The sequence below is a fragment of the Fibrobacter sp. UWOV1 genome (assembly GCF_900142495.1).
Lineage (GTDB): Bacteria > Fibrobacterota > Fibrobacteria > Fibrobacterales > Fibrobacteraceae > Fibrobacter.
The window spans coordinates 1-57671 of the sequence record NZ_FRBA01000012.1 but is presented as its reverse complement, the minus strand read 5'-3'; the positions used below and the strand labels follow the sequence as shown (position 1 = coordinate 57671).

Below are 57671 nucleotides of genomic sequence, written 5' to 3'. Positions count from 1 at the left end.
TGGAATAGCTGGAATCAACGCGATTTGAATAGTCCTGCGATAATTTCGCGGGGCTTTTTTTACTTTACGCGGGAATGTTAATTTGTTAGATTTGGTGGTGCTGAAGAACAATTTTCTAGTGTATGAATTAAGGTGTTTTATGAAGTATTTCTTCACAATAGCTTCGGTCTTATTATTGTCTATGTTATGTGCTTGCGCGTACATTGACGATAATGGATTGTCTGAGTCTCCAGAAGAAACATCGTTCGAAAACATTCAGGGATGTTTTTATTCGGATGAGGTGTTTCCCCCTGATTATTGGGGAAATGCTGGATACATCTTTTGTAGAGAAATATGTATTCACGATTCCGTTGCCGTAATTCGAGAAAAGTATTTTGGTCATATAAAACAAACGGGTGAGCTTATTACAGTAAGTGAAAATGAATTTGATACGGATACGACGTACAACTATAAGATTGTGTTGCAAGAAAATGAGGCAGATGGAAGTTATCTCTACAACCTGCGAATTGGTTGGGAAGACTTCATATATGAAGCTGGTGATTATGGCAAACGTATGCGTGGTTATGGCGATAAGATGTATTTGAGCATTCGCGAGGTAGAACCATGCAAAAACTAGTCTTGTTTGTTTTGCTCGCTTTGTGCGTTAATGCAAATGCGTTCTTTGTTGGCGGGAATATTTGGGATAGCCGAATTCAAAGTGACAATGTCATTAGGGAGCCTGCCGGAGCATTGGGCTTTTCTTTAGAGACAGGGGTCTTTGATGAACCGGAGAATTTTATAGACTACAAGATGTCCATTGAATTGCGTCGTTTTGGCTATTCGTTTGATGATGGCGAACAAACGGTCGCATTTTGGGGAATCGGCATAAAACCTATGATTTGGTCTGTGACATATAAAAAGTTTGTTGCGGATGCATATTTTAGTTATTTCTTCATATTTAATCACGATAAATTGAATGAAAAGACGGAAGAGAAAAAGGAGTCCTTTGCGCATGATCTTGCGGGATCTTATGGATTTCGCCTTGGCTATAAATTGACGGATAAACTGACGCTTTCCGTCATGGGTGATTTTGTCCAAATGGATTGGCGTTATCGTGATACCTATAATTACGACTTGATCGATGACGGGATTGCAACTTATATGATTGGCGGTTTCGGTCTTTCTGTTCTGTACAATATTTTCTAGTGTATGAATAACCTGCTTAAAGCGATTATCCTGGCGTTACTGATTCCCTGTGCGGTCTTTGCGCAGGTGTTGCCAACTCCAAAAGATACCACTGACCGCCATGTAATGGGGTATGAGTTTGGCTCGCCCTTAGTTTTGCTTGGCGTGGGGTGGAACTATACGCTAGACTGCAGAGATGTTTCTATCGACGAAATTGAACCTTTCTTTGAAGGTGAAGAGTGGTACGATTCCTACCGCCTTAAAGGCAAGTTCTGGAAATATTCCGGCATATCGATGGTGACGCTTGAGCTGCTTTCCTTGATTACCGGGAGCGTAAGCGCGTCGCAGAAAGGTGGAAAGTATGTTCTAGTAGGTAGTGCTGCCATGGCACCGCTTTTATGGCTGTCATTCTTTGAATATTACGAAGTGCAGAACATGAAGGTGGATAGCTATAACGCGGGTCGTGATATTCAAGAGGCCTTGATGGAGCGTGAAAAGGCCAAGGCGCAATTGCAAACGAGCAAGAAAATGCATGCGGCAGGAGTGTTTATGGCGGTGGCTTCTGCGGCTTTGATTGCGACGGGCGGTGTTGCCATGGTAAATGACAAAAATTATGGCCATTTTTTGATGATGGGAGGCGTTGTTGCCATTCCGTTTGGGGCTACAATGATGGCTGTGTCTCATGCAAGCTATAGTTCTGCAGTGAATCGCTATAACCGGCTAGAAGAATAATCCTGAAATTTTGTATCTTGTAGGGCATGAATAAGAAGATCCTCGCTGTTAGTCTGGTTGCATGTTCCCTTGTGTTTGCCGGGGAGCATTGGAACGTAGATGCGGGCGGGGTATCGATGAAGTACCTCTCGATGCATGCTTCGGCTAGGACTGCCGGCCTTTCGGGGGCGGGCGTTGCCGATGCAGCGAATGCTTCTGAAATTTCGCGTAACCCGCTGGCTATGTCCGCAGTTCAAGAGGCCGAGGCGGGCATTAACCATATTATTTTCCCGGAAATGACGGCCGACGATTTTACGACGGCGTATTTGGCGCTCCCGTTCGAATTCTGGAAATTCCCGCTCACGGCGTCGGCAGGTTTTGAATTCTTGGGTTACGATGGAATCGAGGGCCGCGACGAAGAGGGTTTCAAGACGTCGGAATACGGTGCCTACGCCTGGTCGCTCTCGGCGGGCCTCGGTAACCGCAGCAAGGTTTTTAACTGGGCAACGTCGGCGCGTTTGAGTGTGCAGACGATTGATGACGAATCGGCGATTGCGTTCCTTGGCGATGTTGGTGGCGCCTACCATGTGAATGAATACTTTGCCTTTGGCGCGACCCTTACGAACTTTGGCTACATGAGCGACTACGATGGCGAAGATGAAACCGCCCCGATGGCATTGCAGGCAGGCATTACGGGCATTTTGCCGATTGCAAAGTTCTTTGACTTGCAGAGCAATTGGAACTTGCACATGTCTGCCGACGCTTACCGCCGCGCCGATATGCAGGACCCCGAATGGCGATTCGGTGGCGAACTGAATTACGCTGACTTGCTTGCGTTCCGTATGGGCTACGCGGCGCGCCCCGATACCGAAGACGGAATCAGTGCGGGCCTTGGCGTTGCCGTCGGTATGGCGCATTTCGATTACGCCTACAGCCCCAAAAAAGCGTTTGACGGCGGCTACCACTACCTGACGCTTGGCATTCGATTCTAGTTAATCACTAAGTTCTAAGTTCTGCCAACTAAGTTCTTTTTAGCTCTGGTGTTTCTTAATATGATAATTGAGGCAGCCGCGGCTGATGCCTAGTTTTTGCGCGGTGACACTTTTGTTGCCGCTGTTCTTGGAAAGTTCTGAACAAATTAAGTTCCATTCGGGTGTTTCGGCAATGCGCCTGGATTTTGCCTGGTATAGTGTGCAAGTGTCTGCGACTGTGGCGGGTTCGCTGAATTCGTCGGTAAGCACGTTGCCCAAGGTAATGTCGTAGGGCTTTAAAAGCGAATAGCGTTGCAATACGTTCTTGAGCTGGCGCACGTTTCCGGGCCATTTGCGCTTGGAAAGCAATGCAATCTCGCTTGCATTAAGCGGGTTGTGATCGGCGATTTCTTTCCAGATTTCTTGGGCGATAGCCGCAAAGTCTTCGCGTTCGCGGAGCGGCGGGATTTTCACGGGGAACACGTTCAGTCTAAAATAAAGGTCTTCGCGGAATCGCCCTGCGTGCACCTCGGCGCGCAAGTTGCGGTTGGTGGCGCAAACCAGGCGAAAGTCTACAGGCTGGGGGTCGCAGCTGCCGAGTGGCATTACGGAGCGCTCCTGCAAAATACGCAGCAGCTTGCACTGAATTTCGAGCGGCATCTCGCCGATTTCATCCAAGAAAAGCGTGCCGTGGTCCGCCGAGCGCACTACTCCCAGGCGCTCGTCGACGGCGCCGGTGAAAGCCCCCTTGCGGTGGCCTTCCAGAATGCTTTCGGTGAGTCCCTTGGCAATCGCCCCGCAATTGAGGGCGATAAAGGGCCCGCCCGCCCGCTTGCTGTGAGCGTGGACAAAGCGGGCGGCGACTTCTTTGCCGCTGCCCGATTCCCCAAGCAGTAGCACCGAGATGTCGGAGCTTGCCGCAATGCGTAACATGGATTCGTGTCTGTTCATAAAGCCTCTATACTATACACGCTTTTTTAGAGGCTCTGAATACCAAAAGCGCGAATAATTTACATTCGCGCCTAATTTTTTACAAAACTAGTCGAGATTCATTTTAAGGAAGCATTCCGAGAAACTGTCGTTGCCCGTATCCCTATAAAGAGTTGCAGATTCGATTTCATTTCCTTCAGAATCCCGCATCGTCTCGCCTCTCTTGTTCTTCAAGACATTTGTCACAAGGAATTCGGATTTTTCGCCATGGCATAAATCCTTGTCGACGAGTTTTTCTGAATAGTTCAGTTTGCAGGTCGTGGAGCCGTCCGAAAGTTCTATTTGGATTTCGCTGACTGTTTTGAAAAAGAATCCGTCGTAAATGGGCGTTTCGGTTGCGTTTTTGATGTCAATTGAGAACGTCTTGCCTTTCATTTCGAAGACTTGGCTGGTCTTTTCATTTTTTTTGATATTGACCTTGTTTTCTTCAATGGCACGTTGTACGCTAGAAGAATCTTTTTCGAATATGGTTTTTGCAGTAGTTAAGAGGTTTCCTTCGTTGATTGCGTCATAAAGTTTTGCCATAAAAAAGGAGTTCATGAAATCGGGATTTTCATCATTTTCTTGACTTAGGTCGAGAATGGTCGTTTGAGATAACTTTCCGTCAGAGAATGTGAGTGAGAATGAGGGCTGTGACCAGGTTCCTTCGAATTTTCCTGATTTCCCGCCTATGAAAACTTCTTCAATTGGCAATTTTTTGCCGTTTCGGAAGGCGGATAGCGCTAGGGAATCTCCTCGGAATTCATACTTGAGCGTATCGGGACCGTTTAGGGGTAGGCGCTCCCATACGAAATCTTCTCCAACGGCTACGCATTCGGATCTGTACGTGCTGTCGGGAATCATGATCAAGAGATTCTCTGATTCGTCGACTTGATATCGCCCTGTTTTTGTGTCGGTTTCTGTTGGCTGTGTCCGGCTATCGTTCGATGCGTTTGATGAGGAATCGTCACCGCAGGCAACAATAAAGAATACCGATGCCGCGGCGGCAATCAGCGTTTTTTTCATGATATGTTCTCCTTTAAGAGCTGCTTAGTTTGTCTGTGCCGCTAAATTACTAAATCACTTTTGACGAAAAAGTAAAAGGTTTGTCCAAATTTCGCCTGGTTTCGTGACATTTTTTTGACAAACCTTGCCGTGTCTTGTCGTTTTTTCTATTATTGCCCCCGCAACGGTAAAACACCGTCGCAGACATAGACACAAAGGCGACCGCAAGGGCGCCGTAAACCAAAAGTGGCTGGCCAGATGGGTAGGCTTGGGCACGACGGTCGCGAGGAAAGTGACTGCGCTCGAAGCCGAGAGGTTTGGTGGCCCGAAAGGAAAAAATGAGTCAAAGAATCGTATGTAAGTTCGGCGGCAGCTCTGTCGCCGATGCAGGCCAGTTCAAGAAGATCAAGGCCATCGTTGAATCCGACAAGAACCGCAAGGTCATCGTCGTTTCCGCACCCGGCAAGCGCAATCCTAAGGAAACCAAGCTTACCGACCTCCTCTACAGCACCTACGACCTCGCCTCCAAGGGTCTCGACTTCTCGACCCCGTGGAACCTGATCCGTCAGCGCTATGACGAAATCTGCAGGGACCTCGGTCTCGAAGACAAGCTGACCGAAGACCTCGACAGCCTCGAAGACAAGCTCAAGAACCACCCCGAATCCGTCAGCACCGACTTCTTGGTAAGCCGTGGCGAATTCCTGTGCGCACGCCTCATGGCCAAGTACCTGGGCGCAAACTTCGTGGATACCTTCCCGCTGATTACCTTCGACGACAAGTATCGCATTACGCCGAAGACCTACGAAGATATCGCGAAGACCTTGTCTGACGAAAACCAGCTTTACGTGCTGCCGGGCTTCTATGGCAGCAACCTCCGTGGCGAAGTCAAGACCTTCAGCCGTGGCGGCTCCGACATCACGGGCGCAATCCTTGCCAACGGCATCGATGCCGCCAAGTACGAAAACTGGACCGACGTCTCGGGCATGCTCATGGCTGACCCGCGCATCGTCGAAAATCCGCTGCCGATCGAATACGTGAGCTACCGCGAAATCCGCGAACTCGCCTACTCCGGCGCCAGCGTGCTTCACGACGAATCTATCGCCCCGTGCCGCGCGAAGAAGATTCCTATCAACATCCGCAACACGAACCGCCCCGAAGATGCGGGTACCATCATCGGCCCCACTCCGGAAGAAGCGAAGCTCCCGATTACGGGTGTCGCCGGCCGTAAGGGCTTCTCGATGATCTACATCGAAAAGTCCATGATGAACAAGGAAGTCGGTTTTGGCCGCCGCGTGCTCGCCGTGCTCGAAAGCGAAGGCCTCTCCTACGAACTGTGCCCGAGCGCCATCGACTCCATGAGCATCGTGGTGGATAGCAAGGCTCTCGACGCCGTGCAGGACGTGGTCCTCGAAGACATCACGCAGCAGATGCGCCCCGACCGTATCAAGGTGTTCCCGGGCATCTCGCTTATCGCGACTGTCGGTCACGGCATGACGAACAAGATCGGTGTGGCTGCAAAGCTCTTCACCGCTCTCGCCGACAACAAGGTAAACGTCCGCATCATCGACCAGGGTTCTTCGCAGATCAACATCATCACCGGTGTTGACGAAGCCGATACCGAGAAGGCCATCAAGGCCATCTACGGCGCATTCGTGAAATAACCTGCACTGTCATCCTGGAGGCCCAACGGGCCGATAGGATCCAAGAACATTACCGCCCCCGACTTAACGGCCGGGGGTATTTTTTATCTGTTTTCCAACTTTGTAGGCGAAAAATCTATATATAGAGTGTTTTTAGGAGTTTTATGCGTTTTATTATTTTGTTGTCTTTGTTTTCCCTGGTGGCCTTGATGGTTGCCTGTTCGGAATCATTCACCGACCCGCGTGACGGACAAAGTTACGACATCGTACAAATCGGTTCGCAGACCTGGATGGCCGAAAACCTGAATTACGAAATCGAAGGGAGCGCGTGCCCCGAAGGAGACAATCGCAACTGCTCCAAGTACGGGCGGCTCTACAATTGGGACATGGCCCGCACCGTGTGCCCAGAAGGCTGGCGACTCCCTGATAGCGCAGACTTTGAACAACTTATCGCAAGCGCTGGCGGCATGGATTTTGCAGGTGAAAAACTTAAGTCCACCAGCGGCTGGTTCAAGAAAGGGAACGGCACAGACGATTACGGCTTTAACGCTCTCCCTGCAGGGTACCGCCTAGGCGGCAGCGAATCTGCTCCCGGCAAGTTCGACGGTATCGGCGGCTATGCCCACCTCTGGAGCGCTGTCGAAACGCCCGATGGCCTCGCTTACTACATGCTATTGGATTTTAGCATCAAGGCCGCTAAGCTCAGCGCCTTCGGCAAAGACGAAGCAAGATCCGTTAGGTGTGTGAAGTAATTTACCGCTTCTTCACGGTCCTGACGGCAGGGCTGATTTTTTGTTCGCCGGTGCCGAGGTAGCGGCCTTGCGTATCGAACATGCGGACGTTGGATGCACGGCGATTTTCGTGGTTTTCGTGCGGTGTCGCGATGGCGGCTGTGGAATCGGGTGACGTAGGTATCACGCTGGGTTCCAGTTTCCATTTCTCTAGCGAGTCAAGGCCTGCATTCCCGAGCACGGCCAAGTCATAGCCGATGACCATCAAAGCCCCCGCGGCGTATGCGGTATCGAGCTGCGCCGAGATTCTTGCGCTGTCGGCAAGCGCGTGTGAATCGTCGGTGCGGAACAGTTCCATGTCCACCCAGAATTCAATCCCGTATTGATTGCAGGCCTGTGCCACCGCGCGTTCGTAGTTGCCCACATTCGTAGTTTCGGCGTGGTGCTTGCCCGCGTCGCTCGCGCCTACGCCATCCTGCACGGCGATTACGTCGGGCTTGAATCCTGCGGCAAAAAGTTTCTCGAAAAACGTTTGCAGTTTCTCGGGAGTTTCCAGGTTCTGGTTGTAGAATGGGGCCGCCATCACCTTCCAGCCCTTAGCCTGTGCGGCTTCGGTGACCGGTTTCAAGAAGTGTTTCGTAAGCATTTCCGGAGTCGCGTCAGTGCGCAGGCCATCCCAGTAGTAGCGCGCAATTTCTTGCGGAATGTACACGCCCTCGACAACAGTTTCATTGCCGTACAGCGAATAGATTTCTTCGAGTACCTTCAGGTTGCGTGCAGACAAAGTATCGAGCTGCTCGGCGGTCGGTGGCGTGTACCAGTTGTCGCCATTGTAGTAAAGCCCGAGCCAGACCCTGGTCCCGGTGGCCTTCGCCGCCTCGATGCTTTTGGGGAAAAGTTCGTTGTTCTTGTACTGCGTGTTCTGCAAAAAGTCCAGTTGCGAGGGGTAGTACAAGTGCGTCACCTCGACCGCGGCGTACTGCAACACAACCTCGTCCATCCCGAGCGCGTGCAGGCGCTGGTGCATGTGCGTGATGGAATCTTGCGGGTAGTAGGCTGTGGACCAGCCCGCGTCGAAAACACCCGCGAACCCCGCCGCATGAACTGCGCCGGCAAGCGGCCCCGCCACAAGCGAAAACGCTCCGCACAGGAGCGATGTAATTACTACCCTTCGCACATTGCTGTTTTAATCTTCTTGCGTATCGTCTTTGCTGTCCATTGCGCCCGTCATGAAGTCGTAGCACATTTCGTCGGCCATGTTTCCAACGTCGTCGAGCGTCATGCCGCCTGCCGGAGTAGTTTCGCTCTCGCCGTCCTTGGTCATCACGAGGTTGTCGCCATCAAGGGCGTACACGATTTCTTCCGTCTGGCCGTCCTTGGTCATGGTTATGGTCACCTGGCTGCCCTTGTTAATGGTGCAGGTCGGGGAACTGGATGCCGAAGAGGAATCGTCGCCACATGCGGTGAAGAGAGCGCTTGCGCCGATAACGGCCGCGAGGAACATTTTTTTCATCGTAATACTCCTTGGAATTTTAGACACAAGTAATATATACCATGAAACCCGCGCGGGAGCAATTTTTTTAGTTGCCCCGAGCGGGAGTGATGTATTTCACGGGATTTTATACATTTTTTGATAAAACGATGCGAAAAGTGGCTATTTTCTTTCCGTGTCCATAGTGGGGGGGGTATATGAAAAAATGAAGTGGGGAGAAGAAGTTTTTTTGATATTGGTTGAAAAATAAGGTATTTTGAAGAAGAGGTATAATTGTGTTTGAAAAATATAAAACAGAAAAATGTAAACGGTTTTATTATGAATATGACAGGATTATAAAAGTCTATCCTGTTCATAAACATTTTTTTGATTATTTGAGAAAAGAATTTGTTAATTTATCTGATGTATCCAAAGCACACAAAGGTGTTGTTAGGATATTTATAAAATATTTCAAATCAAGAATAATTGAAGGCGATTCTGTAGCCACTATTTATATAAAGCAAAAGGGACCTTCTTATAAAAAAATATTTGAAGACTGTTATAAGTTTTTTTTTAATGTTGCATTTGTTCCAGAGAATCCAAGCGAAGTAGAAGACGTTTTGTTCAGAAATGAGAAAGACTGTTTTAAGTTTTTTGAATGTGTCGAAGATCTTGAGAAAAAAGGTGTATCAAGCGAGAATGTTGATGATGATGTTTTAGACGAATTTAGATTTGTGGGTGAATTTTCTAGGTTTGTGTATTCAAATAGGAATATTGAGCCCTTGTCATTCTTTGGACGGTTCTTATTTGTTTATCCCTTTGATAAAAAAATTTCTGATTCAGAGGATAATAGGGAATGGCGTGAAAAACATAATGAATATTTTGAGAAGATAAAGCAAGATAAAAATTCGGAAACTGAACTTGAAAATGCACGGCAATGGTATGCTGAACAATTAAAAAAATTAGATTTTGGATCCTTAATTGAGAATGAAAAATCTTTGTTCCTTACAGAAGCTTTCGTTGCTTTCGCTAATATATCGTCGGCAAAATCTGGAGGGATAGAGGGGTTTGTTCCCGAATTAAGGAACCTGCTTTATATCGGACGATACTATAATATTCATCTTTTGCCTTTAAAACTTATTGAATGGGAAAAAGGCTCTGAAGAAGAAAAAATGGCTGCCAATATTGCACATGAAACTTGGCGAAGATGTTGCGGTTATGAAATAATATATGATGAAAATGACATAAACGAAGCGATAAAAGACAAAAAGAGTAAAATGGTTATAGATCCTCAATTTGGGAAAAAAGCCCGCAGATGTGATGTGGCGCGCCTATTGACTCAACAGTCTTCAGGAGAACAGATTAGCAAGAATGATAATGCTTCATCAGTGATAAAAAAGTATGTGACAAATGTACCTTTGGCGTCTATAGTTCAGAACAAATCAGAGTCGGAGGCATTTGATATCTTACGTGAGCAATGTATAGAAAAGTCTAATTTTAGAGTTGCACTAGAAGAAAAAATGGCGACCCTTTCAATCAATGAGCGTGCCGAAGCAGAAAGATATGTGAAAGAATATTTCAGCAGTAATGCAGTATCTGATTGGAAACAACAATTTTCAATATCGCCGAACCTTTCTATCTATAAGTCCGGTTATGGATTATTAACGCATTATGATTGCTATAATACAAAACCAATAAGCTTAGAAAAAATGTATGAAAAATTTGTAGAATCTTTGTTTAAAGGGTAAGTGCGTTTCTTACCCTCTTTTTTTTCTCTTACCCCCTTTTTTTCTAAAAAAACAGAAGTTTTTGAGTCTCCAAATAGCAGGGACAAGAAGGTAAATTCTGATAGCAGTCGATTTGAAGTGTTGACTGCTTGAAAGCGCTGTTGCTTTCAAAAAAGACTAGAACGACAAAAGATGCGATTCTGGTCAAAGGATTTCTTATGAAATCGAATCAGTCCCAGGCCGATCTGAACCACCATGCGGACCAGATGAACCCGAATAATTACCAGTATCAAGCCCGTATGGATAATCATGCTGATCAGCTGAATTCTAACAACAAGCTTTACCAGGGGAGGAAGAAGTAATTAGCCGAAATCGAAGTGCATAAGCCCGTTTCAAAATAGTATTTCTAGTTGCATTAATTTGTAACAAGGAGCCCATTGGTTAAATGGGCTATGTACTTCTATTTCTTTTTTTGTCTTTTATCGAATTCTTTTGAGCATTTTCTCATGAAACGAACAACCGTAGGCGATAAAATCGGATTGGAGTTTTCGGGCCACATAAATTGGGAAGAAAGCGTATTTCCTTTTCGGTTACATAGGAAATCTAGAAATAATTTCAGCTTAATGATGGATGTTCGTGTTGCTCTGTATCGATAGTGTTTTGTGTAGTTGTCTATTAATTTCTTTTTGAATTCTTCTGGATCAAGAAACCCCTTGTTTTCTTTTTTTGCACGATTGTATTCAACGGTTGCAAATTTATCTAGTTCATCATGAAAAGTTTTTCCGTTAAAAAAGCCTTCGCTCGTTTTTCCTACGCCGATTTCCGTGTATTGTGGGGTCAATTGCGAAAGAAGAGAATCAATGCTTTCGTTGACTCTCTTCCATTCCGTTTCTATGGAGCTCTTTCTATTTTGACTTGTCATAGCACTTTTTTGCTAGGTTGGTCGCCTTTTCCAGTTTCTTTTGGTCGGCTTCATTCAATTTTTCAATTGAACCAAAATAGCAATGCAGCGCTCCGATTAAGCATGAGCAGTATTCCAATTTTTCGTTATAACCGGAAACTCCTTGTGTTCCGAAACTTCCGTTCATGCATTCTTTCATGAGTTCATATTCGACGGTTTTTTCAAAGCGTTCTTTTTTGGCGTCGCCAACCTCGCACACACCGGGTAGAAAAGCGAAGGAAAGTCCGCATGCGATAAGGCAAGTTAGGATAATTTGTTTCATTTGGAGACTCCTTGGGTAAGAATGTTGTATTTCTTAAAATAATAAAAAAATTTACAAAGTGCTTAAAATTGTGAAAAAAACACCTTTTCCCCTAGGGGAAAGTAAAAACTGGTGAAAACTGGTAATGGATTCAAAGAGAAATTGGGAGTAAAGGGCAATGCCGCCCTTGAAAAAACAAGAAGCCATAATGGCGAAGGATAAAATATGAAAAATCAATCTGTTTTGCCTTTAAATCGCGCTTTTTCACAAAAATATGGCGCTCCCGGTCAAATTTTTTGCGAAAATGATGCTAAAAGTGAACTGGGTCGAATAAATGCGTTTCTTAAGGACTACAATCACGGGGTTACAGCGATAGCAGAATTTATAGCTTGTCGTTGTCGTTTTATTGCTGAAAAATACCCAAGCTTGAGATTGTCGGTAGTTGATATACTCCAATTTCTTGTTGAAAGGCGTCCTCGGGGAATTTACCTCCGGAATACAAATACGCGATATAGATCAGAATTCTCTGCTGAAGATTGGGAACGAGAGTCACTAAACAGGTATGAATCCTTGAAGCCGAGTGCATTCAAACTTTTGAATCGTCCTTTTAAGAAGGGTAAAGCTCATTCTAGGAATAAGTTAGGCGTAAATGCAAGTGAGGCGTCTACTGCGAATTTAAAGAACGAATTCGATATTATCCTAGTTGGCGGAAACGCATCAAAAAAAGAAGCCTTGGAAAAAGAATTAGGTCTTTTTGTACGACAAATCCTCGTTGAACGCAATGCTAAATCGTGTTCAAAGTTACGTGCGTTATGGAATGGTACGCATATGAGGGATTTCGGTGTTATTGTGTGTCTTTGCAAACATTTAGCGCATCGAGCAACTGAAATTGTTGATACCTGTTTTAAGGGACCCACAGACTGGATTGTTTATAAGGCGCATAATGATAATTGTAAGATAATTGCGGATGCGATAAAAGCGGCAATTAAAAAAAGTGGGAGGTGCGTATGATGAAAAACTCCTTCATCCACACACCGCTTCACGTACTGCTTGTGAGCAGTAATTTCTGCCGCAAGAATGAGCCTCGTGAGGCTTATGGAACCAGCTGTCTTGCCGGCGCATTCTGGAACAGTCCTGCCAATGCAGGCGATACGCTTGACGTATTCACCTGTGACTTGAATCGCTTTCAAAAGATGAACGGCGATTTCAATATTGAATGGAATCTCGTGGCAAGCGAGGTTGTCACCAGGGTGCTTATCGGTGGGTATAATGTAGTCGCGTTCAGTGTTTTCGGTTGGTGCGAAAAGATGGTTGCGCTCGCCGGCGCAGAACTTCGTCGGCGTGTTCCGGAAATCTTCATCATGCTAGGGGGAGCCTCCATTTTCGGGAGTGAAGATGTACTCCGCAGACGTTTTCCGTTCGCGGATATGTTTACGCTCAGCTACGGCGAAAAGATATTCGCGAATTTACGCCACTATATCAATCAAGGAGTTTCGCGTATGATGGATTTGCCCAAGTTTGGAGAACTTGAATCTCCGTATCTTTCGGGCGTCATCTCCCTTGGCGGTGGTGTTGATACCGTGCGGGCTGAAACTCGCCGCGGTTGCTCTTTCCGCTGTTCGTTCTGCAAGCATCGCGATACGCTTTCGGGCAAGGTGTACCGCATAGACAATTACGAACGTCATCTCGACGAACTCAAGTTGTTCAAGGAACACGGAGTGAAAAAACTGAACGTTCTGGACCCGCTCTTCAATGATTACGAGGGGCACGGGGAACAGTATCTGAAGCTTATTCGCAAGGTCGGTTTCAGCGGAAAGGTCACGCTGCAGATTCGTCCGGAATTATTGACAGAGCGCTTTATGGAAGAGGCTTCGTTGAATCCGAACGTGAGTTTTGAGATTGGCGTGCAGAGCCTTGATCCGACGGTGCTGAAGACTATTCAGCGTGGCAGCTACAAAACCGAAGCGCAGCTCCGCGAAAAGCTGGACCGTTGTAGGGAACTTGGCGTCGCGACGATGGTCACCCTGATTTACGGGCTTCCGTTGCAAACTTACGATTCCTTCGCCCGCGATATCGGTATAGTCAAGAGTTACGGTGTCGGGAAAATCGGAGCGTTCCCCTTACAGGTCTACTCCGGCACAAAACTTGCCGATGATATCGGGCTGTACGGCCTCACCCTGAAAGAGGATGCTTTCGGCATCCCCGAAGTGGTCGACAATCCTACCCACGATTTCGAGAAGATGCAAAAGCTCGCGGAAACCATCTAGAATGATATTTTCCAAACGACCAAGTAAACCCCTCCCCGGCCTTAGCGCTCGGGGAGTCTTACAATCCAATTAGTCCGCGCTATTTCAACGCGGCTAGTGCGTCTTCCACAATCTGCTTGGGCGTGAGGCGATTACGTTCCATGAGCTCGCCGTAGGGCACCTTGTCGTAGAATTCCTTCTTGAGGCCTTTCACGAGCACGCGCATGTCGCTGTTGCCGTAGAAGCGGGCGATCTTTTCGCCGAAGCCGCCATCGACCACGCCGTTTTCGAGGGTTACGACAACCTGGTGGTCGGCGCGCAGCCCGTCCAACACTTCGCAGTCGATGCCTGTTGCAAATCGCGGGTTGATGATGGTGGCGTCGATTCCCTTCTTTGCAAGTTCCGCTGCGGCTTCTTCGGCGAGGGCGTAGTAGCTGCCGAGACCGATGAGGGCGACCTTGCTTCCGCGCTTGTCTACTTTGTACGTATTCAGTTTGGAGTAGTCGGTATCGAATTTCACGCTGCGGTGTGCGACTTCGTTCGGGATGCGGATGGCCATCGGGTGTTCTGTCTGGTCAATGGCGTAATCCATCATGGCGATGGCCTCTTCTACGCAGGTGGGGCAGAGGTACACCAGGTTCGGGATGTTGCTCATCATCGCGATGTCAAAAATGCAGAGGTGCGTGGTGTCGTTCATGCCGTCGGCGCCCGACATGGTAATGAGCAATGTGGCCGGGTTGTTGTTTGCGCACAAGTCCTGCGAAAGCTGGTCGTAGGTGCGCTGGATAAACGTGCTATGCGTGCTGTACACGGGCTTTGCACCACCCTTCGCGAGTCCGGAGGCGAGTGCGACGGCGTGCTCTTCGGCGATGCCCACGTCAATGAACTGCTTGCCTGCCGCCTTGCGCTGCTCGGCAAAGAACCCGATGCCTGCAGGTACTGCGGAATGAATCACGACAACCTTCGGATCCGCCTTGATTTTTTTCATCAGGTAGTCGCCGAGTATGCTGCCGTACGATTCGCCGCTGCCCCAGTTCACCACGCCAGTCGGGATGTCGAACGGTGCGGCCCAGTGGAATCCTTCCTTCGCGTTTTCGGCGAAGCTGTAGCCCTTGCCCTTAAGCGTGTGGATGTGCACGACTACAGGTTTTGTTGAATCCTTCACTTGCTTGAATGCCGCGATAAGCGATTCGATGTCGTTACCTTGTTCTACATACAGGTAGTCAAAGCCGAGGCTCTTGAAGTAATTGTTTTCGCTCTTGCCTTGCGTGGCTCGAAGTTCCGCGAGGCTCCCGTAAAGCCCGCCGTGGTTTTCGGCGATGGACATTTCGTTGTCGTTTACCACCACGATAAAGTTCGTCGCGTATTCGCCGGCGTTGTCGAGGCCTTCGAATGCTTCGCCCCCGCTCAGGGAACCGTCACCGATTACTGCAATCACGTTGCCCTTTTCGCCCTTGATATCGCGGGCGGTTGCAAGCCCGAGAGCCAAACTCACCGAAGTTGAAGTGTGGCCAATCATGAACTGGTCGTGTTCACTTTCGCAGGGTTCGGTGTAGCCGGTGACGCTCCAGTACTTGTCTGGATTCAGGAACGCTTCGGCGCGGCCTGTCAAAATCTTGTGCGTGTAGCTCTGGTGGCTAACGTCGTAGACAATCTTGTCTTTGGGCGATTCAAAAACGTAATGCAAGGCGATGGTTGCTTCTACAATGCCGAGGTTCGGGCCCAGGTGCCCGCCGCATTTTGAAATTTTGTTCAAAAGCGCCGTGCGGATTTCGGCCGCGAGCGCCTTCAGGCTTTCCGTGTCCATCTTCTTCACATCTGCAGGGAATGCAATCTTTTCCATCAGCATAAGTACCGCCTTTTTTTACCAAATATACAACAAAAGGACGATTGCTCGTCCTTTAAAAAGAAATTTTCTGGTTCTCGCAGGAAACAGGATGCCTTCGTGCTCATCCGCTGTTTACAGGTAAATGCTTACGCCGCCGGTAACGCCCGGATAGCTATTCCCCTCGGAAGTGTCTATGAAGGTCGCAATGCCGCCGACGCTGAATTCAAGCCAGCGGTTAAGCCTGTAGCCTGTGGTGAGGTAGGCTGTCGTGATGCGCGGAACATCTAGGTCGATTCCTTCTATTTGGGGGCTTGGGCTGTAAGAACTTACGCTGAGGTTGGCAAAGAACTTTTCAAGGTAAAAGCCTGCATAGAGACCGGCAAAAAGGCTTGTACTGACATCGTGACCGTGGCTGTCGAAGCTATCGCCGTCCTTTTCTCCCGAGTATTCTATGTCGATGTACTGGTTGTATCCTCCGAGAAATACGCCGAACTCGAAATGCGAGTAGTTTGCACCCATTGTAAGGTGCGAATAGATTCCGTCTTTATAGCCTAAGCCGCCGCCAATTACAAAATTGCTTGCTTTATAGAGAAAGTCCCCCTTACCACTGAAATCGAGGCCGCCCATTTTGTATGAGGCATCCTTGAACTTTATCGGTACATCGAAAAGCCTGTCGAGATCCGGTGCTTCAGATACGTCTTTGGTGATGTCTATGTTCGTTTCGGCGTTGTAGTTGATTTTTCCGGTAAATCGCCATAATGAAGAGTGAGAGGCCTGCTGTGTGTTTGCCCCGTGTACTTCGGGGGCTTCGGACGCAGTCATGCGGAACTTGTGCACGTTCGTCGTGACGCACCCAGTGGAAAGCAGTACGAATATAAAGCAGAGTATGAATGATGCCGCGTGTTTAAACTTCATACTAAAAAAAATAAGTTTTTAGTCTAACAATTCCATGCATAGCGAACGTTTTTACGACGAACGGCAAAATGTACGGATAAAGCTTACTTTATCCGTCATTTGTTGCAAATGGCTGATTTTCTAGTAGAAAATTTTCACCAAGATGGTGCCCACGATGGTCGAGACGATGACGCTCACCATGCCTGGGCGCATGAAACTGTGGTTCAATAGATACTTGCCGATAACGGTGGTGCCCGAACGGTCGAAGTTCACGGTCGCAATGTCCGAGGGATAATTCGGAATAAAGAAGTAGCCGTATACGCTCGGGAGTACGCCCAGGAGCACAGGTCCTTCGATGCCGAGGCTATAGGCGAGCGGGAGCATGGCGACCACCACCGCGCCCTGCGAGTTGATGAGCACACTCACCGCGAAGAACGCAAACGCGATTGCCCATGGGTAATGTTGCACGATGTCTTTGAGGCCGCTCTGCATCACGTCCATGTAGTTCGCGAAGTAGGTGTCGGCGAGCCAGGCGATTCCGTAAATGGCGACGACGGCGACCATGCCGCTCTGCCACACGGCGCCTGCCACGGCCTTCTTGGGGGCTGCCTTGCAGAAAATAACCATGAACGCGGCCGCGGCAATCATCACAATTTGGATGATGATGTTCATGGCGAGTGGCTTCATTTGCGCCACGCCGTCAATTACTTTACCTGTAGGGAACTTGGGGCGAATGTCGTGGCCCGCAATCTGCATAATGGAGAAGAATACGATGACGGCGAGAGCACCGAGGAAAATGAACACGGCGCGCTTCGCTTCTTTGGAGACTTCCTTGTCGAGCACGGAAGCGGTATTCCCGTACATGTATTCCTTCATCTGCGGGTCCTTGAGGCGGGCCTGGAATGCCGGGTCCTTGTCGAGGTCGAGCCCGCGCTTGTACGAGACGGCTGCCGCGGCCATGATCCCGCAAAGGCACGCGGGAATCGTAATCGCGATGACCTGCAGGTTATTGATGTTGAATCCGTTTGCGTTCGAGATGATGACGAACGAGGCGACGGCTGCTGCAATGGGCGAGCAGGTGATACCGACCTGCGATGCGACGGAGGCCACGCCGCAGGGGCGTTCCGGGCGGATTCCCTTCTTGAGCGAGATATCGCAGATAATCGGCATGAGGGTGTAAACCACGTGGCCGGTGCCTACGAGAACCGTGAGGAAGAACGTGCAGAGCGGAGCCAAAATCGTGATGTGGTTTGGATGCTTGCGCAACAGGCGCTCCGCAATCTGGATCAGCCAATCCATGCCGCCCGATGCCTGCAAAATGCCTGCGCAGGTCACCGCCGCGATAATGATGTAAATGACATCGGTAGGCGGTTTGCCGGGCTGCAGGCCGAAACCGAGCACGAGAATCGCAAGACCGATTCCCGAAATCGCGCCGAGGGCGAGGCTCCCGTAACGGGAGCCCACGTAAAGTGCCAATAGTACAATCAAGAGCTGGATAATCATGAGGGTCATAAAAGGCCTCCTTTTTGTTTAGATATATATTATTTTGCAGAAAAAAGACTCCGAATGGACTTATTTTTGCCCGGGACGACCTAAAAAAGTGTATATTCTTTTCGAGACACTTCAACCAAGAGAGGAATTTATGGCAAACAAGTATGCCGGAACCCAGACCGAAAAGAACCTTCAGGCTGCCTTCGCAGGCGAATCCCAGGCTCGCAACAAGTACACCTACTTTGCAAGCTGCGCCAAGAAAGAAGGTTACGAACAGATTGCTGAACTGTTCCTGAAAACCGCAGACAACGAAAAGGAACACGCCAAGCTTTGGTTCAAGGAATTGGACGGTATCGGTGACACCGCTGCTAACCTGAAGGCTGCTGCCGACGGCGAAAACTACGAATGGACCGACATGTACGAAGACTTTGCAAAGACTGCCGAAGCCGAAGGCTTTGCCGCTCTCGCCAAGAAGTTCCGCATGGTCGCCGCTATCGAAAAGCGCCACGAAGAACGCTACCGCGCACTCCTCAAGAACGTGGAGACCGCGGCCGTGTTCGAAAAGAGCGAAGTCAAGGTGTGGGAATGCCGCAACTGCGGTCACATTGTCGTGGGCACCAAGGCTCCGGCCGCATGCCCCGTGTGCGCCCACCCGCAGTCCTTCTTCGAAGTGACTGCTGAAAATTACTAGGAGCCGAGTGTCGCGTCAGACTGCTTGCAGTCTGACATGACCGAGGCGACGAGTAATGCGCTTTAGCGCAATTACTAATTGAGTGTCATCCCCGCTATACGATACTTGGCAACTTGTTGCCATAGTAGAGTTATCCCCTTTGGGGAGAAGGCGGGGATCTCCTTTTAAAGCGAAAACCCCGCGATTTTATCGCGGGGCATTTTAAATTTTTCGAGTCTTATGTTTGCTTATTGCAATTAATGGTTTCTTTTTTTGGAATTTCAAATTTTGTTTACAAAATATAAAAAATGTAAACAAAGTATGCTTTTTGTTAAATAAAATTGTAGTGACATTTTACAAACAAATTTCTATTTTTACCAAAAATATACAAATTGCTTTTTTAAATGGGTTTTTCCTATGAAGGTAAAAAGATTTGGCAAAAATTTGATATTTGTGGCCCAAATAATGGTTGCTGTACTCATATGTGTTTACATGTGGGGGTGTTCGGATGATGTATCGATGCATTGGTCGGAGGAGCGTTCGCTAGGTAAAGTTGTTGGCTTTGTTGACGACTCTCTAGCCATTGTCAATACTTCTCGTTATTGGCATGAGGAAGTGGAGCCTACATTTGGTCTTTCGTATGATCGTTCTGGATATGCTCATCCTGGTTTGTCGCTTTATAACTATCGAGTCCAATTAGATGGACCTGTATGGTTTGATACGCTGGACAATTCAAGGGACGATGATTTTGAATATGTTAAGGGGCAATTGTTGGATTCAGTGATTTGGGGCGGGGACCCAAAATCGGAAGTGTCTTTCTGGAAAATAGGTGGTAAGCCACATAAGATGAAAATCAAGAAATTATTTGACGGATGCTCTGTAGAGGTTGGTTATACTACGAAATTGAGGCCGTGGTTTGACGGGAAAATTTTGGTGATGGGAGAAAGGAACGTTCCCCCTGATGTAAAAGGGTTTGATATGGATAGTCTTGGAAATGAATATTGTCAGTATGGCGTGTTGGATACGATACAAAAAACAGTTACATACAAGAGGTTGGATAGTGATTTAAAATGGATTAAGAAATGTGACGATGTGAGAGCATGGGATGGTGATATGTATTGCTTGAAATTTGATAAAGAAGAACGGACTTCTTCGTTGTTTGTAAATGATAGCTTGAGACACGTTTTGGAAAATGATTATTTCTGGACTGCGGGAGCTGTTTTGCAATTTCAGGGGAACATTCTCTTGCTGGAACGAGATGTTTGCCGGTTAGAGAATGGAAAAATTAAGTGCTTCGCGTCAGCTTCGTCTAGTGGAATTTCTTTTAAAAATAGAGAAGATGATGTATACATCGTATATTAGGGTTTGAAAAGGACGAAATAATGAAACGATTAATTGCGTGTATTCTTTTGGTAGCTTTTTCAGCTATGTCTTGGGCCGTTCCTAAGCCGATGGAAAGTATTACGAATTATAATGTGATGATGGTTCATGGTGCCTATGGTCCTAAAAACGATGATGGTGAGTTGCAAGGCTTTGATCCAGGTGATTATTCTCAAGCTATAGAAGCCACGGAACATCTGGGCGCGGCTTCTATGGGTAGCTACACTTCGAATAATCGTGTAACGAGATGGATTTCGCATAATATTTTGGAAGAACCTAAATGGGAAAAGGATTCCAGTTATGTTCGTAATTCTTATGTCTATAATTGGCGTGCTTTCTCTAACACAAGAAACAGCTCTAAGAACAATGCTGTGGAACTAGGTGATAGAACATGGAATAAGGATAAAACATTTGGTCAACGTCGAGCTCTCGTTGAAGAAGCCCAGGAAGTGAAGGCTTGGTTTGTGGTAGATTCAAATGATACATCGAAAAACTTACATGGTCAAGAAGCTCTTGATTCTATGCGCAATCATCCAGATTTATTCCGTCAACTTGCCTCCCGTTACATCCTTATCGGTCACTCAATGGGCGGTGTTGTTTCTCGTGAATGGGTTCAGAATAGTAATTATTATCATGGTGAAGTTGACAAGGTAATCACGCTTGACAGCCCGCACGAGGGAACCGATACTTTGAATATGCAGCTTAGTTTGCTATGATTTTGTAGTAAAATACGCAGAAAAAAGATTTAAGGAGAACAGAGTATGAAACATCTGTTGAACAAGTCTGAAATGGCGAGGCTGCTTGCGGTTGCTATAACCGCATTTGCGTGCGTAGGCATGTGGGGGTGTGGGGATACATATTATGATTGGGAGGATAGAAGAAGTTCAAGGCGTGTTGTTGGATTTGTGGATGATTCTTTGGTAATGATTGGTGATATACGCTGTTGGACAAAATATGAAGAAACTATTCTCGCAATGTCTGACGAAGACCTTGGTTCAGGATGTGGACATACTCGCCTTTGCGTTTACAATTATAGGGTTCAGGAGGATGGACCGAGATGGTGCGATTCTTTGGATAATACGAGAGACGAATCTACTCTTATTGGGCAAATGACCGATTCTATTGTATGGGGCGGGAATGTGCCTGAATCAATAAAAATGTGGAAATTAGGAGAAAAACCCTATGAAAGGAAACTTCGTAAAATTGTCGAAGGGTGTTCTGTTGCATTTAAGGCAAATTCCATAAAACAATGGCTTGGGGGAACTTTTATTGTCCGTGGAGATAACTCGTTGGATGCTGGTGGAGATAGCTGTCAGTATGCAGTTTTAGATACCAATGCAAAATTAATAACTTACAAAAGATTGGATGATGGTTTAAAATGGATTAAACAGTGTGATGATGTGCGGACATGGGGTGATGATGTGTATTGTGTAATCTTGGATGATGAAGGAGAAAATAGCCTTGTTTTAAAAAATGAAAGTGTTGTGATTCCGGCTCCTCGTGAATTTGCAATTGGTGGCTTTTGGGGTGATATGATTAAATTAAGCGGGAATATCTGTAGCATAAATAGTGATAAAATTACTTGTTCTGACGTAATATGGTATGGTAATGAACTAAAGTTCTATCGAAATGACGAAGTTGTTGTTGAATACTAATTTCAGTAGGAAAATGATGAGAAAGTTAATAATATTATTGATTGCTCTTGTAAGTGTGTGTTGGTCTATTCCTAAGCCGATGGAAAGCATAACGAATTACAATGTGATGATGATTCATGGTGCCTTGGGGTCGGACAAGGGAATTAAGGAGGATGGTTCTTTAGCTGAAGCGGCTCAAGATTCGAGTTTTCGTGGTGATGGCCACATTGGTAAATATGGTAGCGAAAATAGACTAACCTATTGGTTGAGTAAAAATGTTTTTGAAGAGCCAGACAGCATGCGGAATGTACATGATTCCTATCTTTATTCATGGCGTTCGTTTACAAACCCAGCCAATAGTTCCAAGAACAACGCTGTGGAACTTGGTGATAGAACATGGAATAAGGATAAAACATTTGGTCAACGTAGAGCTCTCGTTGAAGAAGCCCAAGAAGTGAAAGCTTCCCTTAATGTTTCAAAAAATGGAAAAGATTCTTTATATGTCGGTCAAGTAGCACTAGATTCGATTCGTAAAAATCCCGACCTCTATCGTCAACTAGCTTCTCGCTATATTCTCGTTGGTCACAGCATGGGCGGTGTTGTTTCTCGTGAATATGTTCAAAACAGTAACTATTATCATGGCGATGTGGATAAAATTATAACGCTTGATAGTCCACATGAAGGTTACTTCACATTTGATAATATGGAATTATTCGGACTGCGTGATGGAACGAATTCTGTTAGAATTACTCCGAGTGCGAAACCTAATGTTGTTTTAAATCCAGAATCATTTGTTCTGTATTCGAATCGATAGGATTAGGTGTTGCATATATTTAGTAGATGTTAAGAAAAACCCCGCGATTTTATCGCGGGGCATTTTCTTTTATGCAGAAATTTTTAGTCCTTCACGCAGCGGATCGAAAGACCGCTGTCCTTGAATATGGAGCCGCCACCGAAGCTAAATGTTTCGGAATAACTCCAGATGCGGACGTTTTCTTTTCCGCCGAATTCGGAGTGGTCTTCGTCAGCAGTCCAGAAGTATGCGGTTCTGTCTAAATCGGCGTAGCCCGCGAAATTATTCTTGCCGCCGAATTGGAAGTTGAATTCGGCTATGTTGTTATTCTCTTCAAGATAGGCGATAAGGATATCTGTTTCGGCATCGCTCGGAATGTGGAAGCCTTCGGGGCAAATGCCGCGCTGCGTGCCAGATAAAGTAGTATATTGCTTTTGGAACTTGCTGTCGATGCCCATCGCGGCTGTCCAGGTGTAAAGGCGACCGTACTTTTGGCAGTTGGCTGCGTCACCACCGTAGCACCAGTTTTGGCCCTTGGTCTCGCAACCGTTGTAGTTCAAGTTTTCGGTCATCCATGTCTGCGTGCCGAAGGTTAGAATCTTGTAATGATTGCAGTCGCGAAGGTCATAAACTTCGTTTTCGTATTGGATGGTGGGGCATTCTACTGGTTCGTTGGTGCAGGCGACGTTTGCGCCTCCGTTACCGCCATTGCCGCCGTTATCGCTAGCCGAGGTGGAATCGTCGCAGGCGGTGAATGCCAATGCGAAAGACAGGGCGCATGTAGCCGTTGCCATTTTATAAGAACTCTTCATTGTTTCCTCACTAAGGTTTATTTGCTCATAATAGAAAAAAAATGCCCCCGCGTGGGAGCATCTTCTGAAAAATTTTTACTGTTTACTTCCTACTGTCTACCGTCTACTTTAACTCAACCATTTCGCTCTTGTCGCCGATGGTTACTTTGTACTTGCCGGGGTAGCCGCGGAACTTCACGACACCGTTTTCGTCGGCCTTGAACGTTCCGTTGGTGGTCCATACCTTGTGCCACAAGTCGTAAATGAGCTTGGCAGCGGGCTTTTCGCGACCGTCCATGGCAACGATACCGCCGTTTTTCACCCAGTGGCGGCCATCCCAGAAGCCCCACAGGATAATGCCTTCGACCGCCGGGTGGCTGAATGCGATGCGCAGGAACATTTCGTAGCGCTTGGCCTGTTCTTCTTCGCCGAAGTACATGCCCTTCTGCCAGTCGCCAAAGTCAAGTTCGGTCACCTTGATCGGGAGGCCCAAAGAGCCGAGCCTGTCGAGGCGGGCCTTGATGAATGCCGGGTTCAGCTGGCGGTCGCCGAAGTGGCACTGCACGCCAATACCGTGTACGGGAACCTTGCGTTCGAGCATGCCCTTCACGATTTCGTACAGGCGGTCGGTTTCGCCGGCGGACACTACGTTGTATTCGTTAATGAAGAGGCGCGCATCGGGGTCGGCGCGGTGAGCCCAAACGTGGGCGCTATCCAGCAGGTCCCAGCCGCACTTGTTAAAGATGAACGGTTCGTGGAATGCTTCGTTCCACACGTCGTATTCCTTGATGCGGCCCTTGTATTCCTTCACGTCGCGGGTGATGCGTTCCTTGATCTTTTTCGAGATATCCTTGCAGCTGCCCTGGTTGCTGAAGTGCTTGTCGAAGCCGTAACCCTGGTGGCCCCACACGAGCGTATGGGCGCGGAAGCCCCACTTGTAATCGTTCACGTAATCCAGATACTGCTTGAATTCTTCGCGGCGGATCTTGCCCTTCTTGGGTTCGTATTCCGGCCACTTGAACTGGTTTTCGGGAACGCCGTACCAGAAGTACTTATTGGCGGTTTTGCGGTACCAGGTTTCGACGCTGTCTTTGCTGGGGTAGAGAGCGAGTGCTGTTCCGAAGGGGAATGCGTGGCGCATGAGTTCCACCTTCACCTGGGCGCCGGGGGCTGCCTTAAGCGTCAATTCCTTCTTGCGCAGGCTGTCGATGCGTGCGGCGGAATTGTTGTACCAGGTCATGTCATCCATGCCTTCGACTTTTTCGATAAAAACGTCGTCCATCTGGAGCCAGCCCTTGGCAAGGCCCACATGGAATGTCACGTTGTTCACGCCGTAACCCTTCTGGTCGGCAAGGAAAATCATGGAATATTCCTTCCAGTCCTTGGTGAGCATGAACGAGGCGCTTTCCTTCTGACGGTAGTCGGGAGGACCGCCCTGAATGATGGCGTTAATGGGCATGTTGCCCTTCGCCTTGAAAGTGAGCTTGTAGTAAGTGGAGTCGGCAAGCCACTTGGGCGGCTGCAGCTGCAGGCCCCAAGAGGGGTTCGGGAGTTCGGTCACGGTGACCTTTACGCCTTCGCTGCCGTTTACGCCGAGGCCTTCGACGCCGATTTTACCGTCGTACTTGGCGGGGCCATCGGGGTTGTTCCAAATGTACCAGCCGCCGTCACCGTAAGACAAGTCGCCGTTGGTGAGGAGCGGGGCGGCCAAGGTAGCAGAAGCGCCGAGGGCGCACACGGACAAGAATTTTTTGAGCATAATCATCCCTTATTTTGACATCCAAAGTAGAAAATATCCTCTTTTTTAAGGGGATGATACAGGAAAAATGCTGATTTTGTATACGGCTGTATCAATTGTTATACTGATTCGGATTTCAGTTTTCGGAATTCGGAATGATTGATGCCGGTATCTTTTCTACCTTTATTTTTATGAAGAAGAACTTTGTTCTATTTGGTGTGCTTTCGGCCATGGCGTCGTTTTATGGTTGCGGGGGCGACAGTAAAAGCAGTGCGCCGGAAGAGCCTGTGGTTGACCCTGTTGCTGACCGGTGTTACGAAAAATACGGTTTCGAAGAAAACGCCGAATGGTCCAAAATGATATCCGGCGATAGCTATCTCGAAAAGATAGTGTGCGACAGGGTGTCCGAACGCATGAGCTACATGCTGTCGTTCTACGCAAGGTGTACCAAGGCGAAATACGATAAGTCGAAAAAACGCTTCGAGATTAATGTCCTTACCGAAAGAGGCGACAATCAGCTTTGGGCCGATGTTACGGGTTGCAAGTACAAGCTGGGTGTCGATGACAATTACCAATTCAATGGATTTGTCGCCAATTCGCCCGAATTTGATTTTGGCGAATGCTTTTGCAAGACCGAAGGTGAAAAGACTTATTACCGCAACATCAATCCTGAATTGCTCAAGGAGGAATCCAGCTCTTCTGCTGAATCGAGCTCCAGCGATTCAAAGATTTCTTCGAGTAGTAAAGACGAAAAAGGCTCTTCGTCAAGTGCGGCAAAGTCCAGCAGCAGTGTCGAAAAAGTTGCGCCTACGGATTCCGGTTTTGTGAATGTCGGTGGCCAGATATGGACGACAAGGAATTTGGATGTTGCCGTTGACGGTAGCATGTGCTATGACGACAAATCTGCAAATTGCGACAAGTATGGCCGCATGTATACCTGGGCGCAAGTGATGCAGGTTGACGAGAGCTACAACAAAAAAGAACTGGGCAAAATCAAGTTGCCGTATCAGGGCATTTGCCCCGAAGGTACGCACCTGCCGAGTTATGCGGAATGGGATTGGCTTTTCAGCTACCTTGAAAAAAATCCTGACTATAACAAGTATTTCAACCAGCAATCTGGCGGCGCCTACGATTACAAGGGCTATTACAGGTCCGAAGGTTACGAGGCTCTTTTCTGGAGTTCTACGGAATATCAAGTGACGGCGCTTTATGAATATGAATTTGCGTGGCTATGGTCGTTCCGTAACGACGGATCTAGAGGTCGCGACAACGGTCATAAAATTACGGGAGCCTATGTGCGCTGCCTTAGGGATGATTCTAAAAAGGTGGAACTGAGCTCTTCAAGCGCGCAGTCTTCTTCGTCTAGCGAGCCGGTGTATTCTTCGATGAATGAAGTGTACGATCCGGAACTGACGAGTATTCAGTTAGGTGACCAAAAATGGATGACGCGCAACTTGAATGTTGAAGTTGAAGGTAGCCGCTGCTACGACGATGTCCCTGAAAATTGCGAAAAGCATGGCCGCCTTTATACGTGGGCGCAGGCGATGAAAATCGATACGAAATACGACAAGGAAAAACTGGGTGATATTGATTTGCCGTATCAGGGAATTTGCCCCGAAGGCACGCACTTGCCCAGTTTTGAGGAATGGGAAAAACTCAAGGAATATTTCAATAGCCACCCCGAATACACCGTGTATTTCACGAACCAGATTGGTGGATATTATCACTACGAAGGGCGTTACAAGAATGGGGATTACGAATCTTTATACTGGAGCTCTACGGAATACGATGTTTCGGGAACGGGCTATGGTTATGAATTTGCCTATTTGTGGGCCTATCATGTGGACGATACGGATGGATACGACAACGCGCATAAATACGCTGCGGTAAACGTCCGTTGCATTTATAACGACTAGAGGAATCTATGAGCATTTCGATGCAAGAAGTAATGAAACAGTCCGGCGTGGCATTCGGAACAAGCGGTGCCCGCGGCCTGGTGACGGCAATGACGGACCGCGTGTGCTATGTGTACGCGCGCTCGTTTATCAAGTACTGCGAATCTAGCTACAAGTGCGACCATACGATTGCAATTGCAGGCGACTTGCGCCCGAGTACCGAACGCATTTTGAAGGCCTTGGTAAAGGCCGGCGAAGATTCCAGCTGGAAGGTTGTTTACTGCGGACGCATTCCGAGCCCGGCGATTGCCCTCTATGGCATTGACAAGGCGCTCCCGACTATCATGGTCACGGGCAGCCACATTCCGGCAGACCGTAACGGCATCAAGTTCAACCACCCGCAGGGCGAAATCACCAAGAAAGACGAACAGGGAATTGTTTCGCAGTCGGTGGATTTCGACGAATCGATTTTCGATGCGAAGGGCATGCTCAAGAATGCACCTGCGCTCCCGGCTGTGGAAACCGAAGCCGAAGAAAATTATTGCAAGCGTTATCCGGAATTTTTCGGTACTAAAGCTTTGCAAGGTTTGACCATTGGCGTGTACCAGCATTCCGCCGTGGGCCGCGACATCGTGGTGAAGGTGCTCGAAAGCTTGGGTGCAACGGTCAAGCCTTTTGCTCGCAGCGAAACCTTTATTCCGGTGGATACCGAAGCGATTCGTAAAGAAGACGAAGACCTGGCCCGCGAATTTGCGCACAAGGATTTCGTAGATGCCATCTTCAGTACCGATGGCGATAGCGACCGCCCGCTTTTGGCAGACGATGTAGGCATGTGGCTGCGTGGCGACGTGCTGGGCATCTTGGCTGCCCAGGCGCTTCACATCAAGCGCATTGCAACTCCGGTGAGTTGCAACACGTCGCTCGAAAAATCTGGCAGCTTCGAGAAAATCTGCCGCACGCGAATCGGAAGCCCGTACGTGATTGCCGGCATGGAAAGCCTGGTCGATGCAAACGACGCAAGCGTCTCTGTTGCAGGCTACGAAGCTAACGGCGGATTCTTGCTGCAGACAAACCTCACCCGCGAATTCATTGATAGCGATGGCCGCGGCGGTGAGACTCGCACAACCCGCACGCTTCCGGCTTTGCCGACCCGCGACGCACTTCTCCCGATGATTGCCGTGATGGACAGGGTTAGAAGAGAGAAAATGTGCGTGGTGGATTTACTCAAGAAACTTCCGAAGCGCTTTACGCTCAGTGACCGCCTCAAGGAATTCCCGACCGAAGTGTCAAAGGCAAAGCTCGCCGAAATCCGCGAAAAGAAACTCGGCGCAAAACTCTTTGGCGCCCTCACAGCAAAGCCCTCCAAGTTCAAGCCGAAAGATGGTCCGGCCCCGAAGCCGTTCCACGGCGAAGTCGTCTCGATTGATGAAACCGACGGCTATCGTATGGAATTCGATTCCGGCGATATTGTGCACCTGCGCCCGAGCGGCAACGCTCCGGAATTCCGCTGCTACGTGGAAACCGAAGCCAAGGACCGCTCCGCCGAACTGCTCGCCGGCTGCATGAAGATCATGGAATCCTGGCGCTAGATGTCATGCTGAGGAAACTCAGCATCAGCTTATCTCGCCAAATGTAATTTCCTCATTATTTTGCCAAGGAGTTCGTTGAGAATATCCTTGGCGTCTTTGCTTCCAAGGTAACGCTGGATAATCAGCGTGAGCGTGAAGAGCAAAATGCCTGCAGCGCACGCGTAAACCACGAGTACCACGAAGTTTGCTTCGCGTACGAATGTGCCCGAGACGCGGTCAAGCCCGACAGCGGCTGCAATCATGATGCCGAAAGCGACAAGTGCGCGGGCCATGTTCAAGAGAGCGTCTTTCATGCCGTCAGTGCCGTTCTTTTTCGCCCACATGACAATCATCGCAATCACCTGGAGAATGGCTCCCGTCGCACCGACAATCGGCACGCTCTTGATGCCGAGTCCCACTTCGGGAGCGCCTAGCAGAATGTAAGCGGGAATGGTCGCGGCAAAAATGCCCGTATTCAAAAGGGTCGGCACCCACATGCGTTCGCAGGCGTAAAAACTACGCACGAGCACTGCTTGCAGGCAAAGGCCAAGGCTCACGGGCAAGTACCAGCGCAAAATTTCGGAAATCGCTTCGGTGGTTTCACGTTGGAAAGCTCCGCGTTCAAATAAGATTCGCACTGCCGGGAAACTCAGCGCCCACACGGCAACCACGGCCGGAATCAAGATGCAGAACATGCGTGAAAGGCTCTTCCAGATTTTGCGGTTCAGCTGGCCGAAATCACCTTCTTTTACGAGGCGAGCCATGTCGGGGTAACTCGTCACGCTCACCGAGAATCCAAAGACTGCCACCAGCGTGTACATCACGCGGTAAGCGTAGTTCAAGCTTGAAATGCCGCTGGTACCGAAGTTCGCGCCGAAACTACGGATAATAAATTCAAGGCCGAACATGGAGCCCACACCAAGCGACATCGGGAGCATCATCTTAAAGTAGCGAACGATATCGGGGTGAGTCGGCTGCACCAAGAGTTCATAATGCACGCCGCCACGCCGGGCGCCAAAAATCTGCAACGCGAAGAACCCGATGAAGGCGCCCACCGGCACGCCCCAGGCGAAACCTTCCAGGCCGTATTCCGTGCCGGTGAACTTCTCGAGCGCGAGCCCTAAAGCGCCACCGCCCACAATCGCCACGTTGTAAATCAGGCCAGTGAGCGACGGAATCAGGAACTGCTTGCGGGTATGCTGCACGGCAACCAAAATGCTCCCGACAAAAATGAAAACCTGCCCCGGCAAAATGATGCGGCCATAGTAAGCGGCGCGTTCGATCAGTTCCGGCGTGGCTCCCTCGACCGTCAAGAGCTGCAAGAGTTCCTTCATCCAAATAAACGCGGGCACCACCAAAATCAACAGTGCAATCCCGAAAGTATTCAGCACGTTGCTAAAGAACTTCCAACCGCCTTTTTCGTCACCAGCCACTTTGTAGCCCGTGAAAATCGGGATAAAGATAATCGACAAAAATCCGGTGCTCACCACGTGATTCAAAATGTCCGGAATCATGAACGCAAGGTCAAGCGCGTTCTTTTCGAGCGACACGCCCGCGGCATGCGCCAAAAGCATTTCGCGGAAAATTCCGAGCACGCGGCTCAAAAGCATCGAAACGGCAACGATAATAGCGGCTTTATTCATGGGATAGTAGACAGTAGGAAGTTGGAAGTAATAAGTGGATGTTGGCTTGACAATCTGGATTTGAATTTAGCAATTCTTTTATTATCTTTATGGCATGAAAAAGATTTTCTCCACTATCCTTTCTCTGGCGGCAATCTCGTTTGCCGCAAACGTTCAAGTCCTCGCCCCCGAAGGCGCGGAATTTGCGCCCGACGCCCCGAACATGGTGCAGTCCATTGTTCGCGCCTCCGTGAGCCAGACGGGCAACACCCCGGTTGACGGCAGCGCCGAAATCCAGCTGCGCACCAACGTCATGACCATGGGCTCTACCTTCGTGGTGGTTTGCGAACAGGTCAAGGACGGTTCCGTGGTCGGTAGCGGTAAACAAAAAGCCGGCTCCGTAGACGACCTCGACGTGGCCATTGAAGGTGCCGTAAAAGCCGCTCTTGCCAATGTGGCTGACAACAACAGCGCAAGCGACGATACGTACGCCTCTACGACAAGCCGCTCGGAACCCGAAGTCGTCGTGCTCGTGCCCGCCGACCGTAACGACGGCGATCCGAACGACAACTTTGCCCACAAGCGCCCCACCCGCAACTACGTGAGCTACGGTCTGGGCGCCGCTATTTGGCACAACTACGAATTTGAAGACAAAAAATGGGGCCATAGTGTCGAACGCTCCTGGGAACAGGCTTTCGTATTCCACTATGCCCGCATTTTTGAAGTGATTCCGCAGGCCGCCATCACCATCGTGAACAACATGAACATGTCTTTTGGCGATGAATGGGAATGGCACGAAACATTCTTGCTGGGTGGCCGTTTCTTCCCGAGCACCGGAACGATTACACCGTTCCTGGGTGCAGGTATCGGTCTCGGTATTCAGATAGACGACCACTATAACGACAGCGATGAAAGCTTTGCAATCGGTCTTGCCGGTGGCGCAGAACTCGGTGTCATCTTCTTCCGCAATTCCGCGACCCAGCTCGAAGTTGGCTTTGCATGGGATGCCCTGTGGGATGGCTTTGAAAGCTTTGACCGTCGTTTCGGTGCCGGCAGCTTCTACATTGCTATCAACTACTAATTGCTAGTTGAAAGAGAATAAAAAAGGTCATTGGCGTTTGCCAATGACTTTTTAAATGTTTAAAACCGCTTGTGATTAACCGTAAATAAAACCGAGGGTCACAGCTACGGCAACCAGCAACACGATCTGTTTGACGATTTGAAGTTCTCTTGAGTTCATGCCTATAAGATACATTTCTAGACTCCCAAAAGCCATATTGTAAGGAACGAATAATTTTACAGCCGTAAACAGTGTGATATAGCTTACATTACAATAATCTTATTTCGCAAAAATTGCCGAAAAATCGCAAAATTATTTCAACAATTCTTCGGGAACGCATTCGGCCATGGCCTCGTAGGCTTTTGCGCTCGGGTGCAAATGGTCGCCCGAATCGAACCCGTTGCTGAACTGTTTCGGATTGTCGTGACCGCGCACCGCCTTGTCAAAATCGACGCAGCCGTCAAAATCGGGGGCGGTACGGAGCCATTCGTTGAATGCCGTGCGGATGATGTCGCGGTTTTCGTTGTAGGTGCGCCAGCCGTAAATCGGGAGGAGCGTGCCGCTGTAAATCTTGAGCCCGAGCTTGCGCGCATGCGTAATGTAGAGTGAACGCACGCCGTTGATGAGGTCGTCGGCCGTAGGCATGTCGCTCCAGGGGCGGAACTTGTTGACTTCTACGCCGACAGGGTGAATGATGTCGTTGATGCCGTGCTGCACGATGACAGCGCGTGCGCCTGCCACGTTCATCTCTATCGGGAAACGCGTGGCACCTTTAAGGCCGTAAGCGGCGTAGGTGATGCAACTGTATTCACGGAGAATGCGCGTGCCGCTTACTGCGCGACGGATGATGGCCACGTTATTGAAACCTTCGCGTGCGCAACGCAATGTGAGATAATCGGGCCAGTCCTGCGCCGTAATGGAATCGCCAAAACACACTAACGCAAAGTTTTTTTCTTCAGTGAAAATGTCGATGGTGTTGAGGAAATAAATCCAGTTCGTTTTGCGCGTTAAGTCGTCTGGCAGCGTTGCGGACTTTGCGAAGTTGCCGTAGCTGTACTTGCCGCCCGAAAGCGGGCCCGTGATGGCCGTGCCTGCGTTCATCTGCGTGAAGTCTGCAAAGTAGAGGCTCACATCGAACGTTTCGCCTGCGGTAATGTCGAAAACGATTTCGTCGCTCAGGATTTCTTCGCCCGCGGGAATCGTGCCGGAAGTGCTGCCGCCGAACGTAATTGCTGTAGGCGCGTACTCGAACTGCGCGGCACTTGTTTCGCTGGCAGTGGACTGCGCGGAGGTTGCCTGGGAATGCGCGACATACGCCTCAGATATTGTCACGGGTTCTGTGCCGGTGAGGTTCGAAAAATGGAACCGCAACTTGTTCCCCGAAAAGCAGGCGCGAATCGGGTAACGCAGCGTCAAGTCCTTGGCGTAAGTCGCTTCCTTGCGGTCAGTGATAGAGGTGGCGTTTCCCCAGCAGGCAACCCATTTCGAAAATTTCTCTGGCATATTGACTCCGCGAATTGTTGACGATGTGCCAAAAATAGCTAATTTGCGGTTGCCTTGCTAGGTAGAAAATGAGCGAGATTTCGTACAGCAAAAAGAATGACCGGATTGAATGCGTGCGTTACAAGGAATGGCGCAAGTCTTACCCGCCGCATACGCATACCGCCCACATGACCGTCGGCTATATTGAAGAGGGTCGTGTTTGCATTGTGCTGAACGGCGAGGCGAAAATTTATGGCGCCGGAGAACGGTTCCAAATTCCACCGAATACGTTGCACGAAATCAAAACTGTCGGCGACGAATGCTATTCGATGGCGGTGCTGTGTACCGCTTTAGAGGCCGACGAGATTGTAGCTGAGGACTGCGCGCGGGATTATGAAAGTTTAGTCGCGCGGTTAGATGAATTGCAAAAAAGCATCCTTGAAAATCCCGAAAACATTTACCTGATAGAACAAATGGCGCATGATGCATGCATCAGCCCGTTCCACATGATACGCGAATTCAAAAAGGCCTTCGGACTCACGCCGCATCAGTTCCAGATGCAGTGCAAAGTCCGCAAGGCGCAAAAACTGCTCGAAGAAAGGCCCGCGGCCGAGGTGACCTTTGACGCTGGATTTTACGACCAAAGCCACATGGACCGCTGCTTTAAAAAAGTTGTCGGCTTGAGCCCGAAGGAATATAAACGCGCCGTGAAGACAGATGACTAATATGTCATTGCGAGACCGTAAGGGCGACGCAATCTCTTAGCATTACTTTTTCTGTCATCCCCGCGTAAGCGGGGATCTCCTTAACAAAGCGCCGGCATGAACTTCGCGAACAGATAAAGCCCCTGGTCGCCAGCGTCTACCTGGTGCGGGACCTTCGCCGGCATAATCGAGATGACGCCCGGAACGTATTCGAGCTTGGCGCCGTCATTGGTGCAAATGCCGCTCCCTGCGATAACCTCGTGCGTTTCGAGCTGGGTTTCGTGAATGTGCGTTTTGATGCTCTTGTTCGGCGCAATTCTCACCAAGTGATAGCTGAACGTGCCGCCGGTATCTTTTGCGGTAATGATATGCTTGAGTTCTACCCCCTCGAAAGTCGGGTGCTTGGACCACGCGATACCTTTGAAAGCGACCGTTTTGCCCGAGAGCCTGAGCTCGCCCTCGTTGAATTTTTCATAAATATCGTTACCGAGATTAGCTTTTTCCATGATTTTACTCCTATGATAGTGTTTCGTCCGCGACCTTTGCAAACTGCGCCGCGGTGATGCCCGAAATCTATACGAAGGGGTGCATGGAAAAATTGGACAAAATTGCGGAAATACCTACATCTCTTCAATCGCAAACGGCAGCATATACAGTGGCTTGAGTTGTAGTGTCCCGATGTGATCCACGTCTTTTTGCGAGAAGAGGATTCTGCGGTAAACTTTTCTGGAATATTTTTTGGCGAACTGGTCGATGGATTCGTGGTTCCGCGCCGCTGATGACTTGATTTCAACAGGGACAACCTTGTGGCTGTGCGATAGCAGAAAGTCTATCTCGTAGTAATGCGTGCTTTTTTCTTTTTGCCAGGTGTGGTAATACAGCTCCCTGTCGCTTGAAGCTATAATCTGGGCCGCGACATTTTCGTACAAGTAACCTAAATCGGCATCCAGCTTGTCGCTCAGAAGTTTCTTGTAAATCTCGTTGGTCTGTTTCGAGTTGTCAAACATCAGCGAAATGAAAAGTCCAGTATCGGCGGTGTAGAGCTTGAACTTGTCCAAATCCTTTGTCTGTGCGAGAGCCGAGGCCGGATTACTCACGTGGTAGCAGGCGAGCACCGTCTTTGAATCCATCAGTTCAAAAAAGCGTTCCTCGTCTTTTGGCGTTTTCTGCTTGCCCGTCGCCGCGGTGATGACGAAGTTCTTTTTCTTCAGCGCGAGCTGGCTCGGGATTGCCTTGTAGATATTGGATAAACGTCCCGTCGGGTCCAGTTTTTTCAAGTCGTCAAAATACAGGTCGTTGATTTTCCGCTTGATGCCGTCGATGACCTCGAAGTTTTCTTTACGGATGTATGCATCAACCGCTTGCGGCATGCCGCCGACAGCCATGTAAAGCCGAAAGTCGCGCATCAGGCTTCTGTTGGTGGCGTTCCCGATGGGTGTCTTGGCCTTGTAGATTTCGCGTATCACCGCGGGATCTTTGCCAATAGCCCACATGAATTCCTCGTAATCCATGGGATAGACGTTAATCTTGTGCTCCTCGGAAGGGATGACGATTCCCTGGATGTTCTTTTTGATGGATATGAGCGACCCTGTTTCGATGTAGTCGTAGCGGCCATCTTGAACAAGGTATTTGATTGCCTGGCGCACCTTGGGCTGCAACTGGATTTCGTCGAAGATAATCGCGGACTTACGTTCCTTGAGGTTCACGCCTGTTTCTGCCTGGAGGCGCAAAAAGAACAGGTCCGGCTTGGAAATATCGCGAAAGACATCCAGCAGCTCGTCCGTGACATTGGCGAAGTCAATCCGGATGTAGGATTCGTATTCGTTCTTGGCGAACTCCTCGGCGATGGTGGATTTGCCCACGCGCCGCGCCCCCTCCAGGAGGCAGGCATACCGCCCGGAGTAAGTCTGTTTCCACTCCTTCAATTTGTCATATGCCTTGCGTTTGAACATGCTTCCTCGCCGTTTTTATCCAAAAATTATAGATTTTTCAACATAAATATACCCTAAAATTATAGATATTTCAACATAAAATCTGTTAAAAATTATAGATTTTTCAATGAAATTGATGGTGAATTGTGAAAATTGGCGAAATTTCGGTAAAAAGGGCAGTTTTGAACTATCGCAAAATTTGCGACAGTTGGGATATCCTTGAATTTTCCCCTCTCCTGTCACTCCATTGTCATTCCATTATTATATATTTCCGGCATGCCTAGAACAAAGTCAACTTCTGCGCAGTCTGCGCCCGCAAAAAAGAAATCCGTCCCCGAAAAGTCCGTAGAGGCCTCCCTCTGGGAGTCTGCGAATAAGTTGCGCGGCAGCGTGGAACCCGCCGAATACAAGCACGTGGTGCTTTCGCTTATCTTCCTCAAGTTTGCAAGCGACAAGTTCGAGGAACAGCGCGAAAAGCTCATCGCCGCCGGCCGCCAGAAATACGTGGAAATGCCCGAGTTCTACAACAAGGACAACGTCTTTTACCTGGAAGAAACTTCCCGCTGGAGCTTTATCATCGAGCATGCCCGCCAAAGCGACATTGCGCTCCTGATCGATACCGCGCTTGCGAACATCGAAAAGAAGAACAAGGCGTTGCGCGGGGCGCTCCCCGACAACTATTTCTCGCGCCTGCAACTCGACACCGCAAAACTCGCGGCGCTCATCAGCGACATCGACGGCATCGACACCATCAAGGACAAGGAACAGGATGTCGTTGGCCGAGTCTATGAATATTTCCTCGGGAAGTTCGCCATCGCCGAAGGCAAGGGCAAGGGTGAATTCTATACGCCCAAGACAATCGTCGGACTCATCGCCGAAATGATTGAACCCTACCGCGGCAAGATTTACGACCCCTGCTGCGGTTCGGGCGGCATGTTCGTGCAGAGCATGAAGTTTATCGAGGCGCATCACGGCAACAAGCGCGAAGTCTCCGTATATGGCCAGGAATACACCGGAACCACGTACAAACTGGCAAAGATGAACCTCGCCATCCGCGGCATCTCCGGAAACCTAGGCGACAAACCCGCCGACACCTTCGCCGAAGACCAGCACAAGGATTTGAAGGCCGACTTTATCATGGCGAACCCGCCGTTCAACCAGAAATCGTGGCGTGCCGAAAACGAACTCCTCGATGACCCGCGCTGGAAAGGCTACACCGTGCCGCCCACGAGCAACGCCAACTACGGCTGGATTCTGAACATTCTCTCGAAACTCTCCGAAAACGGCGTGGCAGGCTTTTTGCTCAGCAACGGCGCGCTCAGCGGCGAAGGCGACGAACAGCAAATCCGCAAGGAACTTTTGCAGAACGACAAGGTCGAGGCAATCCTCATTCTGCCCCGCAACATGTTCTACTCCACCGACATCAGCGTGACGCTCTGGATTCTGAACAACAACAAGACCGCCCGCGAAGTCAAGGTCGGCGATGCCATGCGCAAGTACCGTAACCGCAAAGGCGAGGTGCTCTTTATGGACCTGCGCCAGATGGGCGAACCCTTCGAAAAGAAATACACCCAGTTCAGCGCCGAGGACATCGCGAAAATCAGCGGCACCTACCACAAGTGGCAAACGCAGAAAATCAAGGACGAACCCGAATACTGCGCCACCGCCACCCTCAAGGAAATCGAAGCGAAAAACTGGTCGCTTGTGCCGAGCAAGTACATCGAATTCAAGAACCGCGACGAGGCCGTGAACTTTGACGAAAAGATGCGCGAACTCCAAGCGGAAATGCGCACCCTCCTCAAGGCCGAAAAAGAAAGCGAAAAGGAACTCGCCAAAGTCTTCAAGAACCTGGGATTTGAACTGTAGCGTGATGGAAAGCAGGCGCTATTGCATACAAAAGCGGACGAATGTATATTAAGGCAAAATGATTAACCTTTAAGGAACGATATGCCCGAAAGTCAAAATATCGAGTACAAGGAATCGTGGCGAGACGAGTATATCAAGTGGATATGCGGTTTTGCTAATGCACAAGGTGGAAAGATTTTTGTAGGCGTAGATGACAAGGGACATGTCGTCGGGTTGCAGAATGCCAAGAAGCTCATGGAAGATATCCCGAATAAAGTACGGGATGCGTTGGGCTTGCTGGTAGATGTAAACCTGCTTTCTGTAGATTCCAAGGAATACATCGAAATATCGGTTTCTCCGAGTACATATCCCGTAAACTACAAAGGCGAATATCATTACCGGACCGGGAGCACAAAGCAGCTTTTGCAAGGTGCTTCGCTCACGCAGTTTTTGCTGAACAAGACCGGAACAAAATGGGACGCGGTCCCTGTCGATGGAGTCAGCTTTAGGGATTTGGACAAGGAAAGCTTCGACATCTTCCGCCGGGAGGCGAAAAAGTCGGGCCGGATGACTGCGCAAGATTTGTCGATGACGGACGAAGAACTGTTGAACAGCCTGAATCTGGTTGTAGATGGAAAATTGACCCGCGCCGCAGTCTTGCTTTTTCACCGCAAGCCGGAAAAATGGTTTGGCGGCGCATACGTAAAAATAGGTTTTTTTGGCGATGGGCCCGATTTGCAATACCAGGATGAAATTTACGGTTCGTTGTTCATTCAGGCTGATCGAGTCGTAGAACTCATTTACCTCAAGTATTTCAAGGCACGCATAAGTTACGACGGCCTGATTCGGGTGGAACGCTACCCCATTCCAAAGGATGCCATGCGCGAAGCCGTTTACAATGCCCTGATGCATTCGAATTACTCGTCCGGAGTCCCGATTCAAATTCGCATACACGAGAACGAAGTCCTTATAAGCAACGATTGCGTTTTCCCGGCCAATTGGACCGCCGAAACATTGATGCAACGGCACCGTTCGGAACAATACAACCCCAAAATCGCAAACGCGTTTTTTAGGGCTGGCTACGTGGAAGCGTGGGGGCGCGGCATCGAAAACATGTGCAGGCTTTGCAAGGATTATGGAGTCAAGACGGAATATACTGTGCACCCCGGGGATGTGATGCTTGCATTTTTTGCCAAGCAAGAGACTGCGGCCACCCAATCCGCCACCCAATCGACCACCCAATCCGCCACCCAATCGACTCAAAAATACTTGCCGATTGAAATTAAACTTATGCATTATCTGGTAGCCAATCCACGTGCAACTCAGGGACAAATTGCAAAATACTTGGGAATGAACTTGAATACCACCAAGTATTATTTGAACAAACTAGGTAAACTTGAAGTCCCCGCGATTAAGCACGAAGGCACGACAAGAAAAGGCTCGTGGATGGTTTTGATAGACTTGGAGAATCTATGACAGGGCAGAATATGAAACGGCTTGGAGACTACATACGGCCCATAGATGTGCGGAACAGGGACTTGAAAGTGACGCGGTTACTTGGCGTGAGCATCACGAAAGAATTTATGCCCTCTATCGCCAATATTGTCGGTACAGATTTGTCCGCCTATAAAGTGGTGACCAAAGGACAATTTGCTTATGGTCCCGTAACGTCTCGCAATGGCGATAAAATTTCAGTCGCCTTGTTGGACGGATATGACGACGCCATCATTTCGCAGGCCTATACCGTTTTTGAAGTTGTTGACAAGAACGCCTTGGATCCCGAATATCTGATGATGTGGTTCCGTCGCCCGGAATTTGACCGCTACGCCCGCTTCCATTCTCACGGCAGCGCCCGCGAAGTCTTTGACTGGGAAGAAATGTGCGAAGTCCAGGTGCCCGTCCCCGCAATTGAAAAACAGTGCGAAACCGTCGCTGAATACAACACCCTCGCCACCCGCATCGAAACCAACAAGAAACTCATCGCCACCCTCGAACAAACCGCCGGGGCCCTCTACCGCCACACCTTCGTCGACAACATCGACCCCAACAATTTGCCGCAGGGGTGGAGGATGGGAACGCTAGGGGAAGTGTGTTCGATTAAGGGCGGAAAGAGATTGCCCAAAGGTGAGGAACTTGTAGATACACCAAATAGCCACCCATATATTCGAGTGGCTGACATGTGCGATGAACGATTTGTTTCGTTGAATGATGATTTCCAATATGTGGAAGATGACGTTCAAAAAGAAATTAAGCGTTATATCGTTAATGCAGGTGATGTGATTATTTCCATTGTCGGAACGATTGGCAATGTTAACATTGTTGATGAAACTTTGGACAATGCAAACTTAACAGAGAATTGCGTCAAGCTAGTTAATTTACAAGGTGTTTCGTCTTATTATCTCTATGCATTGTTAACATCCCCAAAAGGAATTGATGCGATAAACGAGGGAATAGTTGGCGGAGTCCAAAGCAAGCTTCCTCTCTACAATATTGAGCGAATTCCCGTTGTTCTCGCCGATAAAGAAACAATGGATGATTTCTCTCATCAGTCTGCCGTACTGAGCGATTCTATTCGCCTGAAAATGCGTGAAAACATTTCATTAAAATCAATGCAAGCCCTTCTCCTCTCCAAAATGGGGGTGTAATGTTTTATAATACAAAATTTGAACATTTCTTAGAGGAAAATGAAGATGGTGAGGTGCAGCGAAAGAATGAAGAATCATTTTTGTCATTGTCTCTTTTATGTGATAAAATGAAAAATGTGCACGGGAAGGTCAAATCACACAATATTTATATCGTTTCCTGTTACTATTCAATTAATTCTATACAGACTTTATTGGATTCGCTAGACGGAAGGAAAGTTCATATTATTATAAGTGCTTTAGGTCATTCGCAGGAAAAAATTGAGGAAATAATTAAAGATTTAAAAAAGATTGAAAAAAATAGAAATAAAAAAATATATGTATGTTCAAAATTTCCATTACTTCATTCAAAAATATACTATGCAGAAAATGAAAGAGCTGATGGTGCAAATTGTTTGGTTGGAAGTGCCAATTTAAGTGAAAATGGGTTCAGTAATAATGAAGAAGTTCTTGTTGACGTAGAAGATGTAGGTGCAAAGCAACAAATAAAATCTTATATAAAAAAACTGATAGAGCAATCTATTGACATTGACAGGTTTACAGACTTTTGTGTAAATGACAATTCTTTTAGTGATTTTATGTCCTTTATTTCTGCGGGATATATCGTTTTTAGACCTAATAATCAGATTCAACTTAATTATTCTGGTGAAAAATTGAGGGAAATTGCAAAGGAATTAAAGAGTGATGTTGAAAACGGAACAAGGAATTCAGAATTAAGTATAGATTTGGAAAAGTATATCTCAAGTAAAGAGTATCTTAATTTTAAAATCAATACTAAAATTAAAAGCGGTGCGCGAATAAAAGATCATTGTATTGAAACATGTTTTGGATATTGGCTTCCTTATGGAAAACATCACGATATTTTGAATGTATGCGATGACGGGGAAATAAAGAAGAAAACCGATCAAATCGAAAACGTCAAAGCTGGTTTGATGAAAATAGATGTAGATTCAAAACCATTCCAAGAATTCTTGGAAAAATTCTATGCGTCTATAAAAAATGGAGAGCAACCTGTTTATATTTCTGATACTCAGAAGACTGAGATTGCCAAGGATATTAAGACATTTATTACCAGGCAGATAAAATATATTGATAATAGGAAAAACTCTATTGCAAGGGGCTTTCTTATTACGCCAATTCCATATTTTTGGGATGATCGTTGTGCGGCAGAAGAATTTTATAACTCTTTTTGGGAAAATGTAGATTCGAGAAAGTATAAAGGGATTGCAAAAAAGATTTGGGAATATTTTGAAAAAGACTATCAGAAAAAGAATTGGACTACATTAAAAACAAAAGCTAATATGGAATGGGAATAAAAGATTCTAAAAGGACAAAAGTTATGCCTATTTGTAAGCTGTGCCTTCAAGAAAAAGAATTATGCGAATCTCATATTATTCCGAAATTTGTATATAGACCAGTGAATGATGAAAAGCGAAGGGAGGTAGTCGTATCCGAAAATAAATACAGTATTGTACAAAATGGTGTAAAAATACCTTTATTGTGCAAAGAATGTGAAGGAAAATTTTCAAATTATGAAATGGAATTAAAGTGGTTTCTTAAAGACCTTCAAGAAAAAAATTCTGACCATTTTAAGGAAATGCCTCAGTCTAAAGGTCGTATATATGTTGTAGAGAATTATGATTTTAATAAAATTCATAAAGCAATCATCTCTATTTTTTGGCGGTTAAGTCAAGTAACAGAAGATTGTCCTTTCGCAAAAATATATTTGGGACCATACGAAGAAAAGTTTAGAAAAATTTGTTTAGAAGATACTGAAATAGAATGGACTCGTTATCCGATTTATGTGGAAAAATTGGTGTGGGAAAAGGAATTTTTTGACCAAGTTATTATGAATTACAAGAATATGGGTCGAGTTGATAAGGTCTCACATAGAAAAATGATCTTATACGGAACTGTATTTCATTTATTTCTTGCGGAAGATTTGTCTAAGTTTTCAAAGAATTTTGAAAGTGTATTTCTTGGGGGGCCATATTCTCCAATCATTTTAAGTGATTTTAATGATGTTATTGCACAATCACAAAATTTACTGAATTCAGAACGAATGGGTGGAGTTGTAAAATTGCTAGGTAAATAGGAAAGCTTTTATGTATATAAAGAAAATTCTACTAAAAAATTTTAAGAAATTCGAATCGTTAGATCTGGATTTTAATAAAGATGTCAATATTTTTGTCGGCGATAATGAATCTGGCAAAAGTACCATTTTACAAGCTATCGATTTAGTTATTCGAGGAAGTGTATCTAGAATTGAAGAAATTGGGATTAATCGTTTAATGAATTCTGCCGCTGTAGAAAAATTCAATTCTAATGAGCGTAGCTATGAAAAACTTCCCGAGATTGTTGTTGAATTATATTTATCAGATGATTTAGAGGGTATTACAGGAAAAACTAATTCAAAACAGCTCTATTGTTCAGGCATTCGTTTGTGGTGTCATGCAAATGATCGTTTTTCAAAAGAAATCGTGGAATCTCTTGCTTCCGGAGAGGCAGAAATCCCTTATGATTACTATGAAATTAAATTTGAAAAATTTGATGGAAATCCGTATAATCGTCGAGAAAGAATCGTAAAGAGTCTTTTTGTTGACAATTCAAATATCGGAAGTGCTTATGCGATGAACGAATATGTTCATTCGATATTTGAGGCATCGCTTGAGCCGCAAAAACAAGTTGAGCTAAAACAGAAATATCGTTCGCATAAGGACTCTTTTGTCAAAAGTATTTTGAAGGATTATTTGTTAAACAGGGAAAACTGTTCATTCTCTCTAAAAAATTCAACTAGGAATAATTTAGAAACTGATTTGTCTATATCTGAAAATGGAATATCCTTAGAGGACAAAGGGACGGGGGCTCAATGCTTTATAAAGACAGATTTGGCATTGTCAAAAAATGAAAACACTGATATTGTTTTGATGGAAGAGCCGGAAAACCATCTTAGCTATACAAATACATTAAAACTCATAGAAAAAATAAAAGCGTCAACAAATCAATTGTTTATTTCTACTCATAGTGATTTAATATGTACAAGACTTGATTTAAGAAAATGTTTTTTGCTAAATAGCGGCTCTGAAATCGTTACTCCCTTACAAAGGGTATCTCAAGATACATCGGATTTCTTTCTTAAAGCTCCTGATAATAAAATGTTGCAGTTTGTTTTGTCTTCAAAAATTATTTTAGTTGAAGGTGATGCTGAATATATTTTAATGGATAAGATGTTTAATACAACGATTAAAAAGACTTTAAAAGAATCGAATATTGGAACATTATCTGTTGATGGTTTGTGCTTTAAGAGGTATCTTGACATTGCAAGGATTTTGGGAATAAAGGTAGCTGTAATTACTGATAATGATAAAAATATTGAAGAGAATATAACTGATAAATATGCAGAGTATATTTCCGATACTATTCAGATTTTTACAGATACCGATAATAATCGATACACATTTGAAGTTTGCATTTATGGGGATAATAAGCAACTTTGTGATAAATTGTTTTTGCCAGGTCGAAAAAAATTAACTGTACAAGAGTATATGTTGAGTAATAAAGCTGATGCCGCATTTGAATTGGCCAAATCGGCTGATGACATTACTGTTCCTAAATATATTCAGGATGCGCTATTATGGATCAGCGCTTAATATTAGCTGTTGCTGGTTCTGGGAAAACTCGATATTTGATAGACCGTCTTGATTTAGAAAAACGGTTTCTTATTGTTACATACACGAATAATAATTGCAAAAATTTGAAAGACAGGATTTGTAGAAAATTTGGTTATTTACCACAAAATATATCAGTAAGAACCTATTTTTCATTTCTAGTGAATTTTTGTTATAAGCCTTTTTTTCATCATATTCTAAGAGAAAAAGGTGTAACATGGAAGGATCCTCCTTTTCAGACTCGGTATAATAATACAAGCCGAGCTCATTATATAACGAGTAGCTCTTATTTATATCATAATCGTATTGCTAAATTATGTCTGAATGCATGTGAATCGATAAAAGCTCGTATAAACCGCTATTATGATTGTTTTTATATTGATGAAGTTCAAGATTTAGGTGGTTACGATTTTGATTTTGTTAAATCTATAATTCCCCAAGATAGAGATGTTCTTTTCGTGGGCGATTTTTATCAACATACTTTTGAAACGAGCCATGACGGAAATAAGAACACTGGACTATATAAAAATAGTATAAAGAATTACAAGAAAAATTGGACAGAAACAACTTTAACTGTTGATGAAACTAGTCTGAAGAATAGCTATAGATGCCCTAAAGCAGTGTGTGATTTTGTAACAAAAAACTTGGGGATTTCGATTGCTTCTACATCCTCAAAAGATGGTTGTATAATATATTTATCTGCAGATGAGGAAATAGAAGCAGTTGTAAAAAACAACTCTATTCCAAAGCTGTTTTATCAAAATTCGAGTCAATACGACTGTTTTTCTATGAATTGGGGCGCATCCAAGGGACTAGATGATTTTGAGGATGTGTGTGTAGTGATGAATAACACTGTACATAAACTTTATAAAAACAATCAGTTAGATAAAATGGTTGAATCGACTAGAAATAAATTTTATGTAGCATGTACAAGGACAAAGCGTCATTTGTATCTTGTTGCGGAAGCTAAATTAAAAAGTCAAAAAGGAGCCAAATAATGTTCAGCATTAATTGTTTAGAAATTACTGCACCATATCAAAAATATAAAGATAGTCAACATATTTATAAAAGACTCTTGTCTGATGATGATTTTAAAAATTCTGCAGGAACCCTTGATGTAACCTTGAGTGCGAAAAAAAGATTTTTCTTTAATGATTTTTACAAGCACAATCGAAATGAGCTTCCAGAGCGCAATGAAAATCATTTCTTAGACCCAAAAATATTCTACGGAAAAAAGATAAATATTCAAGCTGTTGTCGGAAAAAATGGCTGTGGAAAGAGCTCGCTGATGGATCTGATGTACATGGCGATAAATAATTTTGCGTTTATGTTTGAACGAGGAAAGGACCGACCTGGTGCTGATCCGATATATTTTATACCAGATTTGTTCGTCAATATTTATTTTACCATTGAAAAACAAGATGCTGAGGATGAACAAAGTATAGAGATTGTCTTAAGGTGCGATGAAAAAACGGTTGATTTGTTTGATTTATCAAATCAGAAATCAATTGTTGAGGGGATATATGACGACGATGTATTCTCATTAGAAGAGAATGATATTGATGATGAAAATGATGCGAAAAAAATTGAATTGGTAAAATCTTTTTTTTATACAATTGTAACAAACTATTCATTGCAATCATTTATATCGGAAAATTATAGAGGAAAATTGTTGAATTACAAAGAAGGCTCTATTGAGTCAATTTCGGAAGGTTGTTGGATTAATAGCATCTTCCATAAAAATGATGGGTATATTCGTCCTGTTGTTTTAAATCCGTATCGGTCAAATGGTGTTATTAATATGCAAGTAGAACAAGAATTGTCTAAAGATAGACTAGTCGCAATGCTTGTAAAAAATGATAAAATTGATGAAAAATATTCTTTGGATAAGATTGAATATAATTTAAAAAAAGATCGTATAACAAAAATAGCTCAATATTATGCAAATATCATACCATTAGAATTCTTTAAGAACGATCCTTTGTGTGAAACATTTAAATCAAAGCCGGAAGATGTCATTAAACATTCTAATGAAACTATTTGGGAAACGGTTCAAAAAGTAAGAATGGTAAATCTAGATAATATTGATTTCCTTAATGCGTTTATTGAATCCGATTTAAACAATAATGTTTTTTTTAAACCGCTTGTTGAAAAATGGAATATAAAGATAAATCTGGAGTCGCCCAAAGAAAAAAAATATTGTCTGCTTTATTTGTACAAAAAACTTGCCTCAATTGTTTTAAGATATTCAAATTATGAAAAATATAAAAATTTCAGTCTTAAGAATAAAACAGGTGAATTGATAGAAGATCATGTTGATCTCACCGATCAGGAACGAAATGATTTTCTTAGACAAATTGGTGAAGATAGCTCCCATATAACATTGAAGGTCCATCGTGCTATTGAGTTTTTAAAAAAAGAGGATTCTCAAATTGAATCGTTATGTCGGGAAAACTTTAATTTGTTAAACTATTTAGAATTATTTGACTTAGATTCGTCGAGTGAATTAAATGATATAATTAAACATTTGCCACCACCGATATTCGATAAAAGTATTTATTTTAAAGATGAAAAAATTCCGAATAATGATCCTATTGATTTTAGATTGATTAGTTCTGGGGAGCAGCAAATGTATCAGAATCTATCAACGCATTTGTACCATGTTTTAAATCTTATATCTGTTCAAAAAGCTAATGAAGGCGCTTCAGAAAATAAACGCGTTGAGTACAGAAACATAAATTTGGTTTTTGATGAAATTGAGCTTAGTTTTCATCCTGAATATCAGCGAAACATTGTAAATACATTGCTTCAGATGATTGAAAAGAGAAAAATAACTGAATTATGTTCTCTGAACATAATTTTGATAACGCATTCTCCATTTATCTTATCGGATATACCCTTGTCTAAAGTGCTGTTTCTTGAAGATGGCTCTCAAAAAGAGAAAAAAATGAAAACTTTTGGTGGGAATATTGGGGAAATGCTATACGATTCATTCTTTATGGATAGTACTATTGGAGCTTTTGCAGAGGAAAAAATAAAACGTTTGATTAAAATAAAAAAAGGGATTAACCCTGTTACAAATAAGCATCTTACAAAGGAAGAAACTAAATTATATGAGATAGAAAAAAAATGTGTGTTTGATAATATAGGTGATGTCGTTCTTAAAAGTTTAATAAAATAGGGGTAACTAATGATAAAGATTAAACTTTTAGAAGATGATATTTTAAGGAATAGTTTGGAATCCATTCATTGGGAGTGGTTTCTAAAAAGATGTATGACAAAAAAATGCTCATGGGATCCTTATAAAACGTATACATATTATCAATATATAAAAACTCATATAAAGTATGCGACTAAGAATGAAATGAGTAATTTGTCAGCTGAAGAGGTCGATGAATTATTTAAACAAAGATTGAAAGAACTTGTTGTTGGACCTGATGATGTAACTAAGAAAGGTTTATACAATTTAAACGTACAGAAAAATAGATATGGAAAAATGAAGTTTTTCCCCAAAAAAAGGAACGTCGCATTAACTCCTGTGCAGGCTGCGGCAAATGAGAAAATAGAGCGGTTACAAAAAGTTTTTGGTTATTCAGATTTTCGAACGCCACCTGAAACAGCGCCATGGTACATAAAATTTCAAGAAGACCAAAAATGTCAATGGGGAAAAGAAATATTAATTGAGAAATTAAACATAAATGTATGTCCTTATTGCAATAGAGAATATGTCTTTACAACAAATTTGAAGTATGGGAAAAAACGCTTTTTAGCTGAAATAGACCATTTTTTTCCACAAAGTTCTTACCCTTATTTGTCATGCTATTTGTACAATTTTATCCCATCATGTCTTCCTTGTAATCATGGAAAGGGAGAAAAACTTCGAGAGATTATTTATCCGTATGAGGAAGAATTTGGAGATAATGGTAAGTTCAAATTAAATTTGAGTGACAATGCAAATATTGGACGATTAAACAATATTAATGATATTGATATTAAATTAAAGTTAAAAGGGCGAAAAAAAATCCGGAATAAAATAAAAAAGTCAAATACAATGTTTTTTATAAAAGGCATATATAATAATCATAAAATCGAACTTGTTGATTTATTAAAGCGTTATAAATATTATGGTACTAATAAATGCAAAGAATTGTACAAGTATTTTAATATTGATGGGATTGATGATTTAATGATTCCAGAGTATTTTAGAAAACTAATATTAGGACTTCCTCTTGTTGACGAGGATTGTCAATATATTTTACGAAAATTCAAAGAGGATATTATTGAACAATTAGATAAAACAGCAGAAGAAATGAAGGCTGCTCCATGACTCCCCAGCAATTCACCAAAATTTTCTGGAAGCAGTATCTTCTGCTTGAAAAGGACTTCCTTGAAATGGGTGTATTTTGGATAATTAAATTCTGTAAAAACGGAAAAGCCTAGTTTCAAATAAGATTATTTATGTCAGATTTCGCTCAGTACAATTCAAAATTTGATGGATCATCTTGGGAATCAATGATGCAACTTTTGTTGCTTTTTGAGGATTCTCAATGTATTGCATATTCTCGTCCCGGCAAGGATAATGGTATTGACGCCATTAGCGGAGATGGAGAAACTGTATATCAAGCCAAGTTCCATGCGCAATGTTCAATTGAGAACTGTATTGCAGATTTAAAGAGTGAAATGTCCAAAATCAAGGATTATAGGGAAAAACTTGACTATTGGAAGCCTGTGAAAAAATGGGTTCTCTTTACAAATGTTGAAGAAAATCCAAATGATAATGAAAAATGGAATGCCGCTATTAAAAAATGTGATTGCGGTGATCTAGAAATTGAAATATGGAATTGGCCTCAAATTTGGAAACTCCTTGAAAAATATCCAGAAGTCAAGCAGGATTTTCTTGAAAATGAATCACGATGTTTTCTTTTGAAAAATGAATTTCAGGCAAAGAGCCAGAAAGAGTATTTGCCGGAATCCTTTGATGTTGAATGCGTTGGTCGTGAAAAAGAATTGCAATTATTCAAAGATTTTCTGGAATCTGATAAGAAAATTTGGAGCATTTCTGGTCCTGGAGGAATGGGAAAATCTAGATTCTTAGCAGAATGCGCTAAATTGGTTGATTATGAAAGATGGAATGTTTATTTTGGTGTGTCTGATGTTTTGAAGACAACCCAGTCTTGGAACAAAAGAGTTGTTTTAGAAAGACCTTCCATTTTGTTTATTGATGAATTGGGTGATGTTTGCTTATTAAACAGAATAATTACTGATTTAACTACGGGTGGAATGCAGAATTGGAAAGTTGTTTTTTCAGAAAGAAATGCAAACGCAAGGACAATTCTTGAGATCAAACAACCTCGATATGATTTCATTCGGATGGAACCAACAGTCTTATCAAGGTTAAATTTCGAAAATCGAAGAAATTTGACTTCAAATTTGCTTAATGCGATTGAGAAGAGTCGAAAGATAAAATTTGATGATAAAGATCGGGCTACACATGGTATATGTGAAGTATCTCAAGGAATTCCGTTATGGATTTCTCTTGCGATTAAACTGATTGTTCTGCAAAATGGAAAGTTAGGCAGATTGTTTGAGGATAAAGCGGCTAATATTCGGAAAATATATAGTGAATCAATGGGACCATCGCTATCAGAAATTCCGCTATCAAATGAACAATATGAAATTCTTTTAAAATGGAGTTCTTTATATAGACAAATATCTTTTAATCAAACTAATGTTGTTGAATTTATTTGCAAGAAAGCGGGTATTGACCAAACAGTTTTATTGAAAACATATCAGTTGATGGTTGATGTCGGGTTAATGCAGAGATTTGGATATGAGGACAAAGTTTACTCTATTTGCCCGGATGTGATAAGAGAAGGTATTCTGAAAGAACGTTTGCTGTTTAATCAACAGCTTTCGAATTGGGGGGAATCTGTTGTTGATGAATTAATCGCAAATGAAATTCCGAATATAGAAAATGTTGTAGAATCATTATCACGAGTTGAAAATAATGAAGACGAAATAGATGTTTTAGGAAAATTTGTAGAGTCTGTTGCAGAGAAATTTAAAACGGAACCTTTAGAAAATCATTCAAGATTATGGTCTGTTGTTGAAAAAATGTCTTCTAATAGGCCTGATGAAATTCTTGCTATTGTTGATGCACAACTAAATGATTGTTGTTTTACAGAAAGTGTAGATAAATATGTAAGGCAAGACTATTTTGAAAGTGTTAAAAACGTCCTTTCTGTTTGCTTGTATAATTGTGATGATTTTTCGTCAAAAGCTAAATGTTTAAGTCTAATTTTTACTTTATACAAGCAAAAAGCTTTTTCTAATCGATACGTAAATGCTTTAGAGGATTTTCTCAGACCAATTTTTGAAGGAAGTTTACGTGATAAGTATATAGAAATAGTTGAAGATTTCTTGTCAGGCTATTTTATGCAAATAAGAAACAAGATATTCTCGCAAGATGATTTACCGATATTGAAAGAATTATTGAGGGGATGCTTCAAAGTTGAATACAATTCAAGTGTTTATTATGCAGGAGTAATCACTGTTGGTAGAGGATATTTTAGCATTTCTCATATATCACGTTCCTTTAAATGGATTGATGAAATTCAAAGAGTTTTGACTGAATTTGATTTAAACGAATCACTTTCAAGTATTTTAATTGAGAGTTATGGTCAATTATTTGGTGGATTACTTCGATATCCAAAGACAAATGATAATGACGAATCTGTAATAAACAGCTTCTTGTCAAAAAATTTGCAATGGGTTGAGTTGTTTATTTCAGACGGATTTGGCTTACAATCCTTCAAGAGAAATCTTGTGCGAGAACATATTTGGGATTGGATCTTGAAATACAGTAAAGAATCTCCTCTCTTTGAATATGCTGACAAATGTGAAAAGGCGTATTGTGTAGAAAAATCTGATAAGGAAATTGTAGAGTATCTGCATGCGGATTATCGTGATGATGACAAAATGGCAGATAATTTAGTTCAAACAAGACTTTTAAATAAAGATATCGATGAAATTGTATGCTTTATTGAAAAATTAGCATACTATGATTATCAAAAAGACTACAAGATTCGAACAATTGCTGTCAAATTTGGCGAATTAGTGACGGAAGATAATCACATTCTGTTGTTGTCTGAAAAAATAGCAGCACGATGCGAAAATAAAAGTTTTAAGGAATTCTACTATGGCCTTTTGGTTGGATATTTTCCTAAGGCCAAGGCTGCTCATAATGAAATTGCTTTGATTAAAATAATATTAAATCATGGTCTTAATAAAGAGGAGCTTTTATATCGTTGCATATCAAATAGTCTGATATACTCTAAGCAAAGTTATGATTTGCTAGTTGAATATGTAGATGACAAAAATACAGAGTCATTTGCAAGAACTGCGGCGAATTTTACCTTGTATTTAGGGGAGATGTTTTTTTCAGAAATAGATACTTTATGGATAAATTGGGCTGAAACTGTAAAAATTGAATATCTAGAAATTTTGATTCAAAATATCCAAGCATCGGCTCGAAAATGGAATAGCATACCTTTTATTTGGAATGGAAAAAGTGCTAATTGGCTTGTAGATAAAATTGCTTTAATCCAAGATTTGAGTGCGTTTGAAGATTCCTTATGTTACTTCGATGAAATGAAATCTTTGTTCTCATCTTTGAAAAACATACAATGGTTGCTAAAAATATTTGAACAACGAAAAAAAGCAGGATTTTATTTTGATGATCGGTTCTCTTTGTCTTATTTTGTGAATTCAACTTTTGATTTTGATGAACAAACTGCATATTCCGAAATTATAAAAATGATTCTTTGTGAAGATGCCCCTTATAGAATAGAAAGAGAAATTGTAAGAATAGATCCTGAAAACAGATGCTTAGGGAAAATCGTCGTACAAGAATTTATTTCAGCACAATCAGATGACGAAAAGAAACGTTTTGCAGGAATTGCCGGCTATTTAAAAGATGATTCGCCGGCATGGAATGAAATTTCTGCAGAAGTTTGCAAGTATGCTAAAAGGTTGCCCAAAAAGGAAAGACATCAAATGTGGTCAATGCTTTCTTGGAAAGGTACTGAAGTTTATACTTGTGCATATGGCTATGTATCAAAGAAATTCTACGATGACGTCAATCACTTTAGGAAGATGCTTGAAGAAGAATCGCTTCCTGAACGAAAAGAATATTGGCAATGGAAATTAGATTTTGCAGAAAGATTGCTTAAAGATGAGGAACAACGCGCAAAAGAATTGCGTGGCGAGTAATTATATGATTCCCTTGAAACGGATGAGTTTGTGACGATTAAATTCTATAAAAAGGTGCCCCTTCTTGTCTTCAAAATGGAAAGTGAAAATGAGTAATATTCCTCCAGAAATTCAAAATGTATTAACTGATTGCGCAAAAACAATCCTTCCTCAGGTATATACGGATTTGGCTCAACCTGGAGTAAAAGCTGTCGGCCAAGCTCTTGGAACGGTATTAGAATTGTCTTCTACGATACTTCTTCCTTTAAAGTTGGTTAATGAGAAAGCCAAACTTCTTTTTGCCAAAAGATTGAACGAGTATAAGGAAAAATTAGAGTCAATCCCAGAAGAGAAAAGAGCTGAAGTTTCTCCTGAACTGGGAACGCCAATTTTAGACAAATTGACATATACAACGAATGATGAAATTGCAAGATTGTTTACCAATTTGCTCACAAACGCTTCTAATGAAGAGAGAGCTAATTTAGCTCACCCTTCTTTTGTCTCAATGATTGAGCGATTGTCCCCGGATGAGGCCTGTATATTGAATGCCATGCAAAAGTCAAATGACATTCTGTATTGCGATTTTGATGGAATTCTTGGTGATACATATGTCCCAATACTTAAACATGTGACAGCTATTCAAAAATACGTTACATTGCAATATCCAAAAAATGAGCTGGCTTATTTATCAAATCTGGAAAGCATGGGTATTTTGAAAGATTCTTATCCAAAAGAAAAGGTCGATGAACGCCTCTATGCTGAAATTATGGCGTTTCAAAGAATCGATTTGGCCGGAGAACAAAATGTTCCTTCAAAGTACAAGGACGCAATGCTGACTAGGAGTTTTTACAGCGTAACTCCATTTGGAAGGATGTTCATCGAGGCTTGCACCCGAGTTTAATGTGTGGAGGAAGTTTGGAAAGGACGATTGCGCCCTCTGAAATCTTAGAGTATTGCTCAAAGAAGTGGTTTGATAATCCAGCAGGTATTTCTGCTTTGGATTTGGCGGAGCGTTTCCAAATTACAAATGAAGCTGCCATGCGTATATTTGAGTCCTTTAATGAACTAGGATACGGTACATTGAATAGGAATGTAAAATTGGCCGTGGTTCATTTTAATCTAAAGAATGTTTCGGAACCATTGGAATCAAAAGAAGAAATAACACATATATTTTTCCCATCTTCAAGAGTATTGGCTACTTTTTATGAGAAGTTTGGATTGCATCGGCAAAATATTCCTGAGTATACAAAATGTCTAAAATTAGGCGCCGGTCAAATGTGCCCTATTTATTTTGAAGAAGAAGTTCTTCGTAAATATTTTGATCATCCAGAAAAATACGAATGTGAAGATACCGAATCAGGAGGATCAGTTCTTTCGCGTGGGGAAGAAATTCCGTATATTTGGGTTCGTTATTCTAAAAGAAAATTGGAAGATGGAAATATCGTTGTGGGAGCCTTTTATAAGGATCTTGCTGATATGTCGGATAATGATCAAAAATATTGGGCTTCATATGAAATTAAAAGCGGAAAATTTTTAGAATACGAAAAAGATCAAGCGTATCAGCAATTTATTAAAAGTCAGATATATGGAGAATTTGCGGATTATGTGGACCCCATATCAGAGGTGTTTACGCTTCTAAGAAAGATAAATGAGGCTGTTGGAGTAACTGTTTTTAAACGGTTTCAAAATGAATCTGTGGTGCCTCCGATTGAAAATACATTCAAGTCTTTTTGTGATTCATGTTCAGAATTGGATAAATTATTTGCCAATGGGAACATTGATGGAAAAAACTTAAAGGTTTGGATGTTGCAGAGAAAAATAGTTTCAGAATCAGATTTTACTTCCTCAGATAAAAATAAAAAACATCCAGAGATTACTCCTCGGCAAATGTTGAAATTGCTTGAAAGCAAACTGTGTGGAGCAACTGATTTATCGGATTTATTGAAAGAATGCTCTGATTACCGTCAGCAGGTTGCGCATCATATGACCGCATCCTCAGAAGAAGTCGTTTCGTATTCGCATAAATTTTATGACTTTTGCAAGAGAATCAGTCAATCAGGTGAAATACTTGTGTTGAAGTTGAATGAATATAGCGAGGAACGAGAAAATGGATGATTTTGAACGATTGTTGAATGAAGGTGATGAAGCCTATAAAAAAGACGACTACAAGAAAGCTGTTGTCTGCTATGAAGACGCTCTCAAGCTCGTAACGGATGAAAATAAATCCAAGTTCAAATCTATTCTCCCGATGATGGGGCGGTGCTATAGGCAGATAGGTAATCCGTCAAACGTTATTGACTTAGCAACCGATGTAAAACAAAAATTCGGAAGAGAGTATATTACATCGGTTTTCTTGACCACTGTGGCTGCTGCTTATGCCGATATGAGAGAATATGGAAAGGCTCATATTTGCGTCAATGAAGCGATTAGACTTGAAAATGGCAAAATATCAGGCCCATTGCAGGCTGTGATTGATAGAATTGAAAAATAGTGTATTGAATTAATTAAATTATTAAAGAAAATAAGAAGCAGGTATGGAAAGAGAAGTTATTAAATCAAACATTCAAGGAATCCAAAGAATTCTTGAAATAATAGCGTCTAGTCACAATGATGATATTTGTTTGTCGCAATTTTCGAATATGGATGAAAATTTATGTGCTGTTTTAGGGGCGTTTCATAAAGGAGAATTGGTTGTAATTAAAATTGATTCCGAATCCCCTACCAAGTTTAAGAATAATTTATTTATTAGAGCGTTGTGTCCCGAAGCAGAATGTGAAAAGAATATCGGAAAAAATGTTATCCCTTATTTTGAGATAGAAAAGAATGATTACAACACACAAAATCAAAATGTATTAGATTACATACAACATTACATTTTGCTTACTGAACATGTTCCTACTATATCAGAACAAGTGAAAAATTTACTTCAAGATGCGATATTAGAATTCTTTTCGAATGCCTTTATTCATACAGAATGTGATAGGGTTTACGCATGCGGAAGATGGGATCAAACTGAAAACATGTTTCACCTAACTATAGTCAACATAGGAAAAACATTCCAAGAAAATGTAAACGAATATTTGCGTGAAAATCTTTCGTCAAAAGAGGCTATAAAATGGGCTATGGTGAGGGGGAACACAACGAAAAAAGATGACACCGGCGGTCTAGGTCTGTCTGTGATTACGGAGTTTGTAGAGAAAAACGAGGGAGAATTTTTGCTAATTTCAGGCAATGGCGCTTTATATAGACGTGGTAACGTCCCTTGCTACGAAGATATTGGTGTTTTTTTCCCAGGAACATTTGTAAATTTGGTATTCAATTTGAAAGATACGAAACAATACATAAAAACCGATGAAAACCGATCAACCGTTAACTTTGAATGGTAACAATCATGAGTGAAGAAATCCTAAACGTAAAAAAACTCGTTGGTGGAGAGTCTGCTTTTGCACCTGATTATGCCGAACAAATCTATTCAAAGGCGGAAGACTCTATAAGAAACAAAAAAAAGATAACCATAGATTTTTCAGAAATAAATGTTTGCCCAACAGCGTTTCTGAACATTGCAATTGGACGTCTTTTCGCAAATTTTAGTTTAGAACAAATTAAGGAATTTGTCATTCTTAAAATTCCTGAAAATCAAACCTCAAAATTCAACCTTGTAGTAAGCGTGGCCAAAGAAAAATTTAAAGGAGAGCATTGATTTGGCAAATGTTCGCTTGCTTCCGGATATTGATGTGTCTAAAAGGAAATATCTTTTAGATACAAATTTTCTCTTTTGTGTATTCGCAAGTGTAAATACATCAATAAATAACGAGAATCGCCAAAAGAAATATTTGCATTTTTTTGAAGAGGCAAAAAAGCAAAAACTCGAATTACTTGTAACGAGCTTTGCCTTGTCAGAATATTTCAACCGAGTTCTTCATGACTATTACAATAAAATTTGGAAAATAAAGCCTGAAAATAGAGGAAAGGAATATAAAGCACATTTTCGTATATCTGCTGATTGTCGCGATTGTATACAAGCGATAAAAGAAGAAATGAATGATATTACTTCTTTTTGTAGGCTTGTAGATGATTCCTTTTCGGTATATAAAAAAGAAAATTATTTTCCGTATTTTGATGCGTTTGATTTTAATGATTCCCTATTTGCGCATGTGTCCATACAAAATGAGTGCGTTCTTGTTACAGAGGATCGAGATTTTAACGCCCCTGTGTTTAAAGACTTGAATATTTTGACGGCGAATGATACGATGTATCGAACACGAGAAAACTAGTTTTTCTTTTTTGTAGGGGCGCAGCCCCTTTTTTATTTAGGTATCAAAAATGAAAAAAATCATTGATTACATTTGTTCGCCAAAGATTCTTTTGGCGATATCATTGGGAATTATTCTTTTCTCACTTTTCGCGCCATGGTTGTTTGTCGGAAATTGGCCAACCTTTTTCCCTTTCTCGAAATTTGGACCTATTACTTTTAGTGATAAGACGGGCTATATAGGTGATACTTTTGGCATAATGAACCCAATTATTGCAATAGCTGCTGCTATTATAACTTTTGCAGCTTTCTATATGCAGTGGCTAGCAAATGAAAAAGTTAATAAGCAGGAAAATCATAGACAAATAAACGATTTAGCCTCTCAACATTGGATTTTGATAAATTCTGTAAAACTGTATGAAGGAAACATTCAAGAATCATTTAATTTTTCAGTAACTGATGATGAAAAAATGGTTTTATCAAGCAAGACACGTCATAATGAAAATATTTTGAGAGAAGGTTGTGAAGCTCTTTATACTCTTTATGCGCAAATGTATCTTCATTGGGTATTAAATCTCTTCTTTGAAGCAATGCTTACAGATAAAGATTTTGTGGATATTGATTTTGCTGGAGCGCAAAGACGTATTAACAAGAAAAATAAAGGTGATTATGTTCAGTTGTTGATTTCTAATCGTTATAATGCAGAAGAAATAGAAATAAAAATACTCGATAATTATCTTTCTGAAGAAAACAAAAAGGCCATTTCAAAAGAGGCTCTCAACAGGTTAATAATTTACTATGGCTATCTATTTTTGCATCTATTCGATCATATGTTTTTTGTTCTTGAGCAAATTGATTCAAATAAAATATTTGATGAGCACGAAAAGAAAGTCAAAGGACAAAATTTTGTTGGTATGTTGCCCGTATTTGAAAAAAAAATTGTTTTTTTAATGTTTGAATTTAGTGTTGAGTCATTCATTGAGTCTTCTAGAAAAAATAGAATTATGCAAATTATGCGAAAATATGATTTTTTTAAAATTCTTATAGTTACAGATTTTATGATGAAAGAAGAATTTCTTCGACATAGGGACCACTATATAGGATAGTGACAAATGCGATAATTATGACACCTCAACAATTCTCCAAAATTTTTTGGAAGCAGTATCTTTTGCTTGAAAAGGACTTCCTTGAAACGGATGGGTGATTGTAAAATTTCCTTAGGTCCCTTGCCAGCTTTTTAGATATTAGGTACATTAAAGCTGCACGTGGTTCTCTGTCAAATGGAGAACCGCGTCTTTTTTTATTCTGGGTTTCCGGAATAAAGGGACGCCTCAACTACCCAATGGAGGCGCAATGAACAGCGAAAATCATCTTGTTGAATACAAGCGTGAATTGTCCGAAACTTTCGAACGTTCTGCAATCGCTTTTTTGAATTCTACTGGAGGGCACATCTATATTGGAGTCAATGACGATGGCTCTGTATATGGAGTAAAGGACATAGACCATGTGCAGCGTCAAGTAGCGGATAGGATCTTGAACAATATCAAGCCGAATGCTATCGGACTCTTTGAAGTCGTGACGGAGGAAAAAGACAACAAAAATGGTAACGTATATTTTCTTTCGCAAATTCCGCTAAGGGGGTAAAAAAATAGGATGTTCCAATTTTTAGATTTGAAATAACCACAAATCAAACACA

General features: G+C 43.8%; 53 protein-coding genes (1 of these 53 running past the window's edge). 38 read left to right on the top strand and 15 right to left on the bottom strand.

Annotated elements, in window-relative coordinates:
- The 5 genes from BUC02_RS13655 to BUC02_RS13635 all read left to right on the top strand — a co-directional run.
- A protein-coding gene (locus BUC02_RS13655) for a glycosyl hydrolase family 5 (RefSeq protein ID WP_254794229.1) crosses the window boundary here: on the top strand, positions 1 to 8 show its final stretch. It extends 1594 nt beyond the left edge of the window; 8 of the gene's 1602 nt are visible here — the last part of the coding sequence; its start codon lies beyond the left edge, outside the window; the stop codon is at positions 6 to 8.
- A 131-nt stretch (positions 9 to 139) separates the two neighbouring features.
- On the top strand, positions 140 to 616 hold the full coding sequence (locus BUC02_RS13650) for a hypothetical protein (protein ID WP_073323435.1): 477 nt from the start codon (positions 140 to 142) through the stop codon (positions 614 to 616).
- Positions 604 to 1185: a hypothetical protein gene (locus BUC02_RS13645; RefSeq protein WP_073323433.1), complete on the top strand. Its 582-nt coding sequence runs from the start codon at positions 604 to 606 to the stop codon at positions 1183 to 1185. The genes BUC02_RS13650 and BUC02_RS13645 overlap by 13 nt, the downstream gene beginning before the upstream one ends.
- A 3-nt stretch (positions 1186 to 1188) precedes the next feature.
- Entirely contained in the window at positions 1189 to 1896 is a 708-nt protein-coding gene (locus BUC02_RS13640; protein WP_073323431.1) for a hypothetical protein, read from the top strand.
- Positions 1897 to 1922: 26 nt separating this feature from the next.
- Positions 1923 to 2867 carry a PorV/PorQ family protein gene (locus BUC02_RS13635; RefSeq protein ID WP_073323429.1) on the top strand — a complete coding sequence of 315 codons (945 nt, stop codon included), beginning with the start codon at positions 1923 to 1925 and terminating at the stop codon, positions 2865 to 2867.
- A 39-nt stretch (positions 2868 to 2906) separates the two neighbouring features.
- On the opposite strand, the gene BUC02_RS13630 is transcribed toward BUC02_RS13635, so the two are convergent.
- Positions 2907 to 3797, bottom strand: a complete 891-nt coding sequence (locus tag BUC02_RS13630) for a sigma 54-interacting transcriptional regulator (protein ID WP_073323426.1) — start codon at positions 3795 to 3797, stop codon at positions 2907 to 2909.
- Positions 3798 to 3884: 87 nt separating this feature from the next.
- On the bottom strand, positions 3885 to 4841 hold the full coding sequence (locus BUC02_RS15955) for a hypothetical protein (RefSeq protein WP_139261178.1): 957 nt from the start codon (positions 4839 to 4841) through the stop codon (positions 3885 to 3887).
- A gap of 317 nt (positions 4842 to 5158) precedes the next feature.
- Here BUC02_RS15955 and BUC02_RS13620 point away from each other — a divergent pair, with 317 nt between their 5' ends.
- Positions 5159 to 6481 carry an aspartate kinase gene (locus BUC02_RS13620; protein WP_073323459.1) on the top strand — a complete coding sequence of 441 codons (1323 nt, stop codon included), beginning with the start codon at positions 5159 to 5161 and terminating at the stop codon, positions 6479 to 6481.
- Positions 6482 to 6624: 143 nt separating this feature from the next.
- A complete protein-coding gene (locus BUC02_RS13615) occupies positions 6625 to 7212 on the top strand; it encodes a fibrobacter succinogenes major paralogous domain-containing protein (RefSeq protein ID WP_073323422.1) in 588 nt (195 codons plus the stop codon).
- 1 nt (position 7213) lies between these two features.
- Here the strand turns inward: BUC02_RS13615 and BUC02_RS13610 are convergent, their stop codons facing one another.
- Both BUC02_RS13610 and BUC02_RS13605 read right to left on the bottom strand, forming a co-directional pair.
- Positions 7214 to 8368, bottom strand: coding sequence for a DUF4434 domain-containing protein (locus tag BUC02_RS13610; RefSeq protein ID WP_139261176.1), 1155 nt, complete (start codon positions 8366 to 8368; stop codon positions 7214 to 7216).
- 9 nt (positions 8369 to 8377) lie between these two features.
- Entirely contained in the window at positions 8378 to 8704 is a 327-nt protein-coding gene (locus BUC02_RS13605) for a hypothetical protein (protein WP_073323418.1), read from the bottom strand.
- Between the two features lie 254 nt (positions 8705 to 8958).
- Here BUC02_RS13605 and BUC02_RS13600 point away from each other — a divergent pair, with 254 nt between their 5' ends.
- Both BUC02_RS13600 and BUC02_RS16320 read left to right on the top strand, forming a co-directional pair.
- The gene (locus BUC02_RS13600; protein ID WP_073323416.1) at positions 8959 to 10410 is read left to right on the top strand and encodes a hypothetical protein; all 1452 of its coding nucleotides are present in this window, start codon (positions 8959 to 8961) and stop codon (positions 10408 to 10410) included.
- A gap of 197 nt (positions 10411 to 10607) precedes the next feature.
- Entirely contained in the window at positions 10608 to 10751 is a 144-nt protein-coding gene (locus tag BUC02_RS16320; protein ID WP_175549878.1) for a hypothetical protein, read from the top strand.
- 98 nt (positions 10752 to 10849) lie between these two features.
- Here the strand turns inward: BUC02_RS16320 and BUC02_RS13590 are convergent, their stop codons facing one another.
- Positions 10850 to 11311 carry a hypothetical protein gene (locus BUC02_RS13590; protein ID WP_073323412.1) on the bottom strand — a complete coding sequence of 154 codons (462 nt, stop codon included), beginning with the start codon at positions 11309 to 11311 and terminating at the stop codon, positions 10850 to 10852.
- A complete protein-coding gene (locus tag BUC02_RS13585; RefSeq protein WP_073323410.1) occupies positions 11295 to 11612 on the bottom strand; it encodes a hypothetical protein in 318 nt (105 codons plus the stop codon). The genes BUC02_RS13590 and BUC02_RS13585 overlap by 17 nt, the downstream gene beginning before the upstream one ends.
- A 204-nt stretch (positions 11613 to 11816) precedes the next feature.
- Here BUC02_RS13585 and BUC02_RS13580 point away from each other — a divergent pair, with 204 nt between their 5' ends.
- Together BUC02_RS13580 and BUC02_RS13575 are read left to right on the top strand one after the other, a co-directional pair.
- Positions 11817 to 12602, top strand: coding sequence for a hypothetical protein (locus BUC02_RS13580; protein WP_073323408.1), 786 nt, complete (start codon positions 11817 to 11819; stop codon positions 12600 to 12602).
- A complete protein-coding gene (locus BUC02_RS13575; RefSeq protein ID WP_073323406.1) occupies positions 12599 to 13858 on the top strand; it encodes a B12-binding domain-containing radical SAM protein in 1260 nt (419 codons plus the stop codon). Before BUC02_RS13580 ends, BUC02_RS13575 begins: the two co-directional genes overlap by 4 nt.
- Positions 13859 to 13937: 79 nt before the next feature.
- On the opposite strand, the gene BUC02_RS13570 is transcribed toward BUC02_RS13575, so the two are convergent.
- The 3 genes from BUC02_RS13570 to BUC02_RS13560 all read right to left on the bottom strand — a co-directional run bounded on the left by BUC02_RS13570 (position 13938) and on the right by BUC02_RS13560 (position 18071).
- Positions 13938 to 15686, bottom strand: a complete 1749-nt coding sequence (locus BUC02_RS13570; RefSeq protein WP_073323404.1) for a 1-deoxy-D-xylulose-5-phosphate synthase — start codon at positions 15684 to 15686, stop codon at positions 13938 to 13940.
- A 111-nt stretch (positions 15687 to 15797) separates the two neighbouring features.
- Positions 15798 to 16580, bottom strand: coding sequence for a hypothetical protein (locus BUC02_RS13565; protein WP_073323402.1), 783 nt, complete (start codon positions 16578 to 16580; stop codon positions 15798 to 15800).
- Positions 16581 to 16700: 120 nt separating this feature from the next.
- Positions 16701 to 18071 carry an anaerobic C4-dicarboxylate transporter gene (locus tag BUC02_RS13560; protein ID WP_073323401.1) on the bottom strand — a complete coding sequence of 457 codons (1371 nt, stop codon included), beginning with the start codon at positions 18069 to 18071 and terminating at the stop codon, positions 16701 to 16703.
- Between the two features lie 130 nt (positions 18072 to 18201).
- Here BUC02_RS13560 and rbr point away from each other — a divergent pair, with 130 nt between their 5' ends.
- The 5 genes from rbr (at position 18202) to BUC02_RS13535 (ending at position 22548) form a co-directional block, all read left to right on the top strand.
- The gene (gene rbr / locus BUC02_RS13555) at positions 18202 to 18741 is read left to right on the top strand and encodes a rubrerythrin (protein WP_073057415.1); all 540 of its coding nucleotides are present in this window, start codon (positions 18202 to 18204) and stop codon (positions 18739 to 18741) included.
- A gap of 396 nt (positions 18742 to 19137) precedes the next feature.
- The gene (locus tag BUC02_RS13550; RefSeq protein ID WP_073323399.1) at positions 19138 to 20082 is read left to right on the top strand and encodes a hypothetical protein; all 945 of its coding nucleotides are present in this window, start codon (positions 19138 to 19140) and stop codon (positions 20080 to 20082) included.
- A gap of 20 nt (positions 20083 to 20102) precedes the next feature.
- Positions 20103 to 20816 (top strand): PGAP1-like alpha/beta domain-containing protein, encoded by a 714-nt coding sequence (locus BUC02_RS13545; RefSeq protein WP_073323397.1) that lies wholly within the window; start codon positions 20103 to 20105, stop codon positions 20814 to 20816.
- Positions 20817 to 20861: 45 nt separating this feature from the next.
- A complete protein-coding gene (locus BUC02_RS13540) occupies positions 20862 to 21755 on the top strand; it encodes a hypothetical protein (protein WP_073323395.1) in 894 nt (297 codons plus the stop codon).
- A 13-nt stretch (positions 21756 to 21768) separates the two neighbouring features.
- The gene (locus BUC02_RS13535; RefSeq protein WP_175549877.1) at positions 21769 to 22548 is read left to right on the top strand and encodes a PGAP1-like alpha/beta domain-containing protein; all 780 of its coding nucleotides are present in this window, start codon (positions 21769 to 21771) and stop codon (positions 22546 to 22548) included.
- A gap of 83 nt (positions 22549 to 22631) precedes the next feature.
- On the opposite strand, the gene BUC02_RS13530 is transcribed toward BUC02_RS13535, so the two are convergent.
- Both BUC02_RS13530 and BUC02_RS13525 read right to left on the bottom strand, forming a co-directional pair.
- Positions 22632 to 23321, bottom strand: a complete 690-nt coding sequence (locus BUC02_RS13530) for an FISUMP domain-containing protein (protein WP_217653089.1) — start codon at positions 23319 to 23321, stop codon at positions 22632 to 22634.
- A gap of 121 nt (positions 23322 to 23442) precedes the next feature.
- A complete protein-coding gene (locus BUC02_RS13525; RefSeq protein ID WP_175549876.1) occupies positions 23443 to 25077 on the bottom strand; it encodes an endo-1,4-beta-xylanase in 1635 nt (544 codons plus the stop codon).
- 134 nt (positions 25078 to 25211) lie between these two features.
- On the opposite strand from BUC02_RS13525, the gene BUC02_RS13520 reads away from it, so the two are divergent.
- Positions 25212 to 26972: an FISUMP domain-containing protein gene (locus BUC02_RS13520; protein WP_073323387.1), complete on the top strand. Its 1761-nt coding sequence runs from the start codon at positions 25212 to 25214 to the stop codon at positions 26970 to 26972.
- Between the two features lie 8 nt (positions 26973 to 26980).
- Positions 26981 to 28540: a phosphomannomutase gene (locus BUC02_RS13515; protein ID WP_073323385.1), complete on the top strand. Its 1560-nt coding sequence runs from the start codon at positions 26981 to 26983 to the stop codon at positions 28538 to 28540.
- A 29-nt stretch (positions 28541 to 28569) separates the two neighbouring features.
- Here BUC02_RS13515 and murJ read toward each other — a convergent pair whose 3' ends face one another.
- The gene (gene murJ, locus BUC02_RS13510) at positions 28570 to 30162 is read right to left on the bottom strand and encodes a murein biosynthesis integral membrane protein MurJ (RefSeq protein ID WP_073323383.1); all 1593 of its coding nucleotides are present in this window, start codon (positions 30160 to 30162) and stop codon (positions 28570 to 28572) included.
- 94 nt (positions 30163 to 30256) lie between these two features.
- Here murJ and BUC02_RS13505 point away from each other — a divergent pair, with 94 nt between their 5' ends.
- Entirely contained in the window at positions 30257 to 31222 is a 966-nt protein-coding gene (locus BUC02_RS13505; RefSeq protein ID WP_073323381.1) for a hypothetical protein, read from the top strand.
- A 291-nt stretch (positions 31223 to 31513) separates the two neighbouring features.
- Here BUC02_RS13505 and BUC02_RS13500 read toward each other — a convergent pair whose 3' ends face one another.
- On the bottom strand, positions 31514 to 32704 hold the full coding sequence (locus BUC02_RS13500; RefSeq protein WP_073323379.1) for an SGNH/GDSL hydrolase family protein: 1191 nt from the start codon (positions 32702 to 32704) through the stop codon (positions 31514 to 31516).
- Between the two features lie 68 nt (positions 32705 to 32772).
- Here BUC02_RS13500 and BUC02_RS13495 point away from each other — a divergent pair, with 68 nt between their 5' ends.
- Complete coding sequence (locus tag BUC02_RS13495) at positions 32773 to 33408, top strand: helix-turn-helix domain-containing protein (protein ID WP_073323377.1); 636 nt, start codon at positions 32773 to 32775, stop codon at positions 33406 to 33408.
- A gap of 80 nt (positions 33409 to 33488) precedes the next feature.
- On the opposite strand, the gene BUC02_RS13490 is transcribed toward BUC02_RS13495, so the two are convergent.
- Positions 33489 to 33893 (bottom strand): cupin domain-containing protein, encoded by a 405-nt coding sequence (locus BUC02_RS13490; RefSeq protein ID WP_073323375.1) that lies wholly within the window; start codon positions 33891 to 33893, stop codon positions 33489 to 33491.
- 114 nt (positions 33894 to 34007) lie between these two features.
- Positions 34008 to 35339: an ATP-binding protein gene (locus BUC02_RS13485; RefSeq protein ID WP_073323373.1), complete on the bottom strand. Its 1332-nt coding sequence runs from the start codon at positions 35337 to 35339 to the stop codon at positions 34008 to 34010.
- A gap of 255 nt (positions 35340 to 35594) precedes the next feature.
- On the opposite strand from BUC02_RS13485, the gene BUC02_RS13480 reads away from it, so the two are divergent.
- The 18 genes from BUC02_RS13480 (at position 35595) to BUC02_RS13395 (ending at position 57619) form a co-directional block, all read left to right on the top strand.
- Positions 35595 to 37184, top strand: a complete 1590-nt coding sequence (locus BUC02_RS13480; RefSeq protein WP_073323457.1) for a type I restriction-modification system subunit M — start codon at positions 35595 to 35597, stop codon at positions 37182 to 37184.
- Between the two features lie 81 nt (positions 37185 to 37265).
- Positions 37266 to 38639 carry an RNA-binding domain-containing protein gene (locus tag BUC02_RS13475; protein ID WP_073323371.1) on the top strand — a complete coding sequence of 458 codons (1374 nt, stop codon included), beginning with the start codon at positions 37266 to 37268 and terminating at the stop codon, positions 38637 to 38639.
- Positions 38636 to 39808 carry a restriction endonuclease subunit S gene (locus BUC02_RS13470; protein WP_073323369.1) on the top strand — a complete coding sequence of 391 codons (1173 nt, stop codon included), beginning with the start codon at positions 38636 to 38638 and terminating at the stop codon, positions 39806 to 39808. The genes BUC02_RS13475 and BUC02_RS13470 overlap by 4 nt, the downstream gene beginning before the upstream one ends.
- Entirely contained in the window at positions 39808 to 41121 is a 1314-nt protein-coding gene (locus BUC02_RS13465; RefSeq protein ID WP_073323367.1) for a phospholipase D family protein, read from the top strand. The genes BUC02_RS13470 and BUC02_RS13465 overlap by 1 nt, the downstream gene beginning before the upstream one ends.
- The gene (locus BUC02_RS13460) at positions 41112 to 41900 is read left to right on the top strand and encodes a hypothetical protein (protein WP_073323364.1); all 789 of its coding nucleotides are present in this window, start codon (positions 41112 to 41114) and stop codon (positions 41898 to 41900) included. The genes BUC02_RS13465 and BUC02_RS13460 overlap by 10 nt, the downstream gene beginning before the upstream one ends.
- A 10-nt stretch (positions 41901 to 41910) precedes the next feature.
- The gene (locus tag BUC02_RS13455) at positions 41911 to 43455 is read left to right on the top strand and encodes an ATP-dependent nuclease (RefSeq protein ID WP_073323362.1); all 1545 of its coding nucleotides are present in this window, start codon (positions 41911 to 41913) and stop codon (positions 43453 to 43455) included.
- Positions 43440 to 44471, top strand: coding sequence for a UvrD-helicase domain-containing protein (locus BUC02_RS13450; RefSeq protein ID WP_073323360.1), 1032 nt, complete (start codon positions 43440 to 43442; stop codon positions 44469 to 44471). The genes BUC02_RS13455 and BUC02_RS13450 overlap by 16 nt, the downstream gene beginning before the upstream one ends.
- Positions 44471 to 46654 carry an AAA family ATPase gene (locus BUC02_RS13445; RefSeq protein WP_073323358.1) on the top strand — a complete coding sequence of 728 codons (2184 nt, stop codon included), beginning with the start codon at positions 44471 to 44473 and terminating at the stop codon, positions 46652 to 46654. Before BUC02_RS13450 ends, BUC02_RS13445 begins: the two co-directional genes overlap by 1 nt.
- Before the next feature lie 9 nt (positions 46655 to 46663).
- Positions 46664 to 47800: a hypothetical protein gene (locus BUC02_RS13440; RefSeq protein ID WP_073323356.1), complete on the top strand. Its 1137-nt coding sequence runs from the start codon at positions 46664 to 46666 to the stop codon at positions 47798 to 47800.
- 131 nt (positions 47801 to 47931) lie between these two features.
- Positions 47932 to 51744: an ATP-binding protein gene (locus tag BUC02_RS13435; RefSeq protein WP_073323354.1), complete on the top strand. Its 3813-nt coding sequence runs from the start codon at positions 47932 to 47934 to the stop codon at positions 51742 to 51744.
- Between the two features lie 88 nt (positions 51745 to 51832).
- Positions 51833 to 52624 carry a DUF4393 domain-containing protein gene (locus tag BUC02_RS13430; protein WP_083564605.1) on the top strand — a complete coding sequence of 264 codons (792 nt, stop codon included), beginning with the start codon at positions 51833 to 51835 and terminating at the stop codon, positions 52622 to 52624.
- Positions 52625 to 52638: 14 nt separating this feature from the next.
- On the top strand, positions 52639 to 53838 hold the full coding sequence (locus BUC02_RS13425) for a hypothetical protein (RefSeq protein WP_139261174.1): 1200 nt from the start codon (positions 52639 to 52641) through the stop codon (positions 53836 to 53838).
- A complete protein-coding gene (locus BUC02_RS13420) occupies positions 53831 to 54214 on the top strand; it encodes a tetratricopeptide repeat protein (RefSeq protein ID WP_139261172.1) in 384 nt (127 codons plus the stop codon). The genes BUC02_RS13425 and BUC02_RS13420 overlap by 8 nt, the downstream gene beginning before the upstream one ends.
- Positions 54215 to 54257: 43 nt before the next feature.
- Complete coding sequence (locus BUC02_RS13415) at positions 54258 to 55109, top strand: hypothetical protein (protein ID WP_073323348.1); 852 nt, start codon at positions 54258 to 54260, stop codon at positions 55107 to 55109.
- A gap of 5 nt (positions 55110 to 55114) precedes the next feature.
- A complete protein-coding gene (locus tag BUC02_RS13410; protein WP_175549874.1) occupies positions 55115 to 55423 on the top strand; it encodes an STAS-like domain-containing protein in 309 nt (102 codons plus the stop codon).
- Position 55424: 1 nt separating this feature from the next.
- On the top strand, positions 55425 to 55997 hold the full coding sequence (locus BUC02_RS13405) for a hypothetical protein (RefSeq protein WP_073323344.1): 573 nt from the start codon (positions 55425 to 55427) through the stop codon (positions 55995 to 55997).
- A 49-nt stretch (positions 55998 to 56046) separates the two neighbouring features.
- The gene (locus tag BUC02_RS13400; protein ID WP_073323342.1) at positions 56047 to 57081 is read left to right on the top strand and encodes a hypothetical protein; all 1035 of its coding nucleotides are present in this window, start codon (positions 56047 to 56049) and stop codon (positions 57079 to 57081) included.
- 247 nt (positions 57082 to 57328) lie between these two features.
- Positions 57329 to 57619, top strand: coding sequence for an AlbA family DNA-binding domain-containing protein (locus tag BUC02_RS13395; protein ID WP_073323340.1), 291 nt, complete (start codon positions 57329 to 57331; stop codon positions 57617 to 57619).
- Positions 57620 to 57671 lie beyond the last annotated feature (52 nt).

Bases quoted from the DNA above. Each gene is read 5' to 3' on its own strand.
- BUC02_RS13545 (WP_073323397.1), top strand. From the start codon at position 20,103: ATGAAACGATTAATTGCGTGTATTCTTTTGGTAGCTTTTTCAGCTATG.
- BUC02_RS13605 (WP_073323418.1), bottom strand. From the start codon at position 8,704: ATGAAAAAAATGTTCCTCGCGGCCGTTATCGGCGCAAGCGCTCTCTTC.
- BUC02_RS13485 (WP_073323373.1), bottom strand. From the start codon at position 35,339: ATGTTCAAACGCAAGGCATATGACAAATTGAAGGAGTGGAAACAGACT.
- BUC02_RS13525 (WP_175549876.1), bottom strand. From the start codon at position 25,077: ATGCTCAAAAAATTCTTGTCCGTGTGCGCCCTCGGCGCTTCTGCTACC.
- BUC02_RS13480 (WP_073323457.1), top strand. From the start codon at position 35,595: ATGCCTAGAACAAAGTCAACTTCTGCGCAGTCTGCGCCCGCAAAAAAG.
- BUC02_RS13500 (WP_073323379.1), bottom strand. From the start codon at position 32,704: ATGCCAGAGAAATTTTCGAAATGGGTTGCCTGCTGGGGAAACGCCACC.
- BUC02_RS13630 (WP_073323426.1), bottom strand. From the start codon at position 3,797: ATGAACAGACACGAATCCATGTTACGCATTGCGGCAAGCTCCGACATC.
- BUC02_RS13400 (WP_073323342.1), top strand. From the start codon at position 56,047: ATGAAAAAAATCATTGATTACATTTGTTCGCCAAAGATTCTTTTGGCG.
- BUC02_RS13650 (WP_073323435.1), top strand. From the start codon at position 140: ATGAAGTATTTCTTCACAATAGCTTCGGTCTTATTATTGTCTATGTTA.
- BUC02_RS13505 (WP_073323381.1), top strand. From the start codon at position 30,257: ATGAAAAAGATTTTCTCCACTATCCTTTCTCTGGCGGCAATCTCGTTT.
- BUC02_RS13420 (WP_139261172.1), top strand. From the start codon at position 53,831: ATGGATGATTTTGAACGATTGTTGAATGAAGGTGATGAAGCCTATAAA.
- BUC02_RS13565 (WP_073323402.1), bottom strand. From the start codon at position 16,580: ATGAAGTTTAAACACGCGGCATCATTCATACTCTGCTTTATATTCGTA.
- BUC02_RS13570 (WP_073323404.1), bottom strand. From the start codon at position 15,686: ATGCTGATGGAAAAGATTGCATTCCCTGCAGATGTGAAGAAGATGGAC.
- BUC02_RS13515 (WP_073323385.1), top strand. From the start codon at position 26,981: ATGAGCATTTCGATGCAAGAAGTAATGAAACAGTCCGGCGTGGCATTC.
- BUC02_RS15955 (WP_139261178.1), bottom strand. From the start codon at position 4,841: ATGAAAAAAACGCTGATTGCCGCCGCGGCATCGGTATTCTTTATTGTT.
- BUC02_RS13635 (WP_073323429.1), top strand. From the start codon at position 1,923: ATGAATAAGAAGATCCTCGCTGTTAGTCTGGTTGCATGTTCCCTTGTG.
- BUC02_RS13460 (WP_073323364.1), top strand. From the start codon at position 41,112: ATGGGAATAAAAGATTCTAAAAGGACAAAAGTTATGCCTATTTGTAAG.
- BUC02_RS13530 (WP_217653089.1), bottom strand. From the start codon at position 23,321: ATGGCAACGGCTACATGCGCCCTGTCTTTCGCATTGGCATTCACCGCC.
- rbr (WP_073057415.1), top strand. From the start codon at position 18,202: ATGGCAAACAAGTATGCCGGAACCCAGACCGAAAAGAACCTTCAGGCT.
- BUC02_RS13435 (WP_073323354.1), top strand. From the start codon at position 47,932: ATGTCAGATTTCGCTCAGTACAATTCAAAATTTGATGGATCATCTTGG.
- BUC02_RS13645 (WP_073323433.1), top strand. From the start codon at position 604: ATGCAAAAACTAGTCTTGTTTGTTTTGCTCGCTTTGTGCGTTAATGCA.
- BUC02_RS13440 (WP_073323356.1), top strand. From the start codon at position 46,664: ATGATAAAGATTAAACTTTTAGAAGATGATATTTTAAGGAATAGTTTG.
- BUC02_RS13640 (WP_073323431.1), top strand. From the start codon at position 1,189: ATGAATAACCTGCTTAAAGCGATTATCCTGGCGTTACTGATTCCCTGT.
- BUC02_RS13475 (WP_073323371.1), top strand. From the start codon at position 37,266: ATGCCCGAAAGTCAAAATATCGAGTACAAGGAATCGTGGCGAGACGAG.
- BUC02_RS13535 (WP_175549877.1), top strand. From the start codon at position 21,769: ATGATGAGAAAGTTAATAATATTATTGATTGCTCTTGTAAGTGTGTGT.
- BUC02_RS13490 (WP_073323375.1), bottom strand. From the start codon at position 33,893: ATGGAAAAAGCTAATCTCGGTAACGATATTTATGAAAAATTCAACGAG.
- BUC02_RS13590 (WP_073323412.1), bottom strand. From the start codon at position 11,311: ATGACAAGTCAAAATAGAAAGAGCTCCATAGAAACGGAATGGAAGAGA.
- BUC02_RS13620 (WP_073323459.1), top strand. From the start codon at position 5,159: ATGAGTCAAAGAATCGTATGTAAGTTCGGCGGCAGCTCTGTCGCCGAT.
- BUC02_RS13550 (WP_073323399.1), top strand. From the start codon at position 19,138: ATGAAGGTAAAAAGATTTGGCAAAAATTTGATATTTGTGGCCCAAATA.
- BUC02_RS13580 (WP_073323408.1), top strand. From the start codon at position 11,817: ATGAAAAATCAATCTGTTTTGCCTTTAAATCGCGCTTTTTCACAAAAA.
- BUC02_RS13495 (WP_073323377.1), top strand. From the start codon at position 32,773: ATGAGCGAGATTTCGTACAGCAAAAAGAATGACCGGATTGAATGCGTG.
- BUC02_RS13395 (WP_073323340.1), top strand. From the start codon at position 57,329: ATGAACAGCGAAAATCATCTTGTTGAATACAAGCGTGAATTGTCCGAA.
- BUC02_RS13560 (WP_073323401.1), bottom strand. From the start codon at position 18,071: ATGACCCTCATGATTATCCAGCTCTTGATTGTACTATTGGCACTTTAC.
- BUC02_RS13615 (WP_073323422.1), top strand. From the start codon at position 6,625: ATGCGTTTTATTATTTTGTTGTCTTTGTTTTCCCTGGTGGCCTTGATG.
- BUC02_RS13415 (WP_073323348.1), top strand. From the start codon at position 54,258: ATGGAAAGAGAAGTTATTAAATCAAACATTCAAGGAATCCAAAGAATT.
- BUC02_RS13410 (WP_175549874.1), top strand. From the start codon at position 55,115: ATGAGTGAAGAAATCCTAAACGTAAAAAAACTCGTTGGTGGAGAGTCT.
- BUC02_RS13520 (WP_073323387.1), top strand. From the start codon at position 25,212: ATGATTGATGCCGGTATCTTTTCTACCTTTATTTTTATGAAGAAGAAC.
- BUC02_RS13445 (WP_073323358.1), top strand. From the start codon at position 44,471: ATGTTCAGCATTAATTGTTTAGAAATTACTGCACCATATCAAAAATAT.
- BUC02_RS13585 (WP_073323410.1), bottom strand. From the start codon at position 11,612: ATGAAACAAATTATCCTAACTTGCCTTATCGCATGCGGACTTTCCTTC.
- BUC02_RS13470 (WP_073323369.1), top strand. From the start codon at position 38,636: ATGACAGGGCAGAATATGAAACGGCTTGGAGACTACATACGGCCCATA.
- BUC02_RS13575 (WP_073323406.1), top strand. From the start codon at position 12,599: ATGATGAAAAACTCCTTCATCCACACACCGCTTCACGTACTGCTTGTG.
- BUC02_RS16320 (WP_175549878.1), top strand. From the start codon at position 10,608: ATGAAATCGAATCAGTCCCAGGCCGATCTGAACCACCATGCGGACCAG.
- BUC02_RS13540 (WP_073323395.1), top strand. From the start codon at position 20,862: ATGAAACATCTGTTGAACAAGTCTGAAATGGCGAGGCTGCTTGCGGTT.
- BUC02_RS13430 (WP_083564605.1), top strand. From the start codon at position 51,833: ATGAGTAATATTCCTCCAGAAATTCAAAATGTATTAACTGATTGCGCA.
- BUC02_RS13455 (WP_073323362.1), top strand. From the start codon at position 41,911: ATGTATATAAAGAAAATTCTACTAAAAAATTTTAAGAAATTCGAATCG.
- murJ (WP_073323383.1), bottom strand. From the start codon at position 30,162: ATGAATAAAGCCGCTATTATCGTTGCCGTTTCGATGCTTTTGAGCCGC.
- BUC02_RS13465 (WP_073323367.1), top strand. From the start codon at position 39,808: ATGTTTTATAATACAAAATTTGAACATTTCTTAGAGGAAAATGAAGAT.
- BUC02_RS13450 (WP_073323360.1), top strand. From the start codon at position 43,440: ATGGATCAGCGCTTAATATTAGCTGTTGCTGGTTCTGGGAAAACTCGA.